At 46.0% G+C, this 57671-nt stretch carries 62 protein-coding genes (1 of these 62 running past the window's edge); 7 read left to right on the top strand and 55 right to left on the bottom strand.

Annotated features, from left to right (window positions below):
• The 12 genes from IAG03_RS10110 to IAG03_RS10055 form a co-directional block, all read right to left on the bottom strand.
• A protein-coding gene (locus IAG03_RS10110; RefSeq protein ID WP_249319923.1) for a SpaA isopeptide-forming pilin-related protein crosses the window boundary here: on the bottom strand, positions 1-1319 show its start. The gene continues 2959 nt to the left of window position 1, outside the view; 1319 of the gene's 4278 nt are visible here — the first part of the coding sequence; its start codon is at positions 1317-1319; the stop codon falls past the left edge of the window.
• A 68-nt stretch (positions 1320-1387) separates the two neighbouring features.
• Entirely contained in the window at positions 1388-2095 is a 708-nt protein-coding gene (locus tag IAG03_RS10105; RefSeq protein ID WP_249319922.1) for a hypothetical protein, read from the bottom strand.
• A 250-nt stretch (positions 2096-2345) separates the two neighbouring features.
• Positions 2346-3290 (bottom strand): ParB/RepB/Spo0J family partition protein, encoded by a 945-nt coding sequence (locus IAG03_RS10100; protein WP_249319921.1) that lies wholly within the window; start codon positions 3288-3290, stop codon positions 2346-2348.
• On the bottom strand, positions 3241-4071 hold the full coding sequence (locus tag IAG03_RS10095) for a ParA family protein (RefSeq protein WP_249319920.1): 831 nt from the start codon (positions 4069-4071) through the stop codon (positions 3241-3243). Before IAG03_RS10095 ends, IAG03_RS10100 begins: the two co-directional genes overlap by 50 nt.
• A gap of 584 nt (positions 4072-4655) precedes the next feature.
• The gene (locus tag IAG03_RS10090) at positions 4656-4835 is read right to left on the bottom strand and encodes a hypothetical protein (protein WP_021858228.1); all 180 of its coding nucleotides are present in this window, start codon (positions 4833-4835) and stop codon (positions 4656-4658) included.
• An 808-nt stretch (positions 4836-5643) separates the two neighbouring features.
• A complete protein-coding gene (locus IAG03_RS10085; RefSeq protein ID WP_002304425.1) occupies positions 5644-5949 on the bottom strand; it encodes a hypothetical protein in 306 nt (101 codons plus the stop codon).
• A gap of 85 nt (positions 5950-6034) precedes the next feature.
• Positions 6035-7408, bottom strand: coding sequence for a site-specific integrase (locus IAG03_RS10080; protein WP_002304423.1), 1374 nt, complete (start codon positions 7406-7408; stop codon positions 6035-6037).
• A 4-nt stretch (positions 7409-7412) separates the two neighbouring features.
• Positions 7413-8036: a helix-turn-helix domain-containing protein gene (locus tag IAG03_RS10075; RefSeq protein ID WP_002304420.1), complete on the bottom strand. Its 624-nt coding sequence runs from the start codon at positions 8034-8036 to the stop codon at positions 7413-7415.
• Positions 8037-8153: 117 nt separating this feature from the next.
• Complete coding sequence (locus tag IAG03_RS10070) at positions 8154-8366, bottom strand: helix-turn-helix domain-containing protein (protein ID WP_477100006.1); 213 nt, start codon at positions 8364-8366, stop codon at positions 8154-8156.
• A gap of 30 nt (positions 8367-8396) precedes the next feature.
• Complete coding sequence (locus tag IAG03_RS10065) at positions 8397-8801, bottom strand: type II toxin-antitoxin system PemK/MazF family toxin (protein ID WP_002304415.1); 405 nt, start codon at positions 8799-8801, stop codon at positions 8397-8399.
• A 517-nt stretch (positions 8802-9318) separates the two neighbouring features.
• Positions 9319-9624, bottom strand: coding sequence for a helix-turn-helix transcriptional regulator (locus IAG03_RS10060; protein ID WP_002304413.1), 306 nt, complete (start codon positions 9622-9624; stop codon positions 9319-9321).
• Positions 9625-9886: 262 nt separating this feature from the next.
• Positions 9887-10450 (bottom strand): hypothetical protein, encoded by a 564-nt coding sequence (locus tag IAG03_RS10055; RefSeq protein ID WP_002304412.1) that lies wholly within the window; start codon positions 10448-10450, stop codon positions 9887-9889.
• Between the two features lie 286 nt (positions 10451-10736).
• Between IAG03_RS10055 and IAG03_RS10050 the strand changes: the two genes are divergently transcribed.
• Positions 10737-11186, top strand: coding sequence for a helix-turn-helix domain-containing protein (locus IAG03_RS10050; RefSeq protein ID WP_002304411.1), 450 nt, complete (start codon positions 10737-10739; stop codon positions 11184-11186).
• Positions 11187-11237: 51 nt separating this feature from the next.
• The gene (locus tag IAG03_RS10045) at positions 11238-11792 is read left to right on the top strand and encodes an ImmA/IrrE family metallo-endopeptidase (protein ID WP_002304410.1); all 555 of its coding nucleotides are present in this window, start codon (positions 11238-11240) and stop codon (positions 11790-11792) included.
• Positions 11793-11954: 162 nt separating this feature from the next.
• Here the strand turns inward: IAG03_RS10045 and IAG03_RS10040 are convergent, their stop codons facing one another.
• Positions 11955-12332, bottom strand: coding sequence for a helix-turn-helix domain-containing protein (locus IAG03_RS10040; protein WP_002578940.1), 378 nt, complete (start codon positions 12330-12332; stop codon positions 11955-11957).
• 382 nt (positions 12333-12714) lie between these two features.
• Between IAG03_RS10040 and IAG03_RS10035 the strand changes: the two genes are divergently transcribed.
• The 3 genes from IAG03_RS10035 to IAG03_RS10025 all read left to right on the top strand — a co-directional run bounded on the left by IAG03_RS10035 (position 12715) and on the right by IAG03_RS10025 (position 14512).
• Positions 12715-13347, top strand: a complete 633-nt coding sequence (locus IAG03_RS10035) for an N-terminal phage integrase SAM-like domain-containing protein (protein ID WP_235844072.1) — start codon at positions 12715-12717, stop codon at positions 13345-13347.
• Between the two features lie 18 nt (positions 13348-13365).
• Positions 13366-14103: a 23S rRNA (adenine(2058)-N(6))-methyltransferase Erm(B) gene (erm(B), locus tag IAG03_RS10030; RefSeq protein ID WP_118219131.1), complete on the top strand. Its 738-nt coding sequence runs from the start codon at positions 13366-13368 to the stop codon at positions 14101-14103.
• 145 nt (positions 14104-14248) lie between these two features.
• A complete protein-coding gene (locus IAG03_RS10025; RefSeq protein ID WP_118219135.1) occupies positions 14249-14512 on the top strand; it encodes a topoisomerase DNA-binding C4 zinc finger domain-containing protein in 264 nt (87 codons plus the stop codon).
• Between the two features lie 301 nt (positions 14513-14813).
• On the opposite strand, the gene IAG03_RS10020 is transcribed toward IAG03_RS10025, so the two are convergent.
• The 38 genes from IAG03_RS10020 to IAG03_RS09825 form a co-directional block, all read right to left on the bottom strand.
• The gene (locus IAG03_RS10020) at positions 14814-16226 is read right to left on the bottom strand and encodes a relaxase/mobilization nuclease domain-containing protein (RefSeq protein ID WP_002578945.1); all 1413 of its coding nucleotides are present in this window, start codon (positions 16224-16226) and stop codon (positions 14814-14816) included.
• Between the two features lie 62 nt (positions 16227-16288).
• Entirely contained in the window at positions 16289-16573 is a 285-nt protein-coding gene (locus IAG03_RS10015) for a hypothetical protein (protein WP_002578946.1), read from the bottom strand.
• A 116-nt stretch (positions 16574-16689) separates the two neighbouring features.
• Positions 16690-17022 (bottom strand): plasmid mobilization protein, encoded by a 333-nt coding sequence (locus IAG03_RS10010; protein ID WP_002578947.1) that lies wholly within the window; start codon positions 17020-17022, stop codon positions 16690-16692.
• A complete protein-coding gene (locus IAG03_RS10005) occupies positions 17022-25352 on the bottom strand; it encodes an LPD11 domain-containing protein (protein WP_002304391.1) in 8331 nt (2776 codons plus the stop codon). The genes IAG03_RS10010 and IAG03_RS10005 overlap by 1 nt, the downstream gene beginning before the upstream one ends.
• A gap of 18 nt (positions 25353-25370) precedes the next feature.
• Positions 25371-25574: a transposon-transfer assisting family protein gene (locus IAG03_RS09990; RefSeq protein WP_015564218.1), complete on the bottom strand. Its 204-nt coding sequence runs from the start codon at positions 25572-25574 to the stop codon at positions 25371-25373.
• Positions 25574-26170: a YodL domain-containing protein gene (locus IAG03_RS09985; protein ID WP_002304389.1), complete on the bottom strand. Its 597-nt coding sequence runs from the start codon at positions 26168-26170 to the stop codon at positions 25574-25576. Before IAG03_RS09985 ends, IAG03_RS09990 begins: the two co-directional genes overlap by 1 nt.
• A 13-nt stretch (positions 26171-26183) precedes the next feature.
• On the bottom strand, positions 26184-27029 hold the full coding sequence (locus IAG03_RS09980; RefSeq protein WP_002304387.1) for an LPD16 domain-containing protein: 846 nt from the start codon (positions 27027-27029) through the stop codon (positions 26184-26186).
• On the bottom strand, positions 27026-29101 hold the full coding sequence (locus IAG03_RS09975; RefSeq protein WP_002578949.1) for a DNA topoisomerase 3: 2076 nt from the start codon (positions 29099-29101) through the stop codon (positions 27026-27028). The genes IAG03_RS09980 and IAG03_RS09975 overlap by 4 nt, the downstream gene beginning before the upstream one ends.
• A gap of 177 nt (positions 29102-29278) precedes the next feature.
• Complete coding sequence (locus IAG03_RS09970) at positions 29279-30511, bottom strand: ATP-binding protein (protein ID WP_002304383.1); 1233 nt, start codon at positions 30509-30511, stop codon at positions 29279-29281.
• Between the two features lie 151 nt (positions 30512-30662).
• Positions 30663-31346 (bottom strand): DUF4366 domain-containing protein, encoded by a 684-nt coding sequence (locus tag IAG03_RS09965; protein ID WP_002578950.1) that lies wholly within the window; start codon positions 31344-31346, stop codon positions 30663-30665.
• Complete coding sequence (locus IAG03_RS09960) at positions 31336-31593, bottom strand: DUF4315 family protein (RefSeq protein WP_002304378.1); 258 nt, start codon at positions 31591-31593, stop codon at positions 31336-31338. Before IAG03_RS09960 ends, IAG03_RS09965 begins: the two co-directional genes overlap by 11 nt.
• 14 nt (positions 31594-31607) lie before the next feature.
• A complete protein-coding gene (locus tag IAG03_RS09955; protein ID WP_002304377.1) occupies positions 31608-33344 on the bottom strand; it encodes a C40 family peptidase in 1737 nt (578 codons plus the stop codon).
• A 3-nt stretch (positions 33345-33347) separates the two neighbouring features.
• A complete protein-coding gene (locus IAG03_RS09950) occupies positions 33348-35735 on the bottom strand; it encodes a VirB4-like conjugal transfer ATPase, CD1110 family (protein WP_002588967.1) in 2388 nt (795 codons plus the stop codon).
• Positions 35695-36129, bottom strand: a complete 435-nt coding sequence (locus IAG03_RS09945; RefSeq protein WP_002304375.1) for a PrgI family protein — start codon at positions 36127-36129, stop codon at positions 35695-35697. The genes IAG03_RS09950 and IAG03_RS09945 overlap by 41 nt, the downstream gene beginning before the upstream one ends.
• A gap of 17 nt (positions 36130-36146) precedes the next feature.
• Positions 36147-37013 (bottom strand): VirB6/TrbL-like conjugal transfer protein, CD1112 family, encoded by an 867-nt coding sequence (locus IAG03_RS09940; RefSeq protein ID WP_002304374.1) that lies wholly within the window; start codon positions 37011-37013, stop codon positions 36147-36149.
• A 25-nt stretch (positions 37014-37038) separates the two neighbouring features.
• Entirely contained in the window at positions 37039-37254 is a 216-nt protein-coding gene (locus tag IAG03_RS09935) for a Maff2 family mobile element protein (RefSeq protein ID WP_002576404.1), read from the bottom strand.
• 83 nt (positions 37255-37337) lie between these two features.
• Positions 37338-37730, bottom strand: coding sequence for a helix-turn-helix domain-containing protein (locus tag IAG03_RS09930; RefSeq protein ID WP_002304334.1), 393 nt, complete (start codon positions 37728-37730; stop codon positions 37338-37340).
• A gap of 5 nt (positions 37731-37735) precedes the next feature.
• Positions 37736-38056 carry a hypothetical protein gene (locus IAG03_RS09925; RefSeq protein WP_002304332.1) on the bottom strand — a complete coding sequence of 107 codons (321 nt, stop codon included), beginning with the start codon at positions 38054-38056 and terminating at the stop codon, positions 37736-37738.
• A 12-nt stretch (positions 38057-38068) separates the two neighbouring features.
• Positions 38069-39820, bottom strand: coding sequence for a VirD4-like conjugal transfer protein, CD1115 family (locus tag IAG03_RS09920; RefSeq protein WP_249319919.1), 1752 nt, complete (start codon positions 39818-39820; stop codon positions 38069-38071).
• On the bottom strand, positions 39820-40302 hold the full coding sequence (locus IAG03_RS09915; protein ID WP_002304320.1) for a PcfB family protein: 483 nt from the start codon (positions 40300-40302) through the stop codon (positions 39820-39822). The genes IAG03_RS09920 and IAG03_RS09915 overlap by 1 nt, the downstream gene beginning before the upstream one ends.
• Before the next feature lie 36 nt (positions 40303-40338).
• Positions 40339-40650: a DUF5720 family protein gene (locus tag IAG03_RS09910; protein ID WP_158359191.1), complete on the bottom strand. Its 312-nt coding sequence runs from the start codon at positions 40648-40650 to the stop codon at positions 40339-40341.
• 10 nt (positions 40651-40660) lie between these two features.
• Complete coding sequence (locus tag IAG03_RS09905; RefSeq protein WP_249319918.1) at positions 40661-41302, bottom strand: DUF3846 domain-containing protein; 642 nt, start codon at positions 41300-41302, stop codon at positions 40661-40663.
• A 54-nt stretch (positions 41303-41356) separates the two neighbouring features.
• Positions 41357-41884, bottom strand: coding sequence for a hypothetical protein (locus IAG03_RS09900; protein WP_249319917.1), 528 nt, complete (start codon positions 41882-41884; stop codon positions 41357-41359).
• A gap of 8 nt (positions 41885-41892) precedes the next feature.
• Entirely contained in the window at positions 41893-42819 is a 927-nt protein-coding gene (locus IAG03_RS09895) for a ParB/RepB/Spo0J family partition protein (protein WP_118413318.1), read from the bottom strand.
• Positions 42776-43603 (bottom strand): ParA family protein, encoded by an 828-nt coding sequence (locus IAG03_RS09890; RefSeq protein WP_117416135.1) that lies wholly within the window; start codon positions 43601-43603, stop codon positions 42776-42778. Before IAG03_RS09890 ends, IAG03_RS09895 begins: the two co-directional genes overlap by 44 nt.
• Positions 43604-43609: 6 nt before the next feature.
• Positions 43610-44539, bottom strand: a complete 930-nt coding sequence (locus IAG03_RS09885; protein WP_009257912.1) for a DUF6017 domain-containing protein — start codon at positions 44537-44539, stop codon at positions 43610-43612.
• Positions 44536-44739 carry a hypothetical protein gene (locus IAG03_RS09880; protein ID WP_249319916.1) on the bottom strand — a complete coding sequence of 68 codons (204 nt, stop codon included), beginning with the start codon at positions 44737-44739 and terminating at the stop codon, positions 44536-44538. The genes IAG03_RS09885 and IAG03_RS09880 overlap by 4 nt, the downstream gene beginning before the upstream one ends.
• A gap of 960 nt (positions 44740-45699) precedes the next feature.
• Entirely contained in the window at positions 45700-47163 is a 1464-nt protein-coding gene (locus IAG03_RS09875) for a tyrosine-type recombinase/integrase (RefSeq protein WP_015573044.1), read from the bottom strand.
• A 12-nt stretch (positions 47164-47175) separates the two neighbouring features.
• Entirely contained in the window at positions 47176-47382 is a 207-nt protein-coding gene (locus IAG03_RS09870; protein WP_015573045.1) for a helix-turn-helix domain-containing protein, read from the bottom strand.
• Positions 47372-48073 (bottom strand): helix-turn-helix domain-containing protein, encoded by a 702-nt coding sequence (locus IAG03_RS09865; RefSeq protein WP_015573046.1) that lies wholly within the window; start codon positions 48071-48073, stop codon positions 47372-47374. The genes IAG03_RS09870 and IAG03_RS09865 overlap by 11 nt, the downstream gene beginning before the upstream one ends.
• Positions 48060-48311 (bottom strand): helix-turn-helix domain-containing protein, encoded by a 252-nt coding sequence (locus IAG03_RS09860; protein ID WP_015573047.1) that lies wholly within the window; start codon positions 48309-48311, stop codon positions 48060-48062. The genes IAG03_RS09865 and IAG03_RS09860 overlap by 14 nt, the downstream gene beginning before the upstream one ends.
• Positions 48312-48417: 106 nt before the next feature.
• Positions 48418-48678: a helix-turn-helix domain-containing protein gene (locus IAG03_RS09855; protein WP_015573048.1), complete on the bottom strand. Its 261-nt coding sequence runs from the start codon at positions 48676-48678 to the stop codon at positions 48418-48420.
• Positions 48671-49249, bottom strand: coding sequence for a type II toxin-antitoxin system PemK/MazF family toxin (locus IAG03_RS09850; protein ID WP_024721675.1), 579 nt, complete (start codon positions 49247-49249; stop codon positions 48671-48673). The genes IAG03_RS09855 and IAG03_RS09850 overlap by 8 nt, the downstream gene beginning before the upstream one ends.
• 100 nt (positions 49250-49349) lie before the next feature.
• Positions 49350-49889, bottom strand: a complete 540-nt coding sequence (locus IAG03_RS09845; protein ID WP_015573050.1) for a sigma-70 RNA polymerase sigma factor region 4 domain-containing protein — start codon at positions 49887-49889, stop codon at positions 49350-49352.
• Between the two features lie 438 nt (positions 49890-50327).
• Positions 50328-51059: an ImmA/IrrE family metallo-endopeptidase gene (locus tag IAG03_RS09840; protein ID WP_024721676.1), complete on the bottom strand. Its 732-nt coding sequence runs from the start codon at positions 51057-51059 to the stop codon at positions 50328-50330.
• 19 nt (positions 51060-51078) lie between these two features.
• Positions 51079-51330 carry a hypothetical protein gene (locus IAG03_RS09835; RefSeq protein ID WP_003525178.1) on the bottom strand — a complete coding sequence of 84 codons (252 nt, stop codon included), beginning with the start codon at positions 51328-51330 and terminating at the stop codon, positions 51079-51081.
• A 2-nt stretch (positions 51331-51332) separates the two neighbouring features.
• Positions 51333-51632, bottom strand: a complete 300-nt coding sequence (locus IAG03_RS09830) for a hypothetical protein (RefSeq protein WP_024721677.1) — start codon at positions 51630-51632, stop codon at positions 51333-51335.
• A gap of 12 nt (positions 51633-51644) precedes the next feature.
• Positions 51645-52880 (bottom strand): DNA polymerase Y family protein, encoded by a 1236-nt coding sequence (locus tag IAG03_RS09825; protein ID WP_015573051.1) that lies wholly within the window; start codon positions 52878-52880, stop codon positions 51645-51647.
• 150 nt (positions 52881-53030) lie between these two features.
• Between IAG03_RS09825 and IAG03_RS09820 the strand changes: the two genes are divergently transcribed.
• Both IAG03_RS09820 and IAG03_RS09815 read left to right on the top strand, forming a co-directional pair.
• Positions 53031-53441: a helix-turn-helix domain-containing protein gene (locus IAG03_RS09820; RefSeq protein ID WP_015573052.1), complete on the top strand. Its 411-nt coding sequence runs from the start codon at positions 53031-53033 to the stop codon at positions 53439-53441.
• A 100-nt stretch (positions 53442-53541) separates the two neighbouring features.
• Positions 53542-54075, top strand: coding sequence for an ImmA/IrrE family metallo-endopeptidase (locus IAG03_RS09815; protein WP_024721678.1), 534 nt, complete (start codon positions 53542-53544; stop codon positions 54073-54075).
• Positions 54076-54116: 41 nt separating this feature from the next.
• On the opposite strand, the gene IAG03_RS09810 is transcribed toward IAG03_RS09815, so the two are convergent.
• The 4 genes from IAG03_RS09810 to tet(40) form a co-directional block, all read right to left on the bottom strand.
• On the bottom strand, positions 54117-54563 hold the full coding sequence (locus IAG03_RS09810; protein ID WP_155855613.1) for a GIY-YIG nuclease family protein: 447 nt from the start codon (positions 54561-54563) through the stop codon (positions 54117-54119).
• Positions 54564-54690: 127 nt separating this feature from the next.
• On the bottom strand, positions 54691-55116 hold the full coding sequence (locus tag IAG03_RS09805; RefSeq protein ID WP_000323895.1) for an RNA polymerase sigma factor: 426 nt from the start codon (positions 55114-55116) through the stop codon (positions 54691-54693).
• Between the two features lie 94 nt (positions 55117-55210).
• Positions 55211-55723 carry a sigma-70 family RNA polymerase sigma factor gene (locus tag IAG03_RS09800; protein WP_000241709.1) on the bottom strand — a complete coding sequence of 171 codons (513 nt, stop codon included), beginning with the start codon at positions 55721-55723 and terminating at the stop codon, positions 55211-55213.
• Between the two features lie 596 nt (positions 55724-56319).
• A complete protein-coding gene (tet(40), locus tag IAG03_RS09795; protein ID WP_249319915.1) occupies positions 56320-57540 on the bottom strand; it encodes a tetracycline efflux MFS transporter Tet(40) in 1221 nt (406 codons plus the stop codon).
• Between the last annotated feature and the right edge of the window lie 131 nt (positions 57541-57671).

Here is a 57671-nt window from a genome sequence, read left to right as displayed (position 1 = left end):
TCCTCCGAGGACTTCACGATCTGCAAATCTCCACGCTTGAGCTTGTTGTTGAAGGTCACGGTAGAAACCTGACCGGAAACCACCGTCACACGGCGGGACTCCTGCGGCTCATACTTGTCGTAATCCATCTCGGTCACGGTGTAAACGCCGGGTATCAGGTTGTCGATCTGAATCTCGCCCTTGGCGTTGGTCTTGACTGTCTGATTGATGCCGTTGCCGGTGACGGTAAAGGTGAGGTTATCCACCTTGCCGTCCTCCGAGGTTTTGACGATCTTGGCAGTGCCGTAGGATACCTTCAGGTTGAGAAATGCCTGCACGGGGTCCATAACAGTGGCTGCGTAAGTGACCGCATCCTGCATGGTTCCGTCAGGCCCATAGTGACCGTCGCTCCATACGACAACGCCCTTACGGATATTGTTCTTGCTGGCGGAGATGGGCACAGGTTCCGTAGGTGCAGTCTTAGCAGTAATGGTCAGTGTGTCGCCATTGCTCGTAAAGACAATATCGGACAGGTTGCTGCTGAAGGTATAGTCCGATACCACATGATTGCTGTCGGCCAAGGTAGCTGTGTATTGACTACCGTCCCATTTCAGCTCGACAGTCTGCGCCTTGTTGGGGGTCTTGCTCATAAAGCTGGGAATGACCGTATGGCTCTGAACGCTGGCTTCGATGCTGTCATAGTAAGCAGAGAAGCGACTATACAGCGGGTGAGAGGTGCGGTACATGGATTTCACGGCATCAGCACTGCCGGGGTCAACATGGTTGAAGTTTGCATCCCGCTCTCCGACGACCGTTTCCCATACCAGTACCTGCGTAGCCATCATGTGCGCCATTTTGTCGGCATCGGCATCATTCTGCGAGCGCCAGTCGAGGGACAAGTCACCCTGATAGCCATACTGCATGATTCTGCCCAGCAGTGTCTTGATGGTATCGGCATCAATCGTGCTGTTGTAATCAGATGGATAGTTCTTCCAATAATCCTCGCCGTATCTTGTATAGGTTTTCTCCAGCAGACGGGGAACCCCCGGCTCGATGCAGTAGCAGGCAGGGCCATCGAAGGAACCGATGGTGTGCAGTGTAGTCATCCATGTTGCCTCACCGGAGGTCCAGCCGTTCATATAATGCAGCTCATCATGACCCCAAGTGCCGCTGTAATCAAGATTGGCATCCCCGCTGCGGGGGAAGCCAATGGAATAGGATTTTGCCACTTCGCCGGAAGAGAAAGCGGCAAAGGCGGTAATACCGCCGCCGAGAATGGTTGTGAAGCAGATCAGCAGCGCCATAAGCCCTGAAATGCTTCTGCGATAGAGTTTTTTCATTTGCGTACCTCCTTGTAGATACGAAAAAAGCACCGCATAGCTGCGATGCTGATTTCAAAATGTTTGATTTATGCGTATCCGATGTAGATCAGATAGCTGCCAGCGGAGACGGGTTCATACCAGACCCACACATCGGTGATGTCCGCATCTGCCGCATAGCGATTGAGTCGGGATTGTATGTCCCGTTCCAGATAGACACATCCTGCATCCGCATCAATGGGGTTGTCCCAGCAGTACACGGCTTCGCTGTTCAGCGCAAGACCGACACTCTCGGCATAGCTCTTAGCAAAACTGATCCAGTAGCTGATGTCAAATGCCGGCTCTGTGGATTCCTGCTTGGGTGGCTCTGTGGGTTGTGCTTGATCTGCCGGTTTTGGTTCTTCCGTTGCCGGAGGTGTGGGCTGTTCTTTTTCAGTCGGGGCAGCGGTTTCCGGTCGGCGTTCGGACTCGTCTGTTTTCTTTTCAGGTTCGCTTGGCTGTGGCAGCACTGCCGTGCTGTGGTCAGCCTGATCGGGAACCTCTGTTGTTTGGGTGTCACTTTCCGATACGCTTGCCGGGAACTCTGCGGCACGGCTATCCGTTTGTGATTCTGTGCTTTGGGGACGGTCAACCTCCGTTTTCTTTTCTGCCTGAGCTGTTTCTGATTCGCTGGGGACGGGGTTACTGTCCGAAGAAGAAATGGGGTCAGGCGTCTGTGCAATATGCGAGGCGTTGTTGCATCCCGTAGTCAGACACAGAAACACAGCGAGTAGAATAACTGCGATTTTGGATTTCATACGCTTCACTCCCTTCGACTACATTCTACCCGATGAGAACCGTTCCGACAAAGATGCGTTTTGAAGCGCAACTTTTCATCATACCGCCAAAACGCAGTTTTCCGAATTGTGCGAACTCCGTTTGCTCTTAGATAGATTTAACTTAGAGAGATAGAGATAAATCAGGAGATAGTTTATTTCGGATAGTCTGGAAGTTCTCAGGGGATGGAGTGTGAGGAAGGGGACGGCAGGAAACATGCTCCGCCTGCATTTAGCGGCTGTCACGCTCTGCCCGCTGACGAAGAAAGCGGCTGTAATGCTCCAGTGCTTTGACCACATAATCCTCCGTTTGGCTTACGGGGATATTTTTCGGGATCAGACTTCGCACCTTGTCCCCACGCAGGACGATCTTCTCCCGCTGGTTTGGTTTCTCCTCGCCCATAATAGCGGAAACAACCTCCGGCGTGAGCTTTCCATCTGTGAAGAACTTCCGCATACGAATGGTCTGATCGTGGGACGGGGTACATTGGTTCAGGTCAATTTCGTCCACCACGGCTCGCTGGCTGTCCTCGTCCAAATAGGATAGCTCCACCGCAGGACGCATTTTAATTTTGCCCTCGTCCACAAGGTCAAGCAGTTCAGGCACAAGGTTTGTCAGACGGATATAGCGATGAATTTGATTTCTGCTATCGCCGGTTTCTTCTGTTATGGCTTCAGAGCTTCTATCAAACTTCGTCCCCACTGGGGACAAAGTTAAATCTGAACGCTGTCCTTGCCGTTTCATCGCTTCCAGCCGCATTTTATAGGCAAACGCCTTTTCTGAGGGAAGTATCTGCGACCGCTGGTAATTGCTTTCCACCATAAGAACGGTGGCGGCGTCACGGTCAAGGTCTACGACCTCACAACGGAGCGCTTCAAAACCGGCAAGTTCACAAGCTCGTTTTCGCCTGTGACCGGAAATCAGCTCGTATCTGCCATCCTCTTTCTGACGGACGGTAGCCGGAGTAATGACTCCTCGCTCCTTGACGCTCTCCACAAGCTGTATCATATCCTCGTCGTCCCGCACCTTAAATGGGTGGTCGGGAAAATCGTCGATCAGCTCAAGGGGAATATCTCGGATTTTACTGAGCTTGGCATCATCCCGTTCCTCTTGCGTAGAGAACAGCTCATCGAGTGTGTTCGTGGGAAGCGTGAAGTCGCTCTTTCTGCCTGCCATCGGCTAACACCTCCTTCGTAAAATCCGTGTAAGCCTTAGACACGGTGCTGCTCGGCTCATAGGCGTATATGCTTTTCCCTTTAGATGAAACCTCGGCGGCTTTTACGGCAATGGGAATGGTCGTCCGGTATATCCTGATCCGACAACCGAAGTTCTCTCGCAACGCTTCTACCGTACTTTTAGCAAGATTGGTTCTACCGTCTACAAGCGTGAGCAGAATACCGTCGATTGTCAGGTTCCGATTGGTGTGCTTCTTCACCTTGGCAATCGTCGATAAAAGTTGCGTCATACCTTTTGCGGGGAGATACTGTGCCTGCACGGGAATAATCACACTGTCCGCCGCAGTCAGAGCATTGAGCGTTATCATACCGAGGGACGGCATACAATCTATCAGTACATAGTCGTATCTGTCCTTCACTTGGCTGAGATAGTTTTTCATCACGCTCTCTCTGCTCATTGCAGTCACAAGGCTCATCTCCAACGCTGAAAGGTCAAGGTTTGACGGAACAAGGTCAACCTTTTCTTCGTGGCTGAGAATGCCGGAGAACAGGTCTTGCTGTTCTTCCCGCATTACCGCTGATAGCTTATTGGAAAGGGTCTGCTGCAAGCTGTCCGTGTCCTGCCAACCGAGGCAGGTAGTAAGGTCGCCCTGCGGGTCAGCATCCACGAGAAGTACCTTTTTGCCCTGCATAGCCAATCCAATGCCGAGGTTTACTGCCGTGGTGGTTTTCCCCACGCCGCCTTTTTGGTTGCATATCGCTATGGTTTTACAGTTTGGCATTTCGCTTTTCCTCCTTCTTTATGGATTTCATAACTGCTTTTGAAAACAGCTATGTATATGTCCGCTGTATTTGTTCTCAACGTCCCCTGCGGCGGCTTTTGCCTTACGGGAAACACTTAGGTCACGGTGTGCTGCACCGTGTTCATAGGAATCTCACCTCTGCCGGGTTCTCCGCCAGCTCCGTAGAGAAGTATCATTATCATTCTGACTGTCATCGCCGTTCCGGTGGCAAACCGGATTTCAGATCAGGGGTTCTCGCTCATACTCCGAGATGGAGAAGTCACGGCGTACCTATCTTCGGGCTATCATCAGAAATAATGTCCCAAGTGCCTGTATATTCAGTTTTCAAGGATCACGAAGCGGCTCCTGAACGGAGTCAGGAATTAACCCCTTCACATACTCTGAATAAGGGGTGGGTTTTGGCAGGGTGTTTTTCAAAAAAAGTTGAAAAATTTTTTTTGTGACCCTCTGAAACAAAAAAGCCGCCTTTCCGAAAGCGGAAAAGTGGCACAGGGTTTAAGGACATATATAATAGGAAAAGGGCTGCTCATCCCCAAGCGGGGAATAAGCAGCCCAAGCTATGTTTAGATGTAGACAACTTTGAGTTTCTTCTTTTTTGCACGGATTACCTTTACCAACACCTCATCAACGGCATCGGTATATTTTCCTTGCTGCATACGGAGGTTTTTGAAATCAATTAGGGACTCTATAATCTCTGACCGTTCCTGATTGGTTAGGTAGATATGATATTTCTGCTCTTTCATCTCGACACCTCCTTGCTTGCTCTCAGTATACAATGGATGCGTATTATTTGAAACTTTACGATTTCTTACTCTTGATAGACACCCATAAATGCGAGTGTTGCTGAGTTCAATATCCGTCGGGAAACAGGGCAGCAATCGCCCTGCAAATTAGCAAGATTTTTAGCAAAACAGGGTGTTCAATTAGCAGGGGAGTCGTTTCCATTAGCAAAACGGCATTTTTCTTGCTAATTTTCATTAGCAGACATCTCGCCAAAAGGCGAGCGTTGTTTCTCGGCGGAGCTTGCTAATGAGGATCGATTTGAGAGAAAAGGGGCAGAAATAAATAAAGCCGAAAACCCTTGTAAATAAAGGCTTTCGGCGTTGTTTGTGGCGTCCTCGCCCGGACTCGAACCGGGGGCGTTCCGCTTAGGAGTAGACCCGATACGACATCGGGAAGTGGCATCTAATGCTTAAAAATGCTTGGAAATACAAGGTTTTTCAGCATTTCAAATCCCATCTGATACTACGCTGTGATAGCTAATTCAGAGGGATTTTACACCGTCCGATTGGCTCGAAATTAGCAAGTCTTTCGATTTTTGGTGGACGTTGCAAGTGCAAGTAAATGTCACTATGTAACTTCTCGTGATGCGAAATGATAGGAAATCCTATTCATTCTCGTGTGAGGGTGCGGGTGTCCTTAGACACAGATTTCAGTCTGTTTTATATATCATTTCAAAATGAATTTTTCAACCAGAATTATTAAGAATTTCAAAGGTTTTTCAGACTCAATGATTCTATGTAATTTAGACCCGCCGAAGCAGGTCTTTTTTTATTTCAGCATAATCTCTCTATCCTCAGCGCCGAGCATATAAGCACCCTTGGCAAAAGCATCCCTTGCAAGAAGCTCTGCTACATCAACCCTATCGAACAGCATCCATATTTCTTTCTCTTTCGGAGTCAGTTCATGGCTATGGTCAAACAAATGCTCAAGTCCCAATCCTTCAAGCAATGCCGACTTTGCTGCTTTGTATTCCTCAGCTCTGCCAACATATTCGTCGTTCCTTTCCTTGGAAAATGCCTCGATATTGTCAGCTCTCAGATGCTCGTAATACTCGTCCATAAAGATTCTATCCATACTCGTTGACCTCCATAACAAAAAAATAAGGGCAGACCCTTTTACAGCTATTGTAGCTATGTAAAAGGATCTGCCCTTGCAGTTACTATAATGTTTTTGCCAGCGACTTCAGGAGTGCTGCCATTTCCGGATTTTGCAGAAGCTTCAGAAGAAGTTCTTTATCATCAGCGGAGCTTTCCGTTGCGGCTGGTTGAACCGGCTCAGGCGTTGCCTGTCTGCCTGAGTAGAACGCAGCTTCCATTCTTTCAGCGTTCAGTCTGCGGTCATCGTCGATGATATGGGAGTAAACATCCGCTACCATCTTGACCTGTGCATGACCGGAATCGCCTTGAACGGATTTCATATCGCCGCCGTTCAGCTTCAGCTTGTAAGTGATACTGGAATGTCGGAGACTATGGAAAACCACTTTCGGCAGTCCCTTCTCCTCAATCAGCTTATTGAAAGCACGGTTGATAACCTGCCCCTCAATCGGCTTGCCATTGGAAGAACAGAAAACCAGATTGAAGTCTACGAACTCGTCACCGAAAAGGTCTTTCAGTTCTTCGATGTCAGCCTTTCGCTGTACCAACATTTCCGCTACGGTTTTCGGTAAGAACACCTTGCGGACACTTGTTTTGGTCTTAGGAGTTTTGAGAACCAATGCGGTATGCGTACTGGCGAAGGTCGGTGGGAACTTGAACATGATGTCCTTACCGTCCAGATCTGCCATCGCTTCACGATTTACTCTCTGCAACTCCTTTTCAACGAAGATGCTTGCCTGACCAAGTTCAATACTGGTGGGGGAAATGTCAATACAGTCCCAGGTAAGCCCCAGAAGCTCGCCCATTCGCAGGGAACAGGAGAAGGCAAGGTTAATAGCCAGACGAAGAATATCATCGTCACAGGCTTCCAGAGCCTTCTGGAGCACTTCTGCTGTCCAGATATCCCTGGTCTTGTGTTCTTCTTTCGGCAGCGTAGCGTGCTCCACAGGGTTTCTGGTCATCAATTCCCACTTGACCGCTTGATTGAAAGCATTTCGCAATGTCTTGTGAACCTCTCGGACAGTATGCGGAGTCAGATATTCTGTACGGGCTTTTACATACTTAGAAGAAACCGCTTTGACAGAAAGCAAATCTCGGTAATACTTGTCCATGATTCTCGGCGTGACATCCTCCAGCTTCATATCACCGATGAGGGGACGAATATAGTTTGCAATCAGGCTCTTTCTGCTTTCATAGGTAGACATCGCCCAGGTGTTCACACCATAGATTGACATATACTCATCCAAAAGATCATTGACGGTTTTAGCAGAAGGGGGAATAAAGGTTCCGGACTCCTGCTCATATTCAACCTGCAACTTCCTTTTCTTTGCTTCGGCATTCGTTTCAAAGGTTTCCCACTTCTGACGCTTGTTGCCGTTCTCATCGGTGTATGTATAAACCACAGAATACTTCTTTTTTCTCTTAACGATAGATGCCATGTAATCAGCTCCTTTCCTGTCTATCTTCCGCTAACTGGTAGCGGGTCTGATTGTGATACCATTTTTCAAAGCTCTCTTTGGTAGCTCGCTTATACCTGCCAACCTTGATAAGCTCAAAATCTTCATTGGCAACGATATAGTAAATGGTCTGACGATGTACCCCAAGCATTCTTGCCATTTCCGGCAGACCGTAGGTGGATGCCATAATATCTGCATCCAGTTCCTGATCCTCTACCGTGCGGTAATCGGTTTGAGAAGCATACCATCTTTCAAAGCTCTCCTTTGTCACTCTGCGCTTGCCCAGGACATCGACCACATCAAAATGCCCTTTGGCAACCAGTTCGTAAGCAGTCGCTTCTTTCAGCCCAAGGCGCTGTCCAAGCTCCTCCATTGAATATGTAGTTTTCTTCAATTCCTCGCCGGGAGGGGTTCCATCGACCTTCTGGTATTTGAACTGATTGGCATACCATTCTTCAAAGCTGTCGATCATCACCCTCATGGTGTTGCCGACAAGAATGGTTTTGAAGTAATTCTTCTTAATGAGCCAGTATGACTCCGTTTTACCAAGACCGAGCATCCTGCCCATTTCCAGAACAGACATACTCGTGCGTTTTCTCATTTCCGCCATCGTACAACCTCCTATGTAAAAAATGTAGCCATGTGTTTCTTGTCATGGCTACATTTTATCGAACTCTCAATATGTTTTGAAGTTTGTCGCCGGGTTGTACGACGCCCTTGACAAATCTTACATTTGATGATCCAACCACTCATCAAAACTCTTTTTGGAGATTCTGATACTGCCACCGATGCGGACGCTATGGAAAACTTTCTTTTTCACAAGGTTGTATGCGCTGGTTCTGCTGATGCCCAGAATATCCTGAATCTCATCAACCGTATAGGTTCTCTTATCAAACTGAACTGCGTTAGCAGCCATCGCTTCTTCGGTGCGCTGATTCATGGCAGCGATTCTTTCTTCAAACATTTATGTTCACTCCTTCGCTCTCTTTGCTTTATGTTTTGGGGAACGCTTTTTCAGCTGTTCCATTGCCAGGCTGACAGATAAGGCTTTCTCAATCGCTACCATTTCACGGGGCGTTACCTTACCTAAGTAATTATCAATCCTGCTTTTATCAATGGTACGAATCTGTTCCAGCTGAACAACGGACGCTTCTTTGAATGCAGGATTGTCGTAAATAACAAAGTGCGTCGGCATATTCGCTTTCTTATGGATTCTGGTGGTGACCGTTGCCACAATCAATGTGGGAGCGTGTTTATTACCGGTATCGTTCTGAATGACGATAACCGGACGGATGCCGCCTTGTTCCGACCCAACTACCGGGTCCAGCTTGGCGCAATAAATATCACCACGGCAATATACCCAATTTTCTTTCATCATGTGCCATGACCTCCTTTCGTTGGCTATGTAATAACTGACTGCCAGAAAGGAATCAGGCAGTCAGTCCAAAAGTCTATGTGTCCCATATTTGCCACGCACCCCTGGGAAAGAGGGCTTACGCCCTCAGGGAATCACCGAACGACTGATTGCGAATCAGTTCCATAGGAATCTAACCTCTGCCGGGTTCTCCGCCAGCTCCGTAGAGAAGTATCTTTAATCCTGTTGCTTTCATGGCCGTATTGGGAGCAACCCAATATTTACAAGCCAGTATTGATCGCTGGCATCGGGAGAGAGACAAGCGCTTAATTTATAGAAGAAAGTCGTTCTGTTTCTCTATCCGATACGTCTCGGCGTACCGCTGATGTGGCTGATGCTCTCGCACCGGCAACAGGAACGTATTCGATGACTGTGTATTCAGTTTTCAAGGATCAAGCAGCCGATTTTCTTTGGCTGTATCTAAATTGTACCTGTTCCTCATGCAAGTTTTTATTGCCTCGTAGGTATAGTTTTGAGGTTATTCACGACCTAAAAATATGTAATCAAGGGTTGTCTCAAAGCGCACAACCAGTTCGATTGCCAAATCAATAGAGATACCTCTGTTGCCGGTTTCAATTCGTGCAATGGTGTTTGCGGCAACACCTAACTGCTCCGCAAGCTGTTCCTGTGTAAGCCCATGTTCCTTTCTCAAGGCTTTAATTCTTTTTCCGCTTTCAACCAAGTCGTAATACATTTTCGTTCCTCCGTGTTTTTGAATTTGTGAAGTTGCAAAATCAAAAACAGCGGGAGGAGATCGTGCCCGATTCTCAATACCCTTTGCCATCTGCCTGTCCTCCTTGCAGGCATAAAAAAAGAGCCGGAGTAAATTACTCCAAGCTCTCGTTCATGCCTTTGTGTTAATTATGGGGGAAAATAGGCAGGTATAAAAAAAGCCCCGTACCCATTACAGGCACGAGGCGTAACTCTCTCTATTCAATTTTATGCCGCTATCTCCCAGCATAGCCATTTTAACACTGGACAAGTCGGACTTTCAGTAGGGGAACCGTCGTATTTTCATCGGATTTTAGTCGGACTAAAATCCTGTCTTAGCATTCACAATAACACAATGCTTCTTCCTCCCGGGCACTTTCCAGGAAATCTTTCAATTTAGGAATGGCTGTTCCCCAAAGTGACAGACCAAATAACAGTATCGCTTCTTTCTTTCGGTCATAGTAGGTGCTGCGTTCCATATTCAAAACCTCCAGCATTTCTGATTCCCTGTACTTGAAGCGGTTGAGATATGCCTTTGAGATAATCTCACAGTACAGAGCGCCTTTATCTGGATATTCTCTGATTTTCAACATAGCCATATCTACCAGTTCAATGATCCACTTTGTCTCAAATAAGCTGCGAATGCGTTCTTCAAATCGTTCTCTCGCTTCATCCGGAGCAAAGTTCTCCAGATAAATCAATGCACCATCTAAGCTGTCACCGTAAGTACAAATAAGGGTATCACATACATCATTCGCACGATCAATGGTAGACCAGCACACCTCTCGATATATGGATAAAATCAGCTTTGCTCTTTCATACAGAACCTTCTCGTCAATGTTCTGCATCCGGCAAAGCATTCGAATACTGCTTAATACCTGTGTATTATATCTGCTCATTCAGAATCTCCTTTCAGCCTAATCCATAAAATAAGAATTCCTTTCTAACTCCTGTCACTTGGCTAAAGGGAAACAAATACCATGGGACAAGAATGACTATAACTTCCGATATTTGATTAAAATAACAGAAGTGAAATCGGAAGTTCTTGACTTTATAAAAGTTCCGATATATAATTAAGTGGAATTAAAACTTCTGTTATGATTCTTATTATAGCATTTTCCAGAAGTTTGTCAACAAATAATCGGAAGTTACGAATAAATATTTTTTGAAAGGAAGGATACTACCATGACATTTGGAGAAAAAATTAAAGAAGCTCGTTTGGCTATGAACCTATCTCAAACGGAGCTTGCCCAGATGACCGGCATTTCCGAAAGATCCCTTTACACCTATGAGCAGCTCGGAACACTCCCCAGAAAAAGCAACATCAGAAAACTTGCTGAAGCACTGCATATCTCTGTGTCCTATCTTTTGGACGAATCTGAAACGGATAGCCAGAGCCATATAGATCAGGATATGTTTATTTTAGAGGCAAAGGAAAACTTCGGTTCAAAAGGAGCAAAAGAAGCTCAGGAAGTGTTGGGTCGTGTAAATTCTCTGTTTGCCGGTGGAGAATTGGACGAGGACGCAAAAGATGTATTCTTCCAGGCGATTATGTCAGTTTATATGGACTCTAAGAAAACAGCACGGGAAAAGTACACTCCGAAGAAATACAGAAAGCATAAAGATAAAGAGTAAAATCCTCAAGCACAGAATATGTTTTCTGTGTGCGATTCGGAGGTGAAGCAAATGAAAACGGCAGAGCATATCATTGAAACTGTCGATAAGCTTGTGCGAAAATATCACACCAGAGACCCTTACGAGCTATGTCAGCTGTTAGGTATCAAAATCCACTATTACGATTTACAGAAGAAATTGAAGGGCTTCTTCTATTACCAGTCCAGACAAAAGAATATCGTGATAGATCACAATGTGAACGGTATCCTGGAGCGTATATTAGTCGCACATGAATTAGGACACGCTGTCCTGCATACAAAAATCGCTATGATGCACGGCTTTCAAGAAATGGAAGTTTTTGATGATAGATCAATCGAAGAAAATGAAGCAAACTTCTTTGCGGCGGAGCTTCTGTTAGAAGATGGGAAAGTCCTGGAATGCCTTTCGGAACACACATTTTTTGAAACGGCTAAAATGCTCTATGTACCGGCAGCATTATTAGACTACAAATTCAGCCTGCTCCACGAAAAAGGAGAGCTGGTAAATTCGATGTATATTCGTAAAGCAGATTTCCTGAAAGAAGATCTTCATGCCTACGATAACGACATTGGTTATGGCGATATATGAATATCTATTTTTATATCTTTACAGAAAAAGTCCACCAGTACGATGCGTAGTGCATCATGACTGGTGGACTTTTTGCTTCTTAAAGAATCAGTATATTGTGCTGCAAAAAAGAACCCCATAGCAGTTCACTCTGTACCGTCAATGGGCTTCTTTTTCATTATATCAATCAAGCTCCGCTTTTTTTATCATCTCTTGCTGGTCAATCAAGACATCAATCAACTTTCCTACGGTTATCAATGTTGTTACATTACACTTTTTCAGTTTTGCAGCAATCTCATTATCAATGATGCTGTCGCATTTTGCATATGGGGTATCCAGTAAAAAATAGTCAAAGTTCTTTTCCAAGACGAATGCCAGTTTTAGAAGCATTGCCAAAGAAACTTTCGTCTGTCCAACTTCAACATGGCTCATATGATTGTTCGAGCAACCAACCAACGCACCCAAATCAGCCTGACTATAACCCTTTTCCAGTCGGGCAGCTCTAATGCGCTGACCAATCTTAACGTAATCAATTTCCGGTTGCGTTTCAATCACCTCCATGCTGTGTATGATTCTGCTATACATTATAAAATGTACCAAAAATCTCAACAACCAACATCGGGTGCAAGTTGCATTTATAAATGCAATATGATAAAATTTTATAGGCAGATTGCATTAAATGATAGAATGAAAAGAACCCCAAGACGACAATATGAGCTATCTTGAGGTTCTTTAAAATAAAAAATTCGTAGAGTACATTACTCCACGAATCGCATTCTTCTCTGTTTTTTTTAGTTTATATCTTTATTTTACAAATTGTCGCACTGTTTGTCAATATGTTAGGGACATAAAACACGAGGTTTTGCACAAAAATCCATCTTAGAAAGTTCCAAAGTCACAATTTGCCGTCAGAATTATAGTCATATTGAAGGAGGTGTACCTTATGGCACGAAAAGGAGAAAATATTTACAAAAGGAAAGACGGCAGATGGGAAGGAAGATACATTAAGTCCCGATCTTCTACAGGCAAAGCCAATTACGGTTATGTTTATGCAAAGTCATATCGAGAAGTCAAGGCAAAACTTATCAGTCAAAGTTCGTGCACGAGTAATTCTGTCACTGTCGATCCAGAAATTAGCTCAGATCAATTTGAACAGGTTGCTATGGAATGGTTTCAAGCTATATGTCCTAAAGTGAAGGAATCTACAAGCAACAAATATAGGAATCTTCTCAGCTCGTATATACTTCCTGTGTTCGGAAGCAAACAATTGCGTGATATAACACACGAGTTTATTGAAACGCAGTGTAATTTTTTCCTTGTTTCTGGTGGATTAAAGGAGAATGGACTTTCCTCTAAAACTGTTTCAGATATTTTATCTCTAATTCGAAATGTCTTACAATTTGCCACCCGAAACGGGAAAGCCATTTCTTGTGACGCACGATCTATACAGATAAAACGTCAAACGAAGGAAATGAGAGTTTTGAGTCGTGCTGAACAGGAAAAATTATGCCAATACTTGTATTCTAATCTTGATTCCTGCAATATTGGTATATTAGTAGATGCTAAAAATTTGTAATTAAGAAGGAGTGATTACATGAACAAAAATATAAAATATTCTCAAAACTTTTTAACGAGTGAAAAAGTACTCAACCAAATAATAAAACAATTGAATTTAAAAGAAACCGATACCGTTTACGAAATTGGAACAGGTAAAGGGCATTTAACGACGAAACTGGCTAAAATAAGTAAACAGGTAACGTCTATTGAATTAGACAGTCATCTATTCAACTTATCGTCAGAAAAATTAAAACTGAATACTCGTGTCACTTTAATTCACCAAGATATTCTACAGTTTCAATTCCCTAACAAACAGAGGTATAAAATTGTTGGGAGTATTCCTTACCATTTAAGCACACAAATTATTAAAAAAGTGGTTTTTGAAAGCCATGCGTCTGACATCTATCTGATTGTTGAAGAAGGATTCTACAAGCGTACCTTGGATATTCACCGAACACTAGGGTTGCTCTTGCACACTCAAGTCTCGATTCAGCAATTGCTTAAGCTGCCAGCGGAATGCTTTCATCCTAAACCAAAAGTAAACAGTGTCTTAATAAAACTTACCCGCCATACCACAGATGTTCCAGATAAATATTGGAAGCTATATACGTACTTTGTTTCAAAATGGGTCAATCGAGAATATCGTCAACTGTTTACTAAAAATCAGTTTCATCAAGCAATGAAACACGCCAAAGTAAACAATTTAAGTACCGTTACTTATGAGCAAGTATTGTCTATTTTTAATAGTTATCTATCATTTAACGGGAGGAAATAATTCTATGAGTCGCTTTTGTAAATTTGGAAAGTTACACGTTACTAAAGGGAATGTAGATAAATTATTAGGTATACTACTGACAGCTTCCAAGGAGCTAAAGAGGTCCCTAGCGCCTACGGGGAATTTGTATCGATAAGGGGTACAAATTCCCACTAAGCGCTCGGGACCCCTTGTAGGAAAATGTCCTAAGTGTGGCAACAATATTGTATTAAAAAAATCGTTTTATGGTTGTTCAAATTATCCTGAATGTACCTTCACTTTAGCTGAACATTTTAGAAAGAAAAAACTCACCAAAACAAATGTAAAAGAATTACTAGAGGGAAAAGAAACCCTGGTAAAAGGAATCAAAACGAAAGATACTCAACTCATCCATGCAACGATGATAGGGTTGCAGCATTGCAAAATTTAGGTGTACCCTATTCTCGATACTAAATTCATAATCTCACAAATTGGCAAGCAGTGTAAACCTGTACAGGTTCACTCATTTTCTCGATTTTCCCTTCGGTGCAATCTTCGCAAATTTGCTTGTTGGGGAAGCATCCCCAATCCCCTTTGAACATCATCTGCCGATGATGGCTACACGATTTTCAATCGTTTCTCAAAGAACAGTAGAATAAAAATTTGCCCATGGTTGAAAGCACCGAAATCGAAAAGCAAAAAAGCAGCCACGATCCGCACCCTTTGGGGAGTGCAGACCGTGGCTTTTTGCTTTAACGGAAGTTCTTCTTTTCCTCTTTCTCTTTCTCTTTTTCCTGCTCTTTCTGCCTGTCGATATTCAAAATCGTTTCAACCGTCCGTTTGGCAATCAGCAGTTCTTCTTTCTCTTTTCTGATCTGACGGTACTCAGCGTAGTCCTGCTTTTTCTGGACTGCCAGCTGATGAAACTCCTCATACAATGATTGCATGGACGGGAGCTTTGTAATCTGCAATTCATCAAAGGCTTGCTTCGCCGCTTTATGAATTGTGATTTCCTGACGGTGTTCTTCAAAGAATTTTTTGCTATATCCAGACTTGCGGTACTCGATATAAATTTGCCTTGTGTTGCGATAATTTTTGATGTGCTGCTGCAACGCCTGAACCTCAACCATACGTTTCTCTGCGACCTTGATAGAATCAGAAAGCGCATCGAACCGGGCAGACAGATTTTCAATATGAGCAGTCAGATCGTCGTAGTTGCCCAAGCCTTTTTCTTTCAGTAGGATTACCGTTCGGGCAGCTTCTTTTCGGTTGAACTTCTTCGCCCACTTTTCATAACCGACCGTCTTGCCCTCGGCCATCTTTGCCTGAATATCAATCAGCATCTGGAACTGCTTCGGGGCAGGAGCCTTGGCAGAGCCGCCTTTTGATTTGTGCAGGTTCTTGCCGGAGATAACCGCTTGAATTTCCTCTTTGCTATATCCTTCGCCCAGGGAACGCAGCCGAATGAAACGCTTCTGATTCTCGCCCTTGAACGCAGGCTGCTTTCCATCCTTGAACTCAAATCCCATGTCAGCCAGAGCCTGAACAAAGCCATCAAAGCTCTTTGGTTTCTGCTTCAGCACCGCATCAATCGCATCACATAATTCGTCACGCTGGGTACGCTTCTTGGGATAAACAGTTCTTTTCTGGCGCTCCCGATACGGCTTCGGTGTAATAATGGACAGCCCGTGTTCCAGGCAAACCATATCACTGAGTCTTTGCACCGCCAGACCGGAAAGAAAGAAGTTTTTGAATTTCCGTGTGGCATCCAGCGAGGTCGAATTATAAATGATATGATTGTGAATGTGGGATTTGTCGATGTGGGTCGCAACGATGAAAGCGTGTTTTCCCTTTGTCCATCGCATCGCTGTTTCATAGCCGACTTGGTTCGCTTCTTCCGGGGTGATTTCTCCCGGCTTAAAGGACTGGCGTATCTGGTATGCGATGATATTGTTCTTCTGCTGTCTGCCGGTAATATGCTGATACTGCCGTTTGGAAAGCAGAAATTCCTCATCTGCTGTCTTTGGATCACACTCATAGGAACTGATAAATTCGCCATCATTGGTTTTTGCGGCATTTTGTGAGTAGTCGGTTCTGTCTGCCAAACATTGAGCGACCGTCTTTCCCTTATTCACATGGAGTGCAATCAATCTTGTCGCTGCCATTCCCATCACTTCCTTCCCAAAAAGAAAAAGCCACCGGTCGGTGACTTTTCTCTGATATTATCTTATGACCTGATAAATGCTCCCAGACTTTCTCCAATATTCTCGACTTTCATAACAGCCCAGACGAGCAAGAACACCGCTGCTATTGTCGCAATTCCAAGAACCACAAGAATAAGCAGGGACTGCCACAAAGCCTTTACAATGCAGTAAATCGCAGATCCGCCAATGACCAAGAGCAATAAACCAATTACATAGGACACAACATTTGTAAGCAGATTTCCAAGAATGCAAATCACTTTTACAACGAACAGCACCGGCAGTGCCAATATCTTCAATACCAGCTTCATAGGCTCAACCCCTTTCTTTTAATTATATTGTACAAGGGTATCTGCCATAACGCAATGATGTCAACCCTTATGTAAAAGCCGCAGCCGAAACTGCGACTTCCCAACAAGTTGTCGGATTACTGGATTGAGGACAGGCGAACAAGAACTTCTCTCATGTCCGTCCAGATCTCCTCCAGCCGTTTTTGCAAATCCTCAATGTCAGCACGATAGATGCTGCCTGTTTCGTTCGCTCGCTTTGCGTACTGGTTCAGGTTGTTGGAGCAGATTCGCAGGAGCGAAACCAGGGCTTTCACATCCTGCAAATCCAGTCTGATACAGTAACCATCCAGAGCCATTTTCCGCAGATAGGCTCCCATGCTGCGGATGCCAAGCTCGTCCATCTTCTCATGGATTCGCTCGACCTCCTCCTTGGATGCAAGGAAATGAACATCCTGATCTCGCTTTGCCATTACAACACCTCCTCACGGGTTTCAGAGTATTTTGCAGGCGGGATATGCTCCGCTTTGGATTTCAGATCAGCCAACACAGAAGGACGCTCTGACTCGCTTCTTTCGTCACGATTTTCCACAGAGTCCTCCATATTCAGGGCTGCATCCAGTTCTGCCAGTCGCTGACTTTTGGCTGTCAGCTCTGCTTCCTGCGGGAACGGTTTTCCAACCTCCGCCTTGGCTGCTTCCTGCTGATTGTAGAGATTATTCAACTGCTCATTGGCTCGTTCTAAGCGCTCAAGGATGCCTGCAAGGGCATTGTCCAGTCGGGTGATATTTCCTCGTGCGTCCGTTCCAAGGGCTACTCTGTGGCTCACAGCGCCCTTCAGGGTCACATCGAACTCGTTCCGGAAACTGTCAAACGAAAGCTCCATCTGAAAGCCACGGTAACTGCCAAGAGGAACCGGATCGGCACTTTTCGTGTCCTTACAAGCCGCAAGGAGGATTTCACCGGCATCTGCCTTTTCGGTGTAGGCTTTGCCCATGATTTCCATGCCGCAAAAGCCATCGGCAATCTGCGGGTGTGCTTCCACGGTTTTAATATCAGCTTCAAAGCCATGAATATAGCCTGTCTGCTTTTCAATCTCAGCCGGGAAGTATTTCAGAAGCTTATCTTCCATACGGTACTGCTGGCTCTGGTGGTCAGCTTTCAGCACCTTCAGCCTTGCCACATCAATGTCCAAGTCCATCTTTTCCTTGATAAGCGGATTGCCGGCACACAGCGCCTTGATCTCCGCATAGGACAGCGCCTGCTCATCCACATCGTCACAGGAGCGAACCGGTGATTTGGAGGTCATAATCTGAGAAATAAACTTCTGCTTGTTTTCCAAGGTCTGATACAGGTAGGCATCGAAGGTTCCCTCGGTCACATACTGATACACCTGAACCTCTTTGTTCCGGTTGCCCTGACGGATGATACGACCGTTTCTCTGGGTCATATCAGACGGACGCCAACCCACATCCAAGTGGTGAACTGCCACCAATTTGTCCTGGACGTTGGTTCCTGCACCCATCTTTTGCGTACTGCCAAGAAGCACTCGCACCTGCCCGGTACGAACCTTGGCAAAGAGGTCTTTTTTCTTTGCCTCGGTATCTGCATCATGGATAAAGGCAACTTCTTCCGCAGGCACACCGTTTGCAATCAGCTTGGTTTTGACATCATCATAGACATTGAAGGTTCCATCATTTTTCGGTGTGCTAAGGTCGCAGAACACCAACTGGGTCAATTTGTCAGCCTGACCGTCCTGCCAGATACGCAGGATATTTCCCACGCAGGCATTGAGCTTGCTGTCAGGGTCATCGGGTAACAGGGTGTTCATTAGCCGCTGATCCAGTCCCAATTTTCGTCCGTCGCTGGTAATCTTGAGCATATTATCGACGGACGGGTCTACAATACCGGCATGAACATCTGCTGCTCTCTCTGAAAGGGAAGCCACCATATCCTTCTGGTACTCAGAGGGCTGAACCACAACCGTTTCAAACTTTGCTTCGGGAACAGGGAGATGCAACTGGTCAGAGGTCTTGATGTCGGCAACCTCCTTGAACATATTCATCAGTTCAGGCAGGTTGAAGAACTTCGCAAATCGGGTTCTGGCACGATAGCCGGTTCCCTCCGGTGCAAGCTCAATCGCAGTTGTTGTTTCTCCGAAGGTCGATGCCCAGGAATCAAAATGGGTCAGGTTCTTTTGCTGGAGCGTACTGTACTGGAGATAGCGCATGACCGTATAAAGCTCGGTCATCGAGTTACTTACTGGAGTACCGGTTGCAAAGATCACACCACGCCCGCCGGTCAGCTCATCCATATAGCGGCACTTCATAAACATATCCGAAGATTTCTGGGCTTCGGAGGTGGACAGACCTGCCACATTTCGCATTTTTGTGTAGAGGAACAAATTCTTGAACGCATGGCTTTCGTCCACAAACAGCCGGTCTACACCCAACTGCTCAAAGGTAATGACATCATCTTTCTTGTCAGCGGCAAGGAGCTTGTCCAGTCTGGCTTCCAATGATTTTCGTGTTTTCTCCATCTGCTTGATCGTGAAGTTTTCGCCACGCTGCCATTTCAGCTCCGCAATCGCACCCTCGATCTCATCAATCTGCTCCCGCAGCTGCCGTTCCTGTCGTTCGGCAGAAAGCGGGATTTTTTCAAACTGGCTGTGACCGATGATGACTGCATCATAGTCACCCGTTGCGATACGAGCGCAGAACTTCTTACGGTTTGCTGTTTCAAAATCCTTCTTGGTGGCAACAAGGAGCTTGGCACTCGGATAGAGGTGCAGGAACTCGTTTGCCCACTGTAAGGTCAAGTGATTCGGCACAACGAACAGGGATTTCTGGCTCAATCCAAGCCGTTTACTCTCCATAGCCGATGCAGCCATCTCGAAGGTCTTGCCCGCACCAACTTCGTGTGCAAGCAGCGTATTTCCACCATATAGCACATGAGCGATAGCATTTCTCTGGTGTTCACGGAGGGTAATATCCGGGTTCATGCCGCCGAAACGGATATGAGAGCCATCATACTCACGAGGTCTGGTGGAGTTAAAAAGTTCGTTGTACTTGGTGGAAAGGGTTTCTCGTCTGTGCGGATCTCTCCAAATCCAATCTCGGAACGCATCCTTGATTGCCTGCTGTTTCTGCTGTGCCAGGGTAGTTTCTTTTTTATTGAGGACACGCTTCTGCTTACCATCTGCATCTTCAATCGTATCATAGATACGAATATCCTTCAGATTCAGCGTTTCCTCCAGAATCCGATATGCGTTGGCTCGCTCTGTACCGTAGGTGACATACGCCGCCACATCGTTGTAGTTGGGAGAACTCTTACCGTTGATGCGCCACTCTGCGGTCAGCTCGGAGAACTTGACCTCAATGGAACGGCGCAAGTAATACGGCGTTTCAAAGGTTTCCTCCATGAACTGCTGAATATAATCGGCATCAATCCATGTTGCACCCAAACGCACATCAATCTCGGACGCATCCAAGTCCTTCGGCTGTGCTTTCTGCAAGGCTTCCACATTGATGTGGAAGGAAGAATCCCTGTCTGCCGCCATCTGTGCGACACGCAGCTTGCTTCTTACATCACCGGAAAGGTAATCATCGGCAGTCTGCCATCCAACTTCCACAGCATCGGGAGCCATCGGGTCTTTGAAGATCACCCCTCGAAGCTCTGCCTGAATCGCATCGTATTCTCCAGGTGTTCCAAGCAGCTGTGCCATAAACGGCAAATCCACCTTGCCACGCTCACCGATAGAGATTGCCAGAGCTTCGGACGGCGTATCCACGCTCGTCACTCTGCGTTCCGGCTTGATGGTTCGCTTGGTGAACATATCCGCCTTGCTTTTCAGATTGCCGTCCTCATCCACATTTTCCAGAGAACACAGGAGATAGTAGGAGGAATCGTCAGCAAATGCCTGACCATTGGCTCGATTATTGATAAGCCCGTTCTTTGCGGCAAACGCATCGTAGGCATCATTCAGTTCTGCCTGTTTCTGAGTAATCATTTCATCCGGGTAATCCTCAAGCTGATATTCGATCAGCTCGTTGACGATACCACGAAGTTCCACCATGCCCATCACACGGTCTTTTGCTTTCTCATTCAGGTCTACACGGCGCATCAGGGAGTTTTCACGGAAGTACACATTGCCATCCACCACGGTATAAGAGAAATTCTTTACATCCGGGGTTGCAGGAATGGTTTCGATTTCCTTACCCTTGTCAGCTTCGGGAAGCTCCACAGCCTGATAGGTTCCTTGGATGTGGGAAACTGCTTCTTTCAGAAGTTCGGACAGTTCCATGCCCTCAATGGGACGCACTGTAATGTCCATGCCGTAGGCGGTACTTTCTTCCACCGTATCGCCCAGAACCATTTCAGGATGAGCGACAAAGTAGCTGTTCATGGTGTGTCCTTCTTCGGTGCGGTCAAGGTTTACCCATTCCGGTACAATGTCAATCGGATGGTCACGCTTTTGCAGGAACAGGATGTCGGACACGACTTCCGTGCCTGCGTTTTTCTTAAAGGCATCGTTTGGCAGACGGATTGCACCAAGCAGTTCCGCCCTCTGCGCCATATATCGCCTTGCGTCAGAGTTCTTGGAATCCATGGTGTAACGGCTTGTCACAAAAGCGACCACACCACCGGGACGAACCTGATCCAAAGCCTTGGCAAAGAAATAGTTGTGAATGGAGAATCCCAGCTTGTCATACGGCTTGTCGGACACTTTGTAGTTGCCGAAAGGGACATTACCCACAGCCAGATCGTAAAAGTCTCGGCGGTCTGTCGTTTCAAAACCGGCTACTTTGATTTCTGCGTTGGGATAGAGCTTCTGAGCAATTCTGCCGGTGATGGAATCCAGTTCCACACCATACAAACGGCTGCTCTGCATTTCAGGAGGGAGCATACCAAAGAAGTTGCCGATACCCATAGCAGGCTCCAGAATATTTCCTGTTTCAAAGCCCATCTGTCCGACCGCATCGTAGATGGAGCGAATGACCGTAGGGCTGGTGTAATGTGCGTTCAGGGTGGAAGCTCTTGCCGCAGCATATTCATCTTCGGAAAGCAGGTTTTTCAGTGTCTGATACTCCTTCGCCCAATTTCCCTTGTCCGGGTCAAAGGCATCTGCCAGACCGCCCCAACCGACATAATTCGACAAAATCTCCTGTTCTTCGGTAGTGGCGTTCCTGTTCTCGCTTTCCAGTTTGAACAGAGTTTCAATGGCTGCGATGTTTCTTGCGAATTTCTGCTTCGGTCCACCTTCACCGATGTTGTCATCCGTGATGTGGAAGTTCACCGCAGGAACAGGTGGGATTTCTCTGGTGGTGATGGACTGCTCAAGCTGAGCGATAATGTCCATGACTTCGGCATTCTGCCATCCGTCCACCTGGGCATAATCCTGAATGATGGTGTCCTTTCCATCTACGCACTGTACGAAGTCCAGACTACCCGGCAGATCTCTGGTATTCATTGCACCCAGGGCTTTTCTCTGCGTGTCAGGAAGTGCATAGTAGGCTCGCAGGGCATCATCAAAGGAACTGTATTCCTTGATGTCCAGCGCACCCCGCTTCTGAATGTCCTCGGCAACATAAAAATGATCGATGAAGTGTTCCGGTTCCTGCTGTTCGGGTTCCGCACTGGCTCTGACCTGTGCGTGTGCCTTTTCGTCAGGGTAGTCCCCATAGATACGGATGCACTTATGCTCCTGCTGATCGTAAACGGCAGCACCATCGTACTTGAATCCGTCATCCTCCATGGTTCCGTCCACATAGCCCTGGGCAGCTTTTTCCGCTTCTTCCAGAGTGTAGTAGTCCAGTTTATCATCGAAGCCGTTTTCAAAGTGATGGTAGGCGGCAACCAGATAGCGGGGAGCCATGCGCTCCTCGTAGCTGTTAATCATCTCAGGTGTCAGCCATTCTGGTTTGTCGGGAATCATTTCATACAGCTCACGCATCTTGGCAATCTGTGCATGGCGGTTGCCTGCCCACAGATGCTTTTCGCTGTGCTGTCCTGCACCAAGGAAGTATTCGCAGTCCATACGCAGACGGTCTAACAGCTGATACTCAGGGGTGTAGTCCCTCGGTTCGGTTTTGCCCAGAAAATCCTCTGTAACGGGCTTTTCTTCGGTTTGGGCATCAACCCTTACCGCATGGTTTCTTTCGTCCTGAGAGAGCATACGCTCGAAATTCTCACGATTCTCGGCACGGAAGATGGGATAAGCAAGCGTAGGGTCACGCAGCTGAACTTCTCTGTCCGTGATCTGCTCCACACGGAAAGCTGTATCGTCCAGATATACCGTGTCACCGACCTGATAATTCCATTTCGGTTCCTCGGAAGCAGATGCTTCCACAACTTCGGCAGGCTCTGCCACAGGCGCTTCTGGCTGAACCGACTCCATCGCAGCTACGGACTGACGAACTTCCTCCAAATAGTCATTGGCAAGCCATTCGTCCGTGAAGTATTCCGTAACGCCTTCCGGGTCTACATAGTAGTCATCGGTCTGATTATCCCAGATCGCATACTCGCCATCCTCGGTATCAATCACTGCGAAACGGTCATAAACATCTTCCAACGGATCAGTTTTAGCTTCTTCGATAGCCTGTCGTTCCGCTTCTTCCTCCGGGCTGAGGTAGCGTCCCTTTCGTATCAGACCGTCGATTCTCTGCACCACCTGCGCCCAGGACATCTGCAATTTATCGCAACCGCTCTTGGTGTAAGCAACACCCTTGGCATCGTGATCCTGACCGCTGTGCGTTGCACCAGAGCAGGCATGGGAATGACCACCGGTTCCGTATTCATGCTTCAGGAAGTCCATCTTTTCCTTGGCAGAATGATTCTCCTGCCAGTAGTTATAAATACGGGCTTTACCACCGGAAAAGCCGCTTCCACGGGTCAAGTCTGCATTGACTTCATCATCCGTAATGAACTGGCGGACAAGGGGCATCTGCATCATATCGGTCTGATACTCACGCAAAGGCATATTCAACTCATACAGCTGTTTCTGAATGAGATTCAGCTTGTGATAGTGAAAACGAAGCAGATCGGGATTTTCCGCAAGGGTTTTTCTAAATTCCGAATACTGCTGTACCAAGGTTGCGTGGAAACGAGGGTCATCCAACTTTTCAGCCAAGTCTGCGGTTTCGTCAGGGAAACCACGAAACGGTTCCTGATGAAGAATTGCCAGATAGTTGCTGGAACGGGCTTCTTCACTCAAATCGTGATAAAGATGCCACAGGGATTCTGCCAACTTCTGACGCTCATATCCGGATGCTTCTACCAGTTCCACATTAGTTGCGAACCGACCATTTTCAAGCAGTTCTCCAATGCGCTCGGCAACCGTTTCCCAAGAAACGATCTGCGCTCTGGGGCTGTCAATGGCAGAGGAACCTTTGGCAAGGTGGATACCGTCCTCGGCATACCACGCACAGATATTCCCGCTATCTTCTTTCAGACCATAGCCGCCGTGATAGACCTGCTTTAAGGTCTGAACGATTTCTTCCAACGGCTTCTGCTTCATATATTCCAGCGCTACGACTTTTCGGGCTTCATCGGTATTGCTACCAAGCAGAAGGAAGTGGTCGATTTCTTCCTGGGCAAAAGAAAAAGCAGAGGGCGTAAAGCTCTCTGCTCGGTCGATAAAACTGATTTGTTCATTTTCGGAGAGGAAAAGGTTCAGACTCAGCTGTTGATAAGCTCCGTCATCACGACTTCCTCCGCCTGTGCTTTCAGGCTGTTCATGTGCTGCACCCACGCCATCTGCTGCGTTTCCTTGTCCGGTGCGGGGCTGTCCTTCAGGTACTGCTCCATCAGAAACTCCACTCTGGCTTTCGCTGTTTCCTCGATCTCCCACAGGTGCGGGAACAGGCTCTCCGTCAGAATCATGTCGTTCAGGAGCATCGGATTGTTCTGTTCCAAAAATGCTCGACGCATCCTGCCGTACTTGCCCAGAGGTTTCTCTCCCTCGTTCTCCAACTGAAGGTTCGGAATCTGATAATCTCCGGCCTGTCTGTAAGTCATCTCGCTCATAATCTGTACTCCTTTCGGTAGCTTTAATCTGCTCATGTTCTCCAATCGCTTTTTCGATTTCCTGAAACATCCTTGTGCTGATGGCATTCACCGCAGTACCAAGGGCATTTACCGTCTGTCTGGTGTTAAAATCAAACACCTTCTGGAAATCCTCATGCTCGAAGTAGTTGTCGGGACTTTCCACGAACCGGCAATACATCGTATAGGATACGCTGTTTGCCACCGCATTTTTGAAAGCTACTTCGATGTTGAGTTCATCATACTCCTCAAGGAAGCTGTTGGCAACGATGTCGAGGAACTGCTTTTTGTAATCGTCCCAATACTCAGCCGCCAGTGCGGATGCAATATCTTCAAGCTGTGCTTCCAGTACCCCGTCAGCGGCAACACCGAAGGTACGCTCCATCGCTTCCATGACATAGGAGCGGTTTTCAGGCGTCACCTCCCACGGTTTCAGTTCCGGGGAAGAACGGCGAACGCCGGTATCCGCCACATCAAACACATAGCGCAGATACGGTTTATCCCTGTTCATCACAAACAGAGCAATGCCGGTAGAGCCACGCTTTACATATCTGCGGTAATTTTCAGCGTTCCAGTCCTCATAGGGCTTGCAAAAGGTCGCATTGGGGCGCTGAGCATAAATCATCACCTGTTCCGGATAGGTGAACTCATAGTTGCGGGACATCGTTCTCAAAAACGAAGTCCAGTTATCTGTGTTCGAGGTGATTTTCCCAATCGTTTCTTTTGCTAATCCGGAATAAAATCGCTCTTTTGCGTTCATTGTATCCCTCCAATCCTATCAATCCGGATAAAGGTTCAGCTTCTCAAAGGCGGCATCGTCCATGGCTGAAACTTTACGGAGAACCGAGTCTGCCAAAGCAAAAAGCTCTGACTCGTCCTCCGAAAGCTGTTCCTTCATCAGTGTCAGTGCTTCACACAGCCCTGACCTTGTGCCAGGGCTGTAAAGCATCATCATGTTCCGCTCATCCTGTGTGAAATCCATCATTCAATCTCCCTTTCCGGGTGGCTCTTGGGCGGCTTATGGGAAACATCCGGCACGGGCTTTTCCTTTAACTGCTCCAACACCGAAGGACGTTCCTCTAATCCGGACGCTTTTCCGTTATTGATGATACCGTCAATCATCCCATAATCATCTTCCATTGCCATCTCTGCGTTTTTCAGGTAGTTTTCGGACTTCATAAAGTTTTCCAGCTTCTGAAACCCAACAGAATCTACATAGTGAAAGGATACCTCACCGACTACCTTTAAGGCTACGATGTCGCTGACCGACATACTGTGACCACGGAAATCATCCGGGTGGTCAATATTGAACTTTACATACAAATCTTCCAGCTGCCGATTCACATCCTCGGACATAGAAATGGAGCCATGATAGACCACCTCGTAACGGTCAATCTCAGGCTCCATTTCTTTCTTCTGAAGGTAGCTGTAATTTGCAAACATGAGCGGGATATTATCGTCTACATCTTCCCGCAGCTGAAGAATCGCATAGGAATCCGTGGGGCTTTCCAGAAAAGCAACCATTCTGTCATCCGGGGTGGTATTTCCGTGAACATCATCCCATTTTTCGTTTTTCATATCCGTGTCCTCCTTATCGTTCAGGCTCTTTGCGTTTGGGAGAGGGACTGGCAGGCGCAGCTTTTTCTGCGGCCTGTGCCAGTTTTTCCATGACCGACTCACGCTTCGGAGAGTCGAGCTTATCCAGCTGACTTTTCAGCACTTTGGCAACCTCAACCGCAGTTTCCTCACGGGCTTCTTCAATGGCTGTATTCAGGAACTCACGATACGGAGCCGTATTACCAGCGGCAAGATCTGCCTTGATTTCTTGGATATGCGCCTGCACATCATCGACCTGATCCATATATTCATAGGGGTCGAAGTTCTCTGCAAAACGGTCGAGCTTAAAAGCAAGCTCAGCGATAGGGTCATTGACCACCACCGCCTGTCTGCCGACTTCAAAAGCCTGCTCCATGACATCCTCATAGAACATTGCCCGCAGTTCCCGGCGCTCCAGCCCGAAGGATTCCAGAATATCCCGGCGGACTTCGAGCATGGACAGTTCAGGGTTATCAACCTGACCGCCATCAATCTCGTTGTAGTTTTCATCCAACAGGGTGTAGTCGTAACCATCTTCGCAGGTCTGCACCGCAAGGATTCTATCCTTTCCGACCTTCCATGCGGCTTCATCGCCCATAATCTCAGGCTCCGGCATATAGCTTGCGCCGTTGCGCTCCATAATTTCTGCAAACTGGCAGATATGAAACACATTGTATCCGATCTGCGTATGATACTCGTCAATGAAGGTGCAGGGCTTCACAACCATTTCATCCGGGTAGTGAATCTGCACACAGCTGCCATCGGGGATATGAAACAAATCCTTATAATGGCTGTCGATAAATCGGATTTCCTTACCATCCGGGTTGTACTCATTTGTCATTTGCGCTTTCCTCCATTTTCAAATTCCATACTGAACTTCGTTTTGCCATCATCTGATACCTCCATAAAGACGGTGGCATCAAAGGTGTTGCCCGTTCTTTCGGACTTGCAATTCTTGAGCTTTACCTTGCCGGAACCAAGCAATTTCTGCGCCGTGGCAGAAGTCATGCTCTTGCCGATGCTCGCAAAGTAGCGATTGTTTTTCCAGAGGGCAAATTTGCAAGCTCTGTTGGAACAGAAAAATGCCTTGGCTTTGTCCTCTACAGCACTGCCGCAGAGCGGGCATTTGCCGATAGAATTGGCTTCTTTCGACATCATAACCTCGGAATCACGGATTACTTCATAGTTCTGAATCAGACCGGCAATCACATCTTTGATCTCGTCCATAAAGTCCTCGCTGGCATATTCGCCTTTCTCAATGAGCAACAATTTTTCTTCCCAATCCGCCGTCATGGATGGGGACTGAATCTGTTCCGGCATGACTGTTACCAGAGCCGTACCCTTGTGGGTCGGAATCAGGTGTTTGGTTTTCTTATCACCCTTACGCTCCAGAAAACCGATGCGAACCAGCTTCTCAATGATACCGGCACGGGTCGCAGGCGTTCCCAAACCTTTGCGCTCCACCTCATCAGGCATTTCGTCCGCACCGGCAGTTTCCATAGCAGAAAGCAGAGTATCCTCGGTAAAGTGTTTAGGGGGAGATGTTTTCCCTTCCTTGATTTCCGTGCCGCTGACGGTCATTTCGTCACCAACGGAAACAGAAGGGAGTGTCTGCACGTTTTCGTCGGATTTTGTCGAATCATTTTTCTGAACCAGAGCTTTCCATCCATCCTGCACAACAGTTTTGCCTTTGGTGGAAAACACGGTACCGCCACAGTCCAGCTCAATAACTGTCTCTGCGTATCGGTGCGGATCGCCAACAGCTACGCACAACCGATTCGAGATCAGTTGCAAAATTGCAAGTTCACCCTTGGGAAGTTCGCTCAGATTGCATTTCTGCAATTCTCTGGTCGGAATGATGGCATGGTGATCTGTGACCTTTTTGTTATTCACAACCTGCTCTGCATGAACTGGTATGTTATCCACATCCTCCACGGGGAATGTGTGGAAAGCCAGCTTTACGAGGTCGGTCAGGCTATGTGCCATATCTTCCGTCAGAAACCTGCTGTCGGTACGGGGATAAGTGACCAGTTTCTTTTCATAGAGGTTCTGCGTGTAGTCCAAGGTCTGCTGTGCCGTGTAGCCAAGCACACGGTTGGCTTCTCTCTGTAAACTGGTCAGGTCATAGAGCGCAGGCGGCTTTTCTGTTTTCTCCTTACATTCAGCTTTCTGAACGATTGCCACCGAACAGCTTTGTTTGACAGCTTCGGCTGCTGCCTTGGTTTTGAAGCGTTCGCTTGCAGCCGTAAAACCATCCAATCCAATCTGAACTGTGTAGAACAGTTCAGGCTTGAATGCGGAAATGGCAGCTTCTCGCATAACAGCCATAGCAAGGGTAGGGGTCATAACACGACCAACATTCAGGGTCTGCCCGTAAAGGGTCGAAAAAAGTCGAGTAGCGTTAATACCAACAATCCAGTCGGCTCGTTCTCGACACAGTGCTGCTTCATACAAAGCATCATATTCCGTTCCAGACCTGAGATTTTCAAAGCCCTCCTTGATTGCTACATCTTCCATCGAGGAAATCCAAAGCCGCTCAAACGGCTTTCTGCACCCGGCTTTGTGGTACACCAACCGAAAGATCAGCTCGCCCTCACGACCGGCATCTGTTGCACACACAAGACTCGCAACATCTTCTCTGGCCATGAGCTTTTTCAGAATCCCAAACTGTTTTTTCGTACCGGCAGAAACCTCATACTGCCAGTCCATCGGGAAGATAGGAAGGTCTGCATAAGCCCATTTGCTGTACTTCGCATCATAGACTTCCGGCTGTGCCAGCTCCACCAAATGCCCTACACACCAGCTGACCACATATCCGTTTCCCTCTAAGTAGCCATCCTCACGCTTGGCAGCACCTAACACTTTGGCAATACTCTGTGCAACCGAAGGCTTTTCAGCCAAAACTAATTTCATTTGCATCTGCTCCTTTCACAAAAAAATAAGCAGCCACACACCGTAGTGCATGACTGCTATGTAAAAAGTTCGGAAAGGATTTTTGCAACCTGATACAATTTTCTGTTCTACAATCTCCGTCATAATAAAAATATCTCCATCATTTCAAAAGAGAATGACGGAGATATTTCACCTTGCTTATTCTTGTAGCAACCAATCGGCTATATCGTGAATTTCGATTCCTTCATAGCTATATTGGGGATGTTTGGTTCTGGCAATAATCATTTTCGGATAAGCGTCTCGAATCTGAAGCAGAGGAGAGCATTCTCTCTCAAATGTTTCCTGCCCGGAAATGTTGTCGCTGACCTGAATATAAATCTTTTCGCTACCTCTCTGAGCAACAAAGTCGATTTCCTTTTGATAGAGCTTGCCGACATAGACATCATATCCACGGCGAAGAAGCTCGATACAAACAACGTTTTCATATACTCTGCCATAGTCTATATTTCTGCTTCCCAGTATTGCATATCGAATACCGCTGTCACACAAATAGAACTTTTCAGAGCTTTCAAGGTATTTCTTACCTCGGATGTCATATCTCTTAATATCATAAAATACAAAAGCATTGCACAAATACTTAATGTACTTGCCGACGGTTACATGATTGGTTGGAGTCTCATTTGCTGTCAGTAGCTGACTGACCTTATTCGGAGAAGTCAGGTTGCTGATATTATCCATAAGGAACTCGCTCAGACGTTGTAAAACCAAAGTGTCCGGGAGAGTATATTTCTGTACCAAATCCCTTGTAACAATCGTTTCGTAGACCTCTTTGATATAGTTTGTTCTGTCTTTTTCGGTTCTATAAGCATAGGAACCTGCTAAACCGCCCTTGATAGCGTACTCATCAAAGAGCTTATCTTTGTCACTAATATCATCATAATACTGGCAATATTCCTGGAAGCTGAAAGGAAACACATGAATTTCAATATAGCGTCCGGTAAACAGAGTTGCCAGATCTGCACTCAACAGGAAAGCATTAGAGCCTGTTACATAGATGTCGTATTTTCCCTTAGAGTACAGGCTATTGATTGCCAACTCAAACTTGGGACACATCTGAACCTCGTCTACAAACAGGTAGTTCGTTTTTCCTTCCTGATAATGTTCTTCCACATAGGCGTGTAAGGCATGGTATTCCTTGATTTCTTCATACGCCAAATCCATGAAGTCGATGAAGATAATATTGATGTTTTCAAAATTGCTTTTCAGATACGCAATATACGCCTGCATCAATTTGGACTTACCAGATCGACGAATGCCCGTGATGATCTTGATGTCAGGAGTACCATTCAGTTCAATGATTCTATCGAGATATTTTGCTCTCGTGATTGTTTTCATATAGTCACCCGCTTTCAAAAATTGAAGTTTTTTCATTTCTCGAAACCGCTTCGCTGTACTTATTATACTGTCTGCTAATAGTATATGCAAGATGTCACTTTCAAAAACGCAAATTTTTTTATTTTTTGAAAGCGGAAACTATGTAAAGGCAACCCGAAGGCTGCCCCAGGCATCAAGCCTATCCTGTTTACACAGGTTCATTATCATCTTCATCGACGGAGCTATCTTCATCGTCGTCCTCAAACTCCGGATCGTACCCATAGTCCTCGTCATCGTCCACATAATCAGCATCTGGGTCAGGCTTTGCCGCTTCCTGTGCCTTCTTCTTTTCCTGGACTTTCTTAAATACGAAGAATCCACCACCACAGGCAAGCACAATCAGAGTAAGAATCGCCGGGAGCATATTTGTGGATTTCGGCTTTTCCTCCGGTGTCGGTTCTGTAATTTCAGGAACTGTTTCAACTACTTCCGGCTTTGTTTCCTCAACCGGCTTGGTGAACTCTGCAACTTCTTCCTCGTCCATCAGCTTGAGCAGGTCGGCTTCATCCACCTGATTCAGAAAATGCACGGTTTCCTCGCCCTTATCATCACGGTCAATGATGATATAGAAGTAGTTTCCGTTTTTGGTTACAGCGGTAATGAACTGCTTTCCGCTTTTCGTAGGCGAGCCAGCGTCATCAACCAAAGTCAGATTGCCGTCGGGAGTAAGCGGTAGCATCGGCTCCTCCGGCTCTGTTTCGGGAACTTTTTCTTCGACCGCAGGTTCTTCAGTCGCTACGCTTTCATCTACATAGGCAAATGCCGTTGTAGAAAACACGCCAAAACACATTGCACACGCCAGCAATGCGGCTCCAATTTTCTTAAATCTCATTCTGCGTTTCCTCCTCATTCATAGTATTGATCGTATCAGGCTTCGGAGCCATATCCGCAGCAAACATACGGAGCAGCTCGGAAAGCTGTTCGGGATTCAGGTTCGCAGCATGAACCATCTCATGGATTTCGGAATTTTCCTCCTCACGGTATCTGCGTTCCAGGTCTTTCACCTTAGCATCCCATTCTGCCCGTTTCTTACGGGCTTTTTCAAGGTCTGCACCTATTCTGTCTAACTTGGCACTCAATCGCCATCCCTCCTTTAGTTTCTGATTCTGCCGAAGCAGTAAAAATGCTGTTGCCAGTAATTCGATTCGATAGAAGCGTAGGAAATGGGGTTTCCGCAGTGGATCATCATACCATTGCCAACATAGATACCAACGTGTGATGCACCGGAGGTATCATAAGTGCCTTGGAAGAAAATCAAATCTCCCGGTTTGGCAGAGCTTTTCGGGATAATGTCGCATACGCCCATCAAACCGTTTGCGGTCAAACGACCAACACTCCAACCGTTTCCGCAGTGATTGATTACATAGGAAACAAATCCGGAGCAGTCAAAGGAGGTAGACGGGCTGCTGCCGCCCCACACATACGGGTATCCCAGATATTTTTCAGCTTCCCGAATCATATTGGCAAATCTTGTGTCTGTCAGCGCTTCGCCCGGAATATCATAATCGGTGTACTCGCCGCCAGGGGTGGCGTAAATGTCATTTCCGAAAATATCCGGTCTGTTGCCCCTTGTCTGAAGCAAAATTCTATATCGCTCCATATCATCTTCCGACAAGCCGGAATTTGAAATCACACTGTTCAAGCCCTTATTTCTGAGCTTCACATTCAGAATATAATATTCGTAATCTTCTTCCTCTGTTGTTGTCTCTCCCGTTTCGGGATCAGTAGAAGATGTTGTTCGTGTACGAATCTCTACTACTTCCGTCAGGGTCAGCTCATATTGTTGCTCAAATAGCCATTGCAGGGTAGCCTGCACCTCATCTCTGGTGTAATCCTCAAACTTCACCGTCAAATACGCCGCCAGCTCATAAGGATTGTGGTTGATTTCATCAAGGTCATACCGGTACTCGTCATATCCGCTATGAGTACGCTCGATATTATTGATTTTATTGCGGAGCGCAGCTTCCAAAGCCTTGTAATCATTGTCCGCACCAATAATATCTTCCTCTTTTGCAGTAAAAGAAGTTCCCAGAATGATCTGTGTGCCGCCTTGGAACATAGCCGAACAAGACGAGAACATCCCTGAGAGTATCATAAAAAGCAGTCCGGCAATCAAAACAAACAGAATCGTTTTAGAGTGTGTGGTGCAGAACTCCGTTACTCTTTCTGTGATGTTCTTGGCTCCCTGAGCTGCTTTGCCCGTTGCCTTGCCTGCACCCTTAGATGCAGAAGCCGTTGTCGAAGCGGTATTCTTACCGGCTTTGGCGGCAGCATATTCTTTCTTGATTGCCCTTTTCTGTTGCCAACGGGAAAAGGGATTGGAACCGGCATCGGGGTTGTCCTTTTTGAACTTCTCATACAGGGCATTTACATTTGCTTTATCTGACTTCTCAACCAGCTTTTCCGCCTTGTCGTAGGCTTTCAGCTTGTGACTGTAAACGGCATGATCGACGGTATAGACAGTGGATTCAACAGCCTTGGTCGTTTCCTGCACAGCCTGAACGCCGATATTATCATCCTCATATTCTGACACCGCCCGATGTGCTTTGGATGTGAGCGTGACTGCGGCACCACGGCTTGCCATGTGCTTTGCCACAGATGGGCGCTCGATTTCCGTAAACTCCGCTTTTTCAAAACGGAGCTTTGCTTTACGGGAACCGGCTGCATCTGTTTCCAGCTTTAGCTTCGGCTTTGCCTTTTTAGAAGCCAATTTGTCTGCCGCTTTTTCAGCCCTATCAACCGCCTTATCTGCACGGTCGGCAGCTTTCTTCACATGAGAATCTGCAAGGTCATCTTCGGTAAAACGGAGTCGTGTAGGTCTTTTCGCCATACATTACGCCTCCTTTTCCTGTGCCACCTCGTTTAACTTCGTGGTCATAATGCGATACAGTTCCAGATCTGTCGGGAATCGGTCAATGAACGGCAGAATCACATTGCCATAGAACAGAAGTCCTTCGCCCTCACCGGAGTTGGTTACATAGGACAGCTGATGCGGCGAAATGTTCAACCGCTGTGCCAGAATACTTCGGTCATCGCTTGCCTGATTCAGCATATAGATGAAATCAGAGTTTTCGAGGATGTTGGCAATCTCCGGGGAACGAAGCAGGTCTTTGACATTCTGAGTAATACCGGTCGGCAAGCCGCCCCATTTACGGAATCGCTTCCAGATTTCTACGGAATAGGTTGCCGTCTGTTCTTCCTTCAGAAGCAGATGGAACTCGTCAATATAATATCTGGTCGATTTACCGGCAGAACGGTTGGCAGTTACACGCCCCCAGACCTGATCCTGAACGATCAGCATACCGATTTTTTTCAGCTGATTGCCCAGCTCCTTAATGTCGAAGCACACCAGACGATTCTGAATATCCACATTGGTTCTGTTGTTAAACAGTTTCAGAGAACCCTTAACATAGATTTCCAAGGCGGTCGCTACATGGTGGGCTTCCTTTTCGTCCTGTTTCAGAAGGGCATCATACAAATCCTCAAGGATCGGCATATTCTCAGGGGCAGGATTGTCGAAATATCTCTGGTAAATCTGATGCACACAACGGTCGATAACCGTCTTTTCGATAGGCTGCAAGCCATCCTTACTGCCCATAATCAACTCACAGAGGGACAGGATAAAATCAGCTTTCAGTGCTACCGGGTTGTCATCCTCAGAGTAGTTCAGGTTGATGTCCATAGGGTTGATATAGTTGGTACTGGAGGAGCTGATTTTTACCACCTGACCATTGAACTTGTGAACCAGAGCCGCATATTCCGCTTCGGGGTCGCAGATGATAATATCGTCATCCGTAACCAGGAACGCATTGGTGATTTCACGCTTTGCGGAAAAGGATTTACCGGAACCGGGAGTACCCAGAATCAGTCCGTTGGGGTTCTTGAGCTTCTTTCTGTCCACCATGATAAGGTTGTTCGACAGAGCATTCAGCCCGTAATAGAGCGTTTCTCCACCATTCTGGAACAGCTCCTGCGTGGTGAAAGGCACAAAAATAGCCGTGGAACTGGTAGTCAGGCCACGACGAATCTCAATCAGGTTTTGTGCCAAAGGCAGGCTGCTCATCAGTCCGGATTCCTGCTGAAAATCCAAACGACGCAGATTGCAGTTATGCTTCTGGGCGATGCTCTGTGCCTGGAACACATTGTTCTCCAGTTCCTGCTCGGTGCGCCCGGTGTTCAGCACCAGAAATGTCACCATGAACATTCGCTCATTCTGGCTCTGCAATTCTTTCAGAAGTGACTTCGCATCTTTACCATAGGTAGCAAGGTCAGATGGGATAATGTCCATGTCATAGCCAGAACGCACAGCCTTTTTCTGTTCCTCGATTTTGGAACGGTCAAGCTCGGTGATGATTCTCTTGATGGTCTTAATCGCCGCAGTCTGGTCAACCGACTGGATGTGCATGGTCACGATCTGCGTGGATTCCATATCCAGAAAATCCGCCAGCATACGATCAGACAGGTCTGATGCCGTAATTGCCAGATAAGACATCGAACCGAAGATACTGCCCATCTGGAAGGTGCGGTTGGTCTTAAAGGCAAACGCCGTCGGAGCAATGAAGTCCTTTACGGACAGCCCGGATTCCACAAGATACTTCCAATCGAAGAAGAACTTATCATTATCACCCATGTGGAACATAGAGTGCATCAGATGCAGCCGCTCTTTGCCGTTCATGGTAGTGGCAATGACACCCAAACGCCGAAAGTTATTGAGCAGATCGTTTTCGATATGGTTGAGTCTCGGCTTTGCCTGCCGCATGGATTCGGCTTCAATGCCGAATGTCAGGTACTTGGTTTTGGTCAAGCCGTTGTTGCCCTGCGCCAACTGCTTTTTCAGCATCTGGCTATACTCGGCACGGACGGGATTGAAGCTGTCCTTCTTGAACGGGATACGGATACTCTTTTCAAAGCTTTCAGCATCGGTACTCAGGTTCATAAAGGAAAGCTCAAAGTGAATGGAGCTGTCAAAGAAATTCAGGAAACTGCACCACTCATCGAAGATGGCAGTCTTATCTTCCTGCTGTGCCAGCTGATAGTTGATGTCCTGAAACTGAATGGTCTTGGTGTAATAACTGTCAGTGACACGGCAGATGCCATCCGGGAACATTCTCTGAAAGGGAATGGACTGCTGTGCAGTCTGCGGAATACCGTTGTCCTTCTTTGCCCGTTCCACAACAGCTTTAATTTCTCGCTGCTGCTTCCGATTCAGATTTGCAGGCATTTTGATGTTTCTTGCCTGTGGCTTCTTTTTGAAAAACAATTCGTTCAACCTCCTTTTCCAGTTTGTACTGACGCATCAAAGCGTCATAATAGTTGTCCGTCTGATAAGGGCGAACCTTGGGACGAACGAATTTGGTCTGAATGAAGTGTTCTACAACCACTTCCAACGGCTGACTATCCTTTTCATACATTGCCAGAAAGAACAACGGTAACATGACGATCATCATGGACAGTGCTGCAAGGCTCACATTTCCGGTTGCTTTGACCAGAAAGAAAATCGGCACTCCGATGAGCGCCGCCGCACCAAAGCAAAGTAACTGCCGTTTCGTCAGATTGAAGAACACTTTTGTTTTTACCCTCGTCAGGTCACGAGGTACGGGAATATACGCTGCCAAACAATTTCCTCCTTCCCTTAGTGAGCGCTGAATACACCCTTCGCAAGCGAACCAGTCTTAAACAGGGTGAAGCACAAAAGGACGGTGTAGCCCATAACACCCCAGATAGAACCGATGATGTCATCACTGAATGCGATAGACTGAATCAGCACCGCATAAATGCCCACGCAGATCATAATCAGGAATCCCTGGAATCCGATTGCAAACAGCGAACGCAGATAATTCTGTCCGATATTGCTCTGTTCTCTGTTTCCAAAAGTGGAAAGCGGAATCGGGGCAAGGCTGACCATCAGATAAATTTCAATCATTCGACCGTAGACGATCACAAAGATGATGATTGCCAAAGCGGACATCGTGACCTGCACGATAAAGGATTGCAGGAACAAGCCGAGCAAAGGACCCAAATCCATTGCCATCAGCGTTTCTTCCATTGTTTCCAATGCCGAAGCATCTATGGCAGTATTTCCGGATATGATACCGGCGCTTGCGTTTATAACGTGCTGTGTCACATCAAACACAGCCATCGTGATATTGAATGTGTTTGTGATTAACATGACCGCAACAAAAGTCTTGAACACCCATTTGAAGAAGATCCAGGTTTCAAAATTTGCCAGATTGTTGTGGTCAATAATCATCTGAATTAGCTCATAACAGGCAATGAAGGTCAGAATCAAGCCTGCGATTGGGATAATCACTGACTCGGAGATGTTTCGTACCATGGCAAAGACACCCGGCGAAAAATTCGCCGGGGTCATGCCAACGGAGGTTGCTATCTCGCCAACCTGGTTGTTGACGGACTCAAACATCCCCGACAGATTTCCCATAATAGCTGAAACGAGCATTTCTTTCAGCCAGTCTGTGATCTGTTGGAGTATGCTGTCCAAAGGCGATTACCTCCTTGTTTTGTGATTAACCGAACAGTCCGGAGAGCAGAGGTACAAGGGTGGTGCCGATGAGGGCAACACCGCCGCCAGCCATGAGCTGCTTCATGCCCTGGGACTTTGCGCCGGGGTTATCGTTGCCGTAGCCCTCAAGCAGATTGATTGCACCCCAGATGCCAAGACCTGCGCCCAGAGCGATAACGAGAGTCTGAAGAACGGTTACTGCGCTATTGAAAAATGCCATAATATTTTCCTCCTAAAATTTGAAATTGTTTTGAGAATAGAAAAAGCCCTCCGTACTACCGGCATCAAAACCGGACGGAAGGCTTAGTTTACGAGAATCTTTTCAAGGAACTCCTCGACGGTTATCACGCCAAGTTTCTGTTCCATTCTGCTTCTTGCATATTCAGTTTCACAATCATATATATCACCACCACCTTTCATAAGAAACAGCCAATACATTGACTGCAACAAATCTTCACGAGAAGCACAGATTGTCGGTGAAAAAACGACAGGTGAAACCTTCAGAACCTCTGCGAGTTTCGCTGTGGTTTCTGCATTAGGGGTTCGAGCGTTTTTCTCATACTGAGCAATACGGACATCCGCTGTTTTCTCGGAATACCCCATCAGGAGTCCAAGCTCTTTCTGGGTAAGGCGGCGAAATCGTCTAACGAACTTCAATCGCTGCCCAATAGAGGTATCCGTGATCCACCAAGTCATTTTTTTTACACCTCGCTTTCTGCAAATTCTCGATATACAACCTCATTTTTTGCTCTGCGCTTGCCTACGGCTTCACTGGGAGCAAGGTCAGGGTAGGTTGCCTGCACTTTCTGTCTGCTTCTGCGGACAGTTTCAAACCCCGGAAAGCTGCGTCTATCCAGTTCCTTCAAAAACACAGGAACCGTCATGGCATGAATGTCGATGCCACGCAGACCGGAATAGTGTTCCAGTACCATCAGGTACAAATGATTGTCGGTATTTCTTGCCTTGTGGTCGTGTTCCAAGATGTTCTTAACCAGGGCAGATACCGTTTTCAGATTTTCCAAACAGAAACCTCCTTAATCCGCATCGACTACCACAAACTCATCACCTGCCTTGAGCTTCAACCTTCGACTCAGAAACTGCTCAATGTTGAACTCATTTCTCTTATCAAAGTCTGATGTGTACTTATAATTGGGGTGCTGCGTCAGATCGTACTTGTCAGAAAGAAACGGTCTGACACCACGCAACTGCAAAATACACTTGCTGCCATCCAGAACCGCAAGCTCATCTACGCTCGCAAGGTCTTTGCCTAACTTCTGATAATTCAAGCCGTAAGACGGGCTGTTACCTCTGGTGTTGGAGGTGTTGTAGGTGTCGATAGTTTCTTTTCCCAATGCCTGATTCAGTTCTTTGAGCGTGGTTGGCTCAGAACCACCCAGGAAAATTCGGGAATCCATGTTGCCGATGATGGTATCGGCATTGTCTTTATAAATGGCTTTCAGCTGTGATTGTGCCTGGAGAACAAGGCAAGCCGATATTTCACGGCTTCGGATTGTCGCTACCAGTTTTTCCAGATTGGGAATCTGACCGATGTTTGCCATCTCATCAATCAAGCAGCGCACATGAACCGGCAGTCTGCCGCCGTACACATCATCTGCTTTCTCGCACAACAAGTTGAACAGCTGTGTGTAAATCATGGAGATCAAAAAATTAAACGTCGCATCCGTATCTGACATAATCAGAAAGAGCGCCGTTTTCTTATCTCCGAGAGTATCCAACTGCAACTCGTCATAGGCAGTCACATCTCTGACCTCCTGAATATCAAAAGGAGCCAGACGAGCGCCGCAGGAAATCAAAATCGACTTAGCGGTCTTGCCGGCAGCCAGCTTGTATTTTTTATACTGACGGACTGCAAAGTGATTCGGCTTTTTCTTTTCCAGGGCTTCAAACATCAGATCCACCGGGTTCTGGAACTCCTCATCATCTTCCCGCACCTCCATTGCGTTCAGGAACTCAATCAGGGTGGAGAAATTCTGTTCCTCAACCGGAGCTTCATAGTGGATATATCCGATCAAGGCACAGTAGAGCAGCGTTTCCGCCTTCGTCCAGAACTCATCACCGGCTTTTCCATCACCCTTTGTGTTGGCAATCAGCGTTGTCACCAGTTTCAGAATGTCTTTTTCTGAATGGATATAGGCAAATGGGTTATAGTGCATCGACTTCTGAAAGTTGATGGTGTTGAAAATCTTGATGGTGTAGCCATGCTTCAAAAGGGCGTTGCCGCACTCAATCACGATGCTGCCTTTCGGGTCAGTGACCACATAGGAACTGTGCATCTGGAGAAGGTTTGGCTTCAACCAAAAGCGAGTTTTACCGGAACCCGAACCGCCGATAATCAGAACATTCTTATTTCTGGCATTGGCAGGATTCTTCGGGCGATTGCTCATCATCAGCCGCTCCGTTTTCGTCAGGATCACATTGTCCTCGAACTTTGGTGCAATAAACGGCTCAATATCTTTTGCCGTTCCCCAACGAGCAGAACCGTACTCAACATTGTGTCGGTATTTCTTTGCGTTTTTGCCTTTTAGATAGACAGCCAGCCGAAGTCCTGCGCCGCAGAAAATGCCAATCAGCAAATCCAACGGGTGAAAGCTGGGCAGCGGATTGTTCAGGGCTATCGGAAGGGCATGAAAAAAGCTGAGGATTTTCGCAGATGAATCTGCACCCTCAGCCAATCTCCATGCTTCGCCTAAATTCGTAGCGAACAACCCTACCAGAAAATACGGTAAATTCAAAATCAGGAGCTTTTTCATTTTTCTCTTATCCATCACAGATCACGCTCCTGTTTCTTCTCTCGAACCTTCTTCGGAATCGCTGCGACAATTTCCTTGAACTTCTTCAGCTGCGCCAGAACGCTCGGCTTTTCATTCTTGGTTAATGCCCTTGCCTGATGTTCCTTGCAGATTGCATCCAAAGCATCTGCATCTTTAGAACGGACAAAAACAAGAAACCGGGGAGGATCAACGGACTTATCTTTTCTTACGGCAAAGTCCACGCCATACTTCTTGGCGAGCTTTTCAAAATCACGGATACTCTCTTTGTCGATCTCAACATTCGTAGCACCCTGATTCTGTCCCAAAAGCTGTTTCACGGATTGCTTTCCATGAACGGCAGGGTCTCGTGCCTTTTTCATCTTCACTTTTTCCCGGTGCTGCAAATACTTGCGGATACCGGCAATGATAGTGCGCCCTGTCAGCTTGGTTGTGCTGATTGCCAGGTTTACTGTCCTGTTTTCAACTTCTTCCTGCATGATTCATCACCTCCTGCAAGCAGTAGAGTGAACAGATTATCGTGCCATATCTCTGTGGTCGTAATACAGATTGCCCTTGGCAACTGCGGCGTGGCTGATAATCTTGATATTGCCAGCTTTCTGGTTATCCAGAGCCTTCTGATAACCCACATCGCTCAAATACAGACGATTTCTTTCGCCTTTCCAACCGACAGGCGATTCATCGGTCAGCACATCGAAAATAATCATGTGCCTGGTGGCTTCATCAAATCGTGCCAAGTCCATATAGGTATGTCCCTGGTACTCTTTGGCACCATCCTGAATCCGCTTGCGCTCCATCAGCTCTCCAATCGTCGAATTTCTTTGCATAAGAACCTCCTTACAAAACATCTCGGTCAGGGTTATTTTTGTGGGGAACCGAATCAGCTTTGACAGGTGCATCTTCTTTCTTCACCATGTCATCCGGCAGGGGAAGCGCCATAATGCTGCGCCCCATGCGTACAAAAGTCTCAGGCTGATGAAAGTGTTCCTCAAACTGCTTCATCAGTTCCGGGGACAGAGAACAAAAATCATCCTCGCCCAATCCCACAACCAGAAAATCACCGGCGATAATGTCATAAATATCACCGTCATCATCACGCAGCGCACGGTTCAGTTCTTTGCCTACGAGTTTACCTTCGTCGTGCATGACCAGTGCAACCGGCTCATTGAACGGATAAGTCGCCTCAATATCGCCACCTACGGCTTTCTGCAAATCCTCCAGCTCACAGCCGATCTGCACAGCCTGCGGATACATGAACGGCTTTACCAGCAACACATTCATGGTATCTGCCTGTTCTTTCTGAACCTCCCGTTCCTCGGTCGTGCCGAACGCAACACCGGTAAAGTTTTCGGAGTCCAGAATGTACTCCGAATTGTAATAAGCGGCTCTAACCTGTTCCTCTGCCGCATCGTGAGATTCTGCTTGCACCGTAACCGTTTTCTCCAAGGTTTCGGTAATCTTCACATCGTATTCTTTCAAGTTTCGATACCTCCGTTTCTTTGGAAATAAGAAAAGCGACCATCCATGAACCTGTTACAGTTCATAAATAGTCGCATCCACATCGGCTAAAAGCTCGAACAAGCAAATATCGTCCAGTTCGCAAATTAGGGAACCCATGTCGAAGAAAATATCGTCCTCACATTCCACCGTAGTAACTACGCTGCGGTGTTCGTTAAGACAAATGGCTTCTTCCTTGTCCATCGTAATCGTGGACATACAGGACACCACATAGAAGGTCATATCTTCTGCTAACCACAGCTCCTTGCTCTGAATCGTGCGAACTTTTTCATTGCCGCTCGTATCTTCTACATAGGACAGAAGCCTCACGGCTCTACTGTTCAGAAGTACCGTTCCCTGATAGTCGATCCCATCGCCAGCAGAGGACAATACTCGGTACTCGCAAACCATCTCGGCATTTTTCTGGAACGACTTTGCCAGAAGCGCAGGGGAAATATCATCAAACTCCTCGCCGTAGTTTACGAGCATATCTACCATATAATCAGGATCGCAAAGGTCGTAGAGTTCTTCCAAAGCGCCCTGAATGTTTTTGGGTGTAAACATTTTTTACCTTACCTTTCCATTGATTTTTCTCTTTTTTTCTGCCATTGCTCCAAAAGCTGAATGATTTTATCCTCCATCTGCTTGTTGGTATAGGACTTCGGGAAGTATTTTCGCAACGAATCCGTTTTGAAGGTTACTCTGTCCAGCTCTCCCTTCTTGATTTCATTCATAATCTCGCACATCGCATCCAGCGTACACTCGCCCTCCTGTGCGAGCTTTTTAATTCGCTGTGCTTGCGAAAGGGAAGGAGCTGCTTGAGCATAATCCATTGCAGAAAGAAAATCCTTCTGTTCTTCACTTGCCAGATAGGAAAGCTCCACCGCAGGATTGAATTTGATCTGACCCGTATCTACCATATCCAGCAGTTCCGGAATCAGTTCGGTCAGACGGATATAACGGTGTACCTGATTTCTGCTTTCTCCTGCCTCCTGACCGACTATATCCATTGCCTGCAACTTCATCCCAACTTGGGATGAAGTTAAATCGGTGCGTTGACCTTGATGTTTAATCGCATCCAGCTTCATCTTATAAGCAAATGCTCTTTCACTCGGCAGGATACTCTCCCTCTGCAAATTCGCATCAACCATCAAAATAATGGCTGCATCATCGTCCAGGTCACGAACAATCGCAGGCATGGTTTCCTTACCCGCAAGCTCCGATGCCCGGTGCCGCCTGTGACCAGAAACGATTTCATAACCACCGTCGGGGTCAGGACGGACAATCGCAGGGGTGAGAACTCCGAAATCTCGGACGCTCTCCGCAGTTTTCATCATTTCTTCATCATCAACCACACGGAAGGGGTGTCCCTCAAAGGGGTGTAGCTCAGAAAGCGGAATTTCCTGCACTCGCTCCTGCTGAGATTCGGCTCTGGATTGCTCGGTCGAGAAAATATCATCGTACCCCTTCAAGCTGATGTTTGCGCCTTTTCTCTGCATTGTTTAACACCTCCTTCGTCAAAACTCGGTAAGCATCCGCTACTTTTCCTTTCGGATCGTGCTGAAAGATACTGTGTCCTTCGGCACTGATTTCCTCTGCACGAACAGAGCGGGGAATGTCTGTCTTGTAAACCTTCAACTTTCCTCCATAGCTCTCCCGAATCAGATTGCTGATGTCTTTGGAATAGTTGGTGCGGTTGTCTACCATAGTCAGAAGAATCCCTTCAATCCTCAGTTTCGGGTTGATTTGCCTCTTGACCTTGTTGATGGTTCCAAGCAGCTGTTCCAGACCCTTTGCAGGAAGGTATGCTGCCTGAACCGGTATCAGCACATTGTCGGCAGCTGCCAACGCATTGACGGTCAGCATACCCAAAGACGGCATACAGTCCAGAAGAATGTAATCATAATTCTGTTTGACTGTATCCAGGTATTGCCGGAGAATGGTTTCCCGGCTCATGGCATTGACCAGTGCTACCTCCATACCTGAGAGTTCGATGTTGGATGGCACCAAATCAACGCCCTCCGGATGATGAAGAATCCCTTCGTCGGGAGCAATGGGGTTTTCCATCATAATCTTTCCCATCAAATCGGAAAGTGTCGGAGACAGATCATCAGGGCAGGGATTGCCCAAACTGACCGTCAGGGACGCCTGGGGATCGGTGTCTACCAGAAGCACCTTTTTTCCTTCAAGAGCCAAGCCAACGCCCAGATTCTCGGTGGTGGTGGTCTTGCCGGTTCCTCCTTTCTGATTGACCACCGCAATGATGGTTGCTTTTTTCGACATTTTTCGTCACTCTCCTTCCTCTCGCTTCATTTTCAATTTCTTAAATCCTCCTTCCAAATATCCGTGTGACATATCGTGCCGAACAAGAGCATCGTAGTAGGTGTCTATTGTCGTCGGCGCATTGTATATCGTAGTCAGCATATACTGACGGATATTTCTAATCTTTGTGGTGTTTTCCTTGAAGCAGTCCATAACATATCGAATGTGTTCGACATTCAGTTTCATAAACCGACTGCGGACAATTTCTGCCGGACGCTCCTCTGCACCAATGCGAATCAACGGTCGCTTCGTGCAAACTGTTTCAACGATCAACTCCAGAATGTTATCCAGCATTTCAGAATCGTAAGGGTAATCCTTCTTCAACAAATCAATACTGAGCTGATCCGAGAAATAATCAAAGTATTCTTGATACCGGTCATTCTCGTCCATCATTCCACCATTTCCGGAAGGAAAGATAGAATCAGTATCACTAAATTCAGTATTTTTAATATCAGTATTATTACATTGTGATTTCGGAAGTTCTTGAGTTGTGATTTCCATTGTTCCAGAATTGTGATTTTCACAATTCAAGAGTTGTGAATCCACAGCAGAGATAAAGTTCTTCACATAGATCAGGTTGGGCTTTCCCAGACCCTGACGCTTGCGTTCAATCAATCCTGCTTTCTTCTCAAGTTCACTGAGCAGCTTGATAGCCTTTTGTTCAGCACAGTTCAGAGCCATCTTCGCTTCGTCGATTGTAAAAATGATATACACTCGACCGTTTTTATCTATCCAACCATTCTTGGCAGACAGGCTCATGCGGTCAAGCAAAATGCCATACAGCATCTTGGCATCGGCAGAAATATTCCAGAACCTCTCGTTCGTGAACAACACCTTCGGAACTCGATAGAATGTGAATAGATCGGATTGCTGACCGTAAAAATAATCAAAACTCACACGGCTTCACTACCTTCTTTCTGCGGAAAACTTTCTGTTGTCAGCGGAATGCTGCGGAAAGTCGTATCCGTCTTTTCATAAGGACATCGGGCAAAAAAGCAGAAGCGGTATTCCTGTTCATACGCATCCATATCAACGAAGCCCCACTTCACGCATAACCTTCTTCGTACACCAACCAATGCACGGGTGATCTCGCCCATAGGGACAGCCATCACATTCCGACTTGGGTTTCGGCGGCAAAGAGATTAAGTAGTAGCAATTATCTCTACCCAGACGGCAACCCTTTCTGCCATTTGTCCAGAAGTAACAGTAATGACAGTCTCTCGGCTTGTCTGCGGCATAAACAGGCTTGCTCAAATAAAACACCTCCCATCTCTTGTATTTGCCCATGGTTTTGGGCATAAAAAAAAGAGCGCCTATCCATCCCCGATGCGGGGCAAATAGACGCTCTATGTATATAACGATATTCAATTTTATCTGCTATAACTGCATGGTACTCAAAACATCCGCCTTTTTTGATTAGCTGGATTTTTGGCACGATTTTGGGACTGATTAGCAGGAAGGGCATTTTCATTAGCAAGAACAGCCCGTTTTCTGCTAAAAATTAGCTGGCGATTTTGTCTTATAACAACCGTTCGATTCTGGAGGGGTTGTCAAAAATCAAATTTTGGAGTAGAATTTTATCCCATACAGTGAAAGAGCTTTTTCGCAGCTTTTTATATAAGAAAAGCCGAAAACCCTTGAAAACAAAGGCTTTCGGCGTTGTTAGCTGGCGTCCCAGAGAGGATTTGAACCTCCGACCCCACGCTTAGGAGAAGCCCCCGAGGGGCATTTTTGACTCCCTACAAATCCCCGAAAATCCTTGATTTTACTGGCTTTTCTGGGATTTCACTGTTAGTAAATTCTCGTCCAAAACCTGCTAATTTTTCGTGGTTTTTTGCCTTCCTTTTAGCAGGGTATTAGCAAATGCAAAGAAATATGGGAAACATCATTGAGTTAATCTGTAGCCCATAAATCACAGGAAACGCATTTGAAGTTTACGCATTCTCTTATGCAAATCAATAATCTGTGTTCAAATATTATAATGGTTTTTCTTCTTGATTTCAAGATTTTTCAGGAATTACAAAAGGCAACCCTGACGGATTGCCTTTTTTGTATGACTAAATTGTTTTCGCTAAAGCCTTTAATAATGCTGCTGTTTCCGGATTTGATAACAGTTTTGTGAGCAAGGCGGCGTTTTCATCTGTACTGTTCTCAGCAGGCTTTTCTTTTTCAACTTCGCTCTCTTTTTGAACCTCTGCCATTGGGTCAAGGAGTTCAACCGAAGTTTCAAACTTGGGCATTGGAGCAGTTTTACCTTCTTCCGCATTTTTGAGACCTTTAGCGTTGTAGAACTGTTCCTCAAACTTCTGTGCGTTATATCGCCTGTCCTCGTCGATTATATGGCTGTAAACATCGGCAACCATATCCATTCGGGCGTGTCCTGAGTCGCCTTGAACCGATTTCATATCGCCGCCGTTCCATTTCAGCTTGTAGGTTATACTTGCGTGACGGAAGCTGTGAAATACCACATCGGGTAAGTCGTTGTCCTGTATCAGCTTTTTCAAAGCACGGTTGATTACCTGACCTTCCATCGGTCTGCCTGACGAATGGCAGAATACCAAGTCATAATCCAAATACTCATCACCGAAAAGCTCTTTCATTTCGTCAATCTGCTTTTTTCTCTCTAACAGCATTTGAGCTACGGTTGACGGCAAGAAGATTTTTCTCACACTTGTTTTAGTTTTTGGCGTTTTCAAAACAAGGGAGGTATTTGTATTTGACAGAGTTCTCGGAAAGACACGGATAATGTCCTTATTATCAAGCACCTCCATTACATCTCTGTTTACTCGCTGAAGCTCTTTATCTACAAAAATGGAAGCGTTGTTTTCTTTCAGGCTTTCCTCCGAAATATCAATGCAATCCCAAGTAAGACCGAGCATTTCACCCATACGGAGTGAACAGGCAAAGGATAAATTGATGGCTAATGCGAGAATATCATCATCGCACACTTCAAGAGCGTGCATAAGAGTTTCTGCTGTCCATATTTCTCGTTTCTGATGTTCCTCTTTCGGGAGCGTTGCATTGAGAACCGGGTTTCTTGTCATCAACTCCCATTTTACCGCCTGATTAAAGGCACTCCTTAAAAACTTATGGATTTCTCTTACGGTATGTACGGTCAGATACTCATTTTTAGGCTTTTTATTCTGTACCACTTTGGTCTTAACTTTCAGAAGGCTTTGATAGAATTTATCCATAAGTCTCGGAGTCAGTTCATCAAGTTTCACATCGCCGATAAGCGGAATGATGTAATTATACATAAGCCCTTTCTTTGAACGGTAGGTTGACATTGCCCAGTTATTTACTCCGTACACGGAGCAGTATTCTTCAAGCAAATCCGCAACTGTCGTAGCATTAGGAATGATGAATGTACCGCTTTGCTGTTCAAACTCAATTTGAGTTTTTCTCTTTTTAGCGTCTGCGTTTGTATCAAAGGTTTCCCATTTTTGATGTTGGTTTCCGTCATCGTCTTTGTAGGTATAAACGACGGAATATCGATTCTTTCTCTTTACAATAGAAGCCATAGTCGTTCCTCCTTATTCATTATCCAGCCATTTATCAAAGCTGGTCTTTATTATGCGGTATCCGGTTTCGAGCATTACTGCCTGAAAACACCCCTGTTTGATGAGCTTATATACGGTCTGTCGGGTAATACCCAAGATTGACTGAACTTCCTCTACGGAATAGCTCTTTTTTGTATATGTACCGCCGTTTAATTCACGAACTCTATCCTCAATCGACATATCCCTCCACCTCCTCGATTTCCTTAACTTTAGTGTATTTACTTTGCGAAGCGTACCACTTATCAAAGCTTTCTCTTTTTATTCGGCGTTTACCGTCAACCCATATAAACTCAACAATGCCATCGTTCATAAGGTCATTTGCGGTGCTTCTCGGAATGCCGAGTACCTTTGCAACAGTAAGAGGAGAGAGCGTTTTGCCGTATTTCTTACCGGGTCTTTCGCCGTTTACTTTCTCATAATGGAATTGTCCTGCATACCAATCTTCAAAGCTATCCACATCAACTCTCATTTTGCCCAGTACCAAATAGGTCTTAAATCGGCACTGATTGATGAGTCGGTATGTAGCCGTCTTTCCAAGACCGAGTATTCTCATTACGTCGGGTACAGACATTGTCTTTTTGTCCTGATATGTAAGAACTGCCTTGACGATTTTCTTATTTTCTTCAACGCTTTTCTTTGAAGCTCTGTATTCGTTGCCGACTCGGTATGTTTTGAATAAGCCGCAATTCATCAGTTTCAGTGCTTCTTCTTCGGAAATGGAAAACAACCGAGATATTTCCTTGACAGAATAGGCTTGCCACTGTGCTTCCTCCTGAAGCTTTTCATCGCTGAACAATTCTGCCAAGCGTTCATTTTCCTCTCTGAGATTAAACTGCTCCACTCGGTCATTGAACATATTAACAAATGCCATCTTCAGAACCTCCTTTCTCGCCATTGAGCCAATTTTCAAAGCTCTTTTTAGATATTCGATATTGACCTCCGACACGAACGCTATGGAATTTCTTGCTTTTAAGCAGCTCATAGACGGTAGTTCTGCTCACTTTCAAGATGTGCTGTATATCATCTACCGTGTATGCTCGTATATCAGGTTCAGTCTGCCTGAATGTATTAGGAAGTCGAGTATCGCTCTTTTCAATTTTCTTTCGCATTACCGTTTACCCCCGATTTCTTATTTGCCACTCTGACTACCATATAGCCAAGTGACTTGGCTATATGGTACTGAAAATCGGAGTTTTTGTTAATTATGCGATTGGTTTAATCGCATAATTGACAACCGGAGCTTTCGCTGTCCATATTATCAAGCCATCGGTCAAAGCTCTTCTTGGAAATTCTGTAATGTCCGCCGACCTTTACAAAATGGAAAACGCCTGAGTTGACGAGAGCATAAGCAGTGTTCTTTCCAATGCTGAGAATATCCATTATTTCTTCTACCGTATAAACTCTTTTCTCAAAGCCGGAACTATCATCAACAGCGTTGGGTAGTTTGTTCATTGCTTCAATCTTATCTTCAAACATTGTCAACACCTCCCTTAGCGTGATGATGGTTCTTTTTGAAAATCATATAGTCATAGCCGTATCCTACCTGACATTTATCGCACATCTCTTTATCTGCCTGAAAGGGGTCAAGTCTTTTTACAATGTTTTCAGGGATAGACTGAAACTCGCTTCTGCAACGAGGGCAAAGACTTAGTACAATGCCTTTACGCTCTGTCTTGGGTTTAACGGGAATACCGACTGCAAATTTCAATCCTCGCTTGATTTCGCTGATTTTATCTGCGTCGGTAATTCTTCCGACAAAATTATCAAGCTCTGTGGCTTTATCCACGGTGCGTAGCTGCTCAAGCATTACCATCGACGGCTCTTTTAAGCCACAATCCGTGTTTAGCTCAATATGAGTATTCATTGCCGTTTTCTTTTTAACAGCCGTTATAGCGGCTACAACGACCGTAGGACTGCTTTCATTTAAGCGATTTGTCTGAACCACAAGAACCGGTCTCATTCCCGATTGCACACTACCGTTTGTAACCCCCAAGTCGCAGTAATAAATATCGCCCCATCTGACATTCTTAAATTCTTTTTCTTTCATATGTAAATCCTCGCTTTCGATTATTCTGAGGTAATTCATATCCGGATTAGAATTAACCCCTTCACTTGTTTGAAATGGGAGAGCGTTTTTGGGGGGTGTTTTAGAAAAATTTCCTCAACTTTTTTATTGCACTGTTTACCGATTCCCTTACAGAAGTAAAATCGACTCCTTCTTCATCTGCGATTTTTTCAAGTGTTTTGTTGTAGAAGAAATACTTAAAAACTCTGCGTTTCTGTGTTTCGCTTAAGTAACACAAAACCTCCCGAAGTCGCTTAATATTGTCTTTCAGCATTATTTCTTCGATTGGGTCTGTATCGACTGCCAATTCCGGATGATGCACTTCAAATTCTCCGTCATTGATGTCAAATGCGTGTCCGAAAAGAAGCCTTCTCATTCTCTCTCTTGCTTCGTAGTTCTGATACTCCGTTATCACTTCGCCCTGAGCCATAGAAAGCAGAATGAACGGAGTGTACCGACGGATAACATCAGGGTATTTAACCCACAATTCTTCTTCCGCCAGTTCTGTTACAATCGCCCATTTCTCCGTGCCGGTGTAGCCGTGATATTCATACCGCAGGTTAATGAGCTTGCAGTCGTTCGCAAATAATAATTCCTGTTGTTCTAATGTAAGTTTTGTCATTGTCGTAATCTCCTTAAATTTGAATTTTTGAATTTGGTTGAAATCAAAAATTCGGAGATTACGGATACTTGGCGATATACGCCAGCCACTTATATGTCACGGTCTTGCTCCTTTCGGGAGCGACAAAAAAGCCGGACACCAAGAACATTAGGATATTTCTATCCCTTAATTCTCAGCGTCCGGCAATTTGATGACTCAAGAGCTTTCGCTCAAGGACTCGTGGCTCGGTACATCTGTCCGATATTTAATTGTTCGCTCTGTTACTACTTCTTGTTAATCTGTACTTGACTGTTCCCTTGCGTAGGGATAGGTCAACCTCTACTACTCTGTGGCAGTTCGGACATTTCAGTTCAATCACGCCTGTTGTCATTGTTACCTTGTCAAAAATACGCCAGCCACAGTTTTTGCACCTTACGATTATCTTTTGTTCCAACGATTTCATAGCTCGCTCACCTCCGGATAAACCGTAACCAAATCAAAAGGATTATCAAGATACTCCTTTTTCAAAAGTCCGAGCTGTTTCATTCGTATAGCAAGTGCTTTTTTGGAACACCCTAAAAAATCCGCAAGTGCATCAAATCTCTTATATACGCTCGGATAGTATATTTTGTTCAGACACTCAATCTTTTCTCCAAGACTGAACAGATACATTCCCTGCTTTATAAGGTTTTCGGGAAGAAGGATAGCAGCTCCAAGCGTATTTGCCTGCCATTCCTCCCAATCGGATATAGGCTTATTTCTCTCGGAATTTGCCTTGTAATAATGTACTCCGGCAGATTTCTGTGTCACACCGTAATCATTCGGGAACAACATCTTAAATATCTGATGGCTGCCCTCGTGCATTAAGGTGAAATTCTTTCTGCCTTTCAGCTTGCTGTCAAAGTTCAAGTCCTTTTCCACGAGAACGGTTTTTCCATCCAAAAAGAAAAAGGCTTCGTTATCATCATCTTCAAATACCTGAACACCCATTTCCGTAAATGAGGTCATTCCGAGAATACTACCGTCATAAGATAGGTGCTGGTATTCGACATTCAATCCGAGAACCTTCTCCAAGAGAAGCTCCGGGTCAATTCTGTATATTTGTGTGTTACGGACATCGGGAAGTGCCATATATGCCTGAACATACTTGTCGGCAATCGCTTCGATGTCAAATCTCGATAAATGTTTCAAGTTACAAAACCTCCTACCATTAGGATTTTGCTTCTACAAACCACTTTCCGTTTTCTTCGTCGAACAGAAATGTGGGCTTGCCGCAAATCTGTACCGTGTAGCGGATACCGGTTCCTCCGACTTTGGTGGAAGCCGCACGGCATTTCTGAATTACACGGTCTATCTCATATTTTTCATCATTCTCAAACTTGATGAAGTTCGGACGAGCCGTTCCATCAGGTCTATGTGTTACATTTACTTCAACATAAACTTTTCTTCTTTCGGATTCCATTTTTATTCCTCGTAATTTCTCAAAGTCAAAACTAATCTTCCCAAGTGCTTGTATCCGTCGATGTTCTTATCCGACACCCTGTACTTGGGTCGGTCATCTCCGGCAGTATTGATGTAACAGGAAAGCCTTCCTTTCTTAAAGCGTTTTTTCCGGTCAAAGAAAAGAAACATTCCCTCATATATACCGTAGTCGGTAAAATGGTTTCCGCCGTCCGCACGAAAGATAACAATATCTTCGCTGCACCCCTGCAAAAAGCAGTCGGGCATCGTAACATAAGCCGTAACCTCTTTTTCGTCAATCACATTTAGACCTCCTTAACCAACCATACCTGTCGGCATAGTGATTTCGGCTTTTTCCGGTGGTAGCCGCAAGTTCTGACACAGAACCCCATTCCTTATGCTGTCCTTTCCGAAACGCCGTCTGATTTCTTCAACACACTTTTCCATTCGCTCCAATTTGTCCTGCTTTGCGGCGTCCATAAACATATCTATTTGACGGGGCGTGTCTTGTGGAATAAGATTTATGGCTTGTACTGTCACAGAACGGATAGGGTTATTCCACCCATATCTTTTTTCAAACAACTGAAAAGCGGTCTTTGCAATAATCATCGGAGACTGTGTAGGAAGTGCAATCTTCGTCTGCCATTGCCTTGTATTGAGCGTGTTGTCTCTAATATGTATTGCGACACCTTCTGCACTCAGTCCGTGAACACGGAGCTTGTGTCCGATGTCTTGGGTTAATTCGAGAAACACGGGCCACACCTGCTCCGGTTTCTCTAAATCTGCTACTGTTGTTATACCGTGTCCTACACTTTTTATAGGAGAAACGAAGTCTTTCTTGGCAACAAGGGAAAGGTCGTTGCCGTTGGCATAGTTCCATAAAACTACTCCGTTCTTTCCTAATCTTCTGCGTAAGAACTCAGGGTCGTTATTCGCTAAATCCCCGATGGTACGAATACAATAGCTGTCAAGCACTCGCTGGGTTGCCCGTCCTACACCGAGCAGGTCAGCGGCAGGAAGTCCCCAAATCTTTTCTTTGAATGTATCCTTTGGTATAACGGTTACTGCGTCCGGTTTCTTCATATCCGAGCCGAGCTTCGCAAATATCTTATTAAAGGAAACACCCACAGAAATCGTCAAGCCGAGTTCAAACTTCATCGTTTCACGAATTTCATTTGCCACCTTTTCCGGCGAACCGAAAAGGCTTTCTGTCCCGCTAATATCCAGCCAACACTCGTCCATACCATACGGTTCAACTTGGTCGGTATATCGCTCATAAACGCTTCTCGCAAGCTTTGAGTATTTGATATACTCCTCATAATGGGGCGGCACTACAACCAAGTCCTTGCACTTCTGTTTAGCCTGCCATACTGCGTCCCCGGTTTTCACATCAAAAGCCTTTGCTTTGTAGTTCTTTGCAAGCACGATACCGTGTCGTTCCTCCACAGAGCCGCAGACAGCAATCGGATATTTCTTCAATGCGGGGTCGAGCATACATTCGACGCTGGCATAGAAGTTGTTCATATCACAATGAAGTATGCTTCGTAACATTTTTTGAACCCCCCTTGACATTTTGGGAAGTTTAGTGTAAACTATGAGTAGTTCAACTTCCTGTTTCTTATTATACGCAGTTTAAGTGTACTTGTCAAGAGTAAATGAGAAGTTAAACTGTAAATATTCTTTTAAGGAGTGAAATCAAAGATGACATTCGGTGAAAAAGTCAAAGCAGAGAGGACTAAACTCGGTCTTAATCAGGATGAATTGGCTGAAAAAATAGGCGTAACCCGACGTGTAATTTGTTCTTATGAAAATGATAAATCCCGTCCGAGAGGAACGGAAAGATACAAGAAGCTGGCAGAAGCATTAAATGTAAATGTGAATTATCTGCTGTCTGAGGATGACGCTTTCATCGCCGATGTAGAGGATAAATACGGACGCAGAGGGGCAAGACAGGCTCAGGAGTTGCTTGCAGAAGTTACCGGTCTGTTTGCCGGCGGCGAAATGGCTGACGAAGATATGCGTGAAATGGTTGACGCTATTCAGGAAGCATATCTTATTGCAAAGAAGAACAATAAAAAATACACCCCGAAGAAATACCGCAAAGACGAGTAATCCTCACAGTGAACTAAGTCCAATATATGGGACACACAATAGTTTATAATTTATTATAGGGTAAATATCCGATATACTATAATATGGGAGGTGAGCCGGATTGGGGTATTACACTACGGCTGAAATTGTGAAAATCGTCAACAAGCTCATTGACCGTTGCGGTACTCGTGACCCGTACAAGGTCGCAAAAGAGCTTGGTATCAATATTATCTACCGAGATTTTGAAAAGCAGCGTGGAGCATACAAGGTCATTCTGAAGAACCGCTTTGTTTTCCTTAAAAACGGTATGCACCCGGTCGTGGAACAGATAGTGCTATGGCACGAAATCGGACACGATGTTCTCCACAGGCAAGAAGCGGTTGCTGTCGGCGGGTTCAAAGAGTTCAACATCTTTGATATGAGAGAGAACCGTATGGAGTATGAAGCAAATATCTTCGCTTCTCAGGCTTCGCTCCCGGACGACACCATTTTGGAATACATTGAAAACGGCTATGACATTCAGCAGATTGCACGGGCAATGTGTTCCGACATAAACCTAATTGCTCTGAAAGTAGATACGCTGATTGCACAAGGCTATCAACTTCGCAAACAGGAACACCAAAACGATTTTCTTAAATACAGTAAAAAAATATAAGACCGTCAAGTCTCGAATGAGATCTGACGGTCTAATTTTTATCAGTTTTTATTATATCCGAATTGTCTTGTGCAAAGGGTATCTTTCCACCATTTTTCACGACTCAGTATGTAATTATCATCCATTCGTGCGTTATAGTTTTCTAATACTGAATACTGAAAATTTGCTTTTATATAATCAAACCCTTTGGTGTCAACAATATGTTTAAGTTCAACATTCCCACCGTGTCCATTGTCTATATAGTTAGTCCACCTTTGAAGCAACATTCCATACTGAGCAGTTGCCGAGCCAACATACATTTTTCCGTTGCTGGTATCAGTTATAAGATAAACTGCTTTTTGATTTCTCAAAGCATCAAGCCAACCGCTGCGTTTATTCCGAATAATCGTTTCCAGTTGTGAAAAACTCAATCTTATGTTCTCATAACCCGGAAATTCGTCACCATCATAAGCAGTAGAAAGAATTTCTATTACTTCCAGTTCCTCCATCATAGACTCATAGGTTCTTCCCATGCCTTAACCCTGTATGCCATCCTGTTGTCCTCCTGCAAAAAATGAGTGAGGGGATTTCCATCCCTCACCCAGTAGCCCGCAGGATGGCAGGCTGTTTTAGAAGCTATAAAATTTTCCGCAGCTTCTTCCGCAGATGGTCTAACCTCGCATAGATGGCACCAGTCGTCAAATGCACAAGCGGGGCAATCTCCTTTGTGGAATACCCCTGCATTTTCAGCAGGACGATTTTCAAGGTACGCCCGTCCACCGTGACTAATACTTGATAGAGATTTTCGCTCTCAATCTCTTCCAGTAACTCCGCAACCGTACCCACTTCCGCCTGCCGCTCCCTGCCTGCCATGTCCTCAAGATATTCCGCAACGTCATTCGTCCATCGGTAAAACCGCCTGTTGGAATTGAAGTCTGCCCTGTCCGCCATGCGTATCTGCTCAATGGTCGCTTCATCAACGCCGCACTCACGCAGCAGCTTTTCCTCCGCTTCTTTCCAGATACGCCATTTCCTGTCCTCCCGTCCGTGGTTGTATGCCATTCTTACTTCCTCCAATCAGAATTGATTGAGAGGGCAGAGAAAAGCCCCCTCATCTTCCCAAAGGAAAAAACAAGGGGGCTGAACGCCTTAAATTTTAATTTTCTATTATCTTTCTTAGTTTTATTAGGATTCTGGCTTTGCGTTTGTTTACAACGCTCTGGGTTATGCCCAACCTCGCCCCGACTTCACGCTCGGAAAGTCCGTCAAAAAAGATTGCCTGTATCAGCTCCTGTTCACTATCCGACAGCAAAGGCAGGGCGGCTTTCAGCCTGTCCACCATGACCGCATTGACAACGGTTTCTGCAATGTCCACCGCTTCATCAGTGATAAAGTCCAGAGGATTCCCCTCGCTGTCCGTAAATCCGTCGAGAGATAGCAGTCTATTCTTTGTATCTAATTTTTGCAGATAACGCCACCGTTCCTTGTCACGGTAGAAGTCTGTGTATTGCTCCCTCACGACTTCAAGCAGACAGCCTTGAATGGGGATAAACAGCTTGTCCATATAGGTCTGGTCGGATTCCCTGCAACGGCAGAACTCCGTGTAGGATAATTCCACATAGCCGCCACTTTCTCTGATATATACCTTTCTTGGTGCATATTTCACCATAAATACCTCCCATCTGAATTTTTGAAATGTAAAAAATCCAGATGGAGAGGCGGAGAACGACACCGCATATCAGAAACAGCCCTACGGCACTTTCCAACAAAAATCGACAAAAGAAAAACCGCAAAGGCTCTGTGACCTTTACGGTTATAGGAAATAGTAATTCTATTGTATGGAGATTGTACTTCTACTTTCAAGGTGAGAAGTACCGTTGCACTGGCAGAAATTTTTTTAACTGGTTTCCTGCCGTTCTCTGATATGCTATGTATTGATAAATTTTGCTTCGTATGAGCAGATAGATAACTGCCCGAAAAAAGGACATAAAAAAATCCCTCCAAATTTAAAAACAAATTCAGAGGGTAATTTAGGGTATAACAAAATAACCCACCCGAATATCGTTTTTTTTATTTGGTGAGTTTGTTCTTTCAAATACGAAACAAATGCTCATGTACGGTAAAGTATCACAAGAAAATTATGTCGAATTGACAGCCGCCTCCGCTATACCGAATAAGGAAATAAAGAGTCCTCAAATTTTGCGCTACTAAATGAAGACGAGCGGAAGTAATCTCCCGCTCGTCAGTAAACTTAACTATGCCATATCAATCCCGCTTCTTTCCCGCCACCGGCACTAAGAACAGCGCGGGCAACAGCAGGAAAGCGGTACAGACCAGCCCCCAGGGTATGGACACCTGCTGGGCTACCAGCCCCACAATAGGCCCGCCGATGATCTGCCCGAAAGAGTCCAGCTGTCCGCTGGTGGAAAAGACTGTGGCGCGCATTTTCTCATCCACATGGTCGTTCATCCAGGCGGCCAGCACAGGCTCCTTGATGGTGCGCATAAGCCCCGCCAGCAGGAACACCAACAACATGAACCAAAAGCTCCGCCCCACCGCGAAGAGAACCAGGAACAGGATATACCCGGCGCTGGTGGACATGACCACACTGGTTCGGCTGACAGTCCCTTTTTTCTCCATGCGGGCGATGAGCAACTGAGAAGCCAGAATACCTAAGCCGCTGCCGATAAGACTGATAACACCGAACCAAGTGACGCTGTTCAGCGGCCCGATAACGGGTATTACCGTGTCATCCAGAAAATGAGCGGTGGAGAGCCGGTCAAAGCCTTCACTGGCAAGTCCCCCGCATAGTGTGATTGCTAAGAGCGCCAGCAACACAGGTGCGCCTTTCACAAAGCCCAGGTTGAGCTTGAACAGGCAGACAAAGTCTTTAAGCAAGCCCTGCCGTTCCTCAATAGCAGGGGAGAAGTTGGTTTCTGGCATGATGCGAACCATCACCAGCCCCAACAACAAGCACAAACTGCCCCCCAAGATGACAGGCATTTGCAGGTTTATGTTTCCCAGCAGTGTGCCCAGCACCACGCCCAGAACGCCGCCGATTTGCCCCATTTGACTGCCCCGCAGGAACACCTTGTCTATGGGTTTGTCCTCTTCCTCCGAGGCAATCCACGCCTCCAGAGCGCCGGTGATGAAGGTATCACCGCAACCCCAGACAACCTGGGCCAGCAGAACCGTCGCGAACCACGGTAGCGCACCCTCCATCAGAAAGCCCAGGCCGTAGAGGAACATTCCAATCAGCACCGAGCGCCGACGGCTATACAAATCCGCCACCACACCGGTGGGCATCTCGAACAGAAAGCAGGAGGTCTCCTGAACCGTCCCTACCAGGACAAGCTGGAAAGCATCCAGCTGCACCACCTCCAGGTGGTACACGATGGAAAGCACTGTGGACATAGAAACCGCCAGGGAACAGACAAATCGGAACAGCAGGTAGACAGAATATGCCTTTGAATTTTTAGCAAACATGAAGTTACATTCTCCTTTCAAATCTCATTTTATATGACTTTTGCAAGCTGTTAAGCTAACTTGTGGAACATATGCCGAACCTTATCTATACGGCTATTCGGGCGGCGGGGTTGGCAAATAAATTTACCAAT

It is taken from the genome of Yeguia hominis, from assembly GCF_014384705.1.
Lineage (GTDB): Bacteria > Bacillota > Clostridia > Oscillospirales > Acutalibacteraceae > Yeguia > Yeguia hominis.
The sequence above is the reverse complement of the archived record's forward strand: the minus strand, read 5'-3'. Positions and strand labels throughout refer to the sequence as shown.

What these genes read in the sequence shown, in the direction of transcription:
- IAG03_RS10070 (WP_477100006.1), bottom strand. Translation starts at nt 8,366, where the DNA reads ATGAATCAGCGCACCGAAGAAGCGATGGCTGCTAACGCAGTTCAGTTT.
- IAG03_RS09950 (WP_002588967.1), bottom strand. Translation starts at nt 35,735, where the DNA reads ATGCCTGCAAATCTGAATCGGAAGCAGCAGCGAGAAATTAAAGCTGTT.
- IAG03_RS09975 (WP_002578949.1), bottom strand. Translation starts at nt 29,101, where the DNA reads ATGAAATTAGTTTTGGCTGAAAAGCCTTCGGTTGCACAGAGTATTGCC.
- IAG03_RS09820 (WP_015573052.1), top strand. Translation starts at nt 53,031, where the DNA reads ATGACATTCGGTGAAAAAGTCAAAGCAGAGAGGACTAAACTCGGTCTT.
- IAG03_RS09910 (WP_158359191.1), bottom strand. Translation starts at nt 40,650, where the DNA reads ATGCAAAGAAATTCGACGATTGGAGAGCTGATGGAGCGCAAGCGGATT.
- IAG03_RS09845 (WP_015573050.1), bottom strand. Translation starts at nt 49,889, where the DNA reads ATGACAAAACTTACATTAGAACAACAGGAATTATTATTTGCGAACGAC.
- IAG03_RS09860 (WP_015573047.1), bottom strand. Translation starts at nt 48,311, where the DNA reads ATGCGAAAGAAAATTGAAAAGAGCGATACTCGACTTCCTAATACATTC.
- IAG03_RS09800 (WP_000241709.1), bottom strand. Translation starts at nt 55,723, where the DNA reads ATGGTGAAATATGCACCAAGAAAGGTATATATCAGAGAAAGTGGCGGC.
- IAG03_RS09835 (WP_003525178.1), bottom strand. Translation starts at nt 51,330, where the DNA reads ATGGAATCCGAAAGAAGAAAAGTTTATGTTGAAGTAAATGTAACACAT.
- IAG03_RS10085 (WP_002304425.1), bottom strand. Translation starts at nt 5,949, where the DNA reads ATGGATAGAATCTTTATGGACGAGTATTACGAGCATCTGAGAGCTGAC.
- IAG03_RS10010 (WP_002578947.1), bottom strand. Translation starts at nt 17,022, where the DNA reads ATGGCAAAGCGAGATCAGGATGTTCATTTCCTTGCATCCAAGGAGGAG.
- IAG03_RS10080 (WP_002304423.1), bottom strand. Translation starts at nt 7,408, where the DNA reads ATGGCATCTATCGTTAAGAGAAAAAAGAAGTATTCTGTGGTTTATACA.
- IAG03_RS09990 (WP_015564218.1), bottom strand. Translation starts at nt 25,574, where the DNA reads ATGGATTTCACACAGGATGAGCGGAACATGATGATGCTTTACAGCCCT.
- IAG03_RS10075 (WP_002304420.1), bottom strand. Translation starts at nt 8,036, where the DNA reads ATGGCGGAAATGAGAAAACGCACGAGTATGTCTGTTCTGGAAATGGGC.
- IAG03_RS09915 (WP_002304320.1), bottom strand. Translation starts at nt 40,302, where the DNA reads ATGCAGGAAGAAGTTGAAAACAGGACAGTAAACCTGGCAATCAGCACA.
- IAG03_RS09985 (WP_002304389.1), bottom strand. Translation starts at nt 26,170, where the DNA reads ATGAAAAACGAAAAATGGGATGATGTTCACGGAAATACCACCCCGGAT.
- IAG03_RS09900 (WP_249319917.1), bottom strand. Translation starts at nt 41,884, where the DNA reads ATGTTTACACCCAAAAACATTCAGGGCGCTTTGGAAGAACTCTACGAC.
- IAG03_RS09920 (WP_249319919.1), bottom strand. Translation starts at nt 39,820, where the DNA reads ATGGATAAGAGAAAAATGAAAAAGCTCCTGATTTTGAATTTACCGTAT.
- IAG03_RS09850 (WP_024721675.1), bottom strand. Translation starts at nt 49,249, where the DNA reads ATGAAAGAAAAAGAATTTAAGAATGTCAGATGGGGCGATATTTATTAC.
- IAG03_RS10060 (WP_002304413.1), bottom strand. Translation starts at nt 9,624, where the DNA reads ATGGCAAAGGGTATTGAGAATCGGGCACGATCTCCTCCCGCTGTTTTT.
- IAG03_RS10100 (WP_249319921.1), bottom strand. Translation starts at nt 3,290, where the DNA reads ATGGCAGGCAGAAAGAGCGACTTCACGCTTCCCACGAACACACTCGAT.
- IAG03_RS09805 (WP_000323895.1), bottom strand. Translation starts at nt 55,116, where the DNA reads ATGGCATACAACCACGGACGGGAGGACAGGAAATGGCGTATCTGGAAA.
- IAG03_RS09970 (WP_002304383.1), bottom strand. Translation starts at nt 30,511, where the DNA reads ATGAAAAAACTTCAATTTTTGAAAGCGGGTGACTATATGAAAACAATC.
- IAG03_RS09890 (WP_117416135.1), bottom strand. Translation starts at nt 43,603, where the DNA reads ATGTCGAAAAAAGCAACCATCATTGCGGTGGTCAATCAGAAAGGAGGA.
- IAG03_RS10095 (WP_249319920.1), bottom strand. Translation starts at nt 4,071, where the DNA reads ATGCCAAACTGTAAAACCATAGCGATATGCAACCAAAAAGGCGGCGTG.
- IAG03_RS09870 (WP_015573045.1), bottom strand. Translation starts at nt 47,382, where the DNA reads ATGTCGATTGAGGATAGAGTTCGTGAATTAAACGGCGGTACATATACA.
- IAG03_RS09810 (WP_155855613.1), bottom strand. Translation starts at nt 54,563, where the DNA reads ATGGAGGAACTGGAAGTAATAGAAATTCTTTCTACTGCTTATGATGGT.
- IAG03_RS10050 (WP_002304411.1), top strand. Translation starts at nt 10,737, where the DNA reads ATGACATTTGGAGAAAAAATTAAAGAAGCTCGTTTGGCTATGAACCTA.
- IAG03_RS10055 (WP_002304412.1), bottom strand. Translation starts at nt 10,450, where the DNA reads ATGAGCAGATATAATACACAGGTATTAAGCAGTATTCGAATGCTTTGC.
- IAG03_RS09865 (WP_015573046.1), bottom strand. Translation starts at nt 48,073, where the DNA reads ATGGCATTTGTTAATATGTTCAATGACCGAGTGGAGCAGTTTAATCTC.
- IAG03_RS10065 (WP_002304415.1), bottom strand. Translation starts at nt 8,801, where the DNA reads ATGAAAGAAAATTGGGTATATTGCCGTGGTGATATTTATTGCGCCAAG.
- IAG03_RS09955 (WP_002304377.1), bottom strand. Translation starts at nt 33,344, where the DNA reads ATGGCGAAAAGACCTACACGACTCCGTTTTACCGAAGATGACCTTGCA.
- IAG03_RS10020 (WP_002578945.1), bottom strand. Translation starts at nt 16,226, where the DNA reads ATGGCAGCGACAAGATTGATTGCACTCCATGTGAATAAGGGAAAGACG.
- IAG03_RS09880 (WP_249319916.1), bottom strand. Translation starts at nt 44,739, where the DNA reads ATGGGCGAGATCACCCGTGCATTGGTTGGTGTACGAAGAAGGTTATGC.
- IAG03_RS09980 (WP_002304387.1), bottom strand. Translation starts at nt 27,029, where the DNA reads ATGACAAATGAGTACAACCCGGATGGTAAGGAAATCCGATTTATCGAC.
- IAG03_RS10045 (WP_002304410.1), top strand. Translation starts at nt 11,238, where the DNA reads ATGAAAACGGCAGAGCATATCATTGAAACTGTCGATAAGCTTGTGCGA.
- IAG03_RS09930 (WP_002304334.1), bottom strand. Translation starts at nt 37,730, where the DNA reads ATGACTTGGTGGATCACGGATACCTCTATTGGGCAGCGATTGAAGTTC.
- IAG03_RS10040 (WP_002578940.1), bottom strand. Translation starts at nt 12,332, where the DNA reads ATGGAGGTGATTGAAACGCAACCGGAAATTGATTACGTTAAGATTGGT.
- IAG03_RS10105 (WP_249319922.1), bottom strand. Translation starts at nt 2,095, where the DNA reads ATGAAATCCAAAATCGCAGTTATTCTACTCGCTGTGTTTCTGTGTCTG.
- IAG03_RS09965 (WP_002578950.1), bottom strand. Translation starts at nt 31,346, where the DNA reads ATGAGATTTAAGAAAATTGGAGCCGCATTGCTGGCGTGTGCAATGTGT.
- IAG03_RS10035 (WP_235844072.1), top strand. Translation starts at nt 12,715, where the DNA reads ATGGCACGAAAAGGAGAAAATATTTACAAAAGGAAAGACGGCAGATGG.
- IAG03_RS10015 (WP_002578946.1), bottom strand. Translation starts at nt 16,573, where the DNA reads ATGAAGCTGGTATTGAAGATATTGGCACTGCCGGTGCTGTTCGTTGTA.
- IAG03_RS09895 (WP_118413318.1), bottom strand. Translation starts at nt 42,819, where the DNA reads ATGCAGAGAAAAGGCGCAAACATCAGCTTGAAGGGGTACGATGATATT.
- IAG03_RS09875 (WP_015573044.1), bottom strand. Translation starts at nt 47,163, where the DNA reads ATGGCTTCTATTGTAAAGAGAAAGAATCGATATTCCGTCGTTTATACC.
- IAG03_RS10090 (WP_021858228.1), bottom strand. Translation starts at nt 4,835, where the DNA reads ATGAAAGAGCAGAAATATCATATCTACCTAACCAATCAGGAACGGTCA.
- IAG03_RS10005 (WP_002304391.1), bottom strand. Translation starts at nt 25,352, where the DNA reads ATGAACGCAAAAGAGCGATTTTATTCCGGATTAGCAAAAGAAACGATT.
- IAG03_RS09825 (WP_015573051.1), bottom strand. Translation starts at nt 52,880, where the DNA reads ATGTTACGAAGCATACTTCATTGTGATATGAACAACTTCTATGCCAGC.
- IAG03_RS09935 (WP_002576404.1), bottom strand. Translation starts at nt 37,254, where the DNA reads ATGGCATTTTTCAATAGCGCAGTAACCGTTCTTCAGACTCTCGTTATC.
- IAG03_RS09855 (WP_015573048.1), bottom strand. Translation starts at nt 48,678, where the DNA reads ATGTTTGAAGATAAGATTGAAGCAATGAACAAACTACCCAACGCTGTT.